Raw genomic sequence first — 57,671 nt, 5'->3', positions numbered from 1 at the left:
GAATCGATTCATCAATGGACACTCCTGGTAGTCGTCCCGTGAATCCTGATACCATATCAGTACCAAATACATGAGCATGATCAATAAGCCGTTCCCAGCTCGCTAATGCATCGGAATTGTCACCCGTATTCGTCAAAGGATTGCCAAAGATGCCAACCGATGAAATCACAAAATCATGTTTTGCCGCAAGTTCTTGCACACGCTTACCAGTTTCCACAAGATCTGTTTCACCTGTAGTCTGCCAGAAGGTTAAGCTAAAAGATTCGAAGCCATGACCTACGATTTGCGGAATCACTCTAACAGCATCTCCGCCTCCAACTAATGTGCCTATACGCATTGTATCCTTCATCTTGTGTACCACTCCAATATTGGTTTATAGTAAGTTCTATAACCCGAGTATATACTGCATTTGAGCTTAAAACTCTTATTATATTGTGTTTATATAGTCGTATATTGTGGGAGTTGAATAAATATTGAGCTATCCTAATGATCTTAAAGAATACCCTCAATTAGAAGGAAACACCTATCCGTTTCGATTGTTTTTTAATGAATGCAGACATGCGAAAATCGGCCAGAACATCCTTTTTCTACACTGGCATGAGCATTTCGAAATCATTATCATGCAAGCAGGCAGCGCCATTTTCCACATCGACAGCAAGCCCTACGAACTGCATCCCGGAGAGGTTTTGTTTGTTCCTTCTGGAGGTTTGCATGTTGGATATAGTCTGCGGGATGATCATGTCCGATTTATATCCGTCGTATTTCATAGTTCTTTATTTAAAGATTGGAAGCAAGATCCTCAACATGAACAATTCGTAGCTCCCTATTTGGAGAATCGATATCAGCTACCAGTTAAACCAGCGGCACTAGTTCCAACCTGTTCTACTTATTACTCTCTTCTGAACACTATCGTGGATGAAGTGCATCAGAAAGGTCCTGCATTTCAGTTGATCATCAAAAATCAACTTCATCTGCTTTTTGTATTGCTCTCCCGTACCTTTTTGCCTGAGCAGGTTTCTGGCAGAACAAATGAACGTCAATCCTTCAATCGTGAGCGTTTTAAGCCATTGCTGGAGTACATGGAGAACCATTTTGATGAGAAAATGACTATTGAAAGCGCCGCGAGATCCGTTAATCTAAATCCATACCATTTCTGCAAAACCTTTAAGAAGCTCACCGGCCGAACCTTCATCGATTATGTTAATCTTTGCCGCGTAAATGAAGCAGAACGACTGTTGCTGGAGACAGATTTTACTGTAACGGAGATTGCTGGACGAGTGGGCTGCGACAATCCTAATTATTTTACCAAGCTGTTTAAGCAATATAAAGGAACTACACCATCCGGTATTAGAAAATAATTCACACTGGAAAATAGGAGATTATAAAATGAATTTAAAAGAAACGTTGATATGCATAAAAGAAAATGATTACCAAGCACCTTCCGATACCTTCCAGTTGGTACAAGAAATGATAAATAACATTGGTTCTTTAGATGCCCAACTACGGGATGAGCTAATTTATACAACTTTTTCTCATTGGATCCCAGGTAATTCTCTAACTACAAACGGACTGGAACAACTTATACCCGTTATCTTGGATAAAAACCATTTGCATTTTAAGCTTGGCGAAACCAATACAGACTCTGTCTTTACCAGATCTTTCTCTATGCTAGTTATCCCACTCCTCTTCATGAGGCATAAAGAATCACCATTTCTCTCAAGAGAGCAAATTCATCAGATAAAAGAGAAGGTATTTTGCAGTGTGCAAAATGAGCGGGATTACCGGGGGTATGACGAAGAAAAAGGCTGGGCTCATGCTATAGCCCATGCAGCAGATACTTTAGATGAATTGGCTCAATGCTCCGAACTGGATGAAAATGACCTCATAACTATCCTCGATTTGGTTTACGAAAAGATGACCATAACAGATCGAATATACTCCGATGGGGAAGATGAGCGAATGGTAAGATCCATAATGAGTGTTTTAGATAGAAAAATGCTTAGTCAGACTTATGTAGAGCAATGGATTCAAAGTTTTGGTGATGTGGAGAAAAATCCAGAATTTCTTCCTGCCTTTAAACAAAAAAATAATATAAAGAACTTTTTGAAAAGTTTATATTTTCGAGTTAAATATTACAAAGTACATGCCAATCTCTGTCCAACAATCGAGCATACATTATATAAAGTAGAAAAAGTATACTATTCCTAATTAAAAAAAGTGAGGGTTAGAGCACCCTCACTTTCCATCTACAGTTCAAATACGTGGAGCACTTGCTACCTGTTGACGGGTCTATTAGATTATTCAGTAATTGCTAGCTCCATCCTCCGCACACTCGCAAGCGCGGGAAAAGATTCCAGCACCATCCCTGTATTCCATAACTTAACCTGCTGTCCAACCTGTAAATCCTTAAAGCTGATGGTCTCTCCAGCTTCATTAAACATTTCAGATTTCGCATTGAATGTGAACCAGTAAGATGGATCTTCGTTACCAGGTTCAAGGATTAGAATCCGCTTCGCCTGTTTAGTATCGATATCAACGATTGTACCTACTACATGCGGATCACCTATTTCTGAAATATCATAGGTCAACATCTTTGGATCGATCCACTTTTCAATTTCAAGCTTAGCTGCTTCCGCATCATCTGACGGAATGGTAATAGTTACTTTATTACCAATCGTATCTACACCAGAGCCGTAGAGATTCAGCTTCTGGTATAGTTCTTGTTCATGCAACAATTCTTGAGCAGCTAATAACTCTTGCATCGTATATTTCACATCATGAAGTTCATAAGTACCTGCAGTGAAAGTCTGAGCAAGGCTTTGCTCAATCTCCGAGTTCAAACCTACAATATTAATATGAACCTTGTTATCTTGCAGATAAATATCTCCGTTAGGAATCTTCTGAGCTGATAAGAAAGTCTTAACCGCGCCTGGATCATCCATTGCGGGGTTCGTAGAAGCTAAAATTTGTGGTTCTGAACTAATTACAGGAGTTGGAACCGGCTCCTTATTCGCTTGTTGAGCCTCTGAACAGCCACTGATTAACAAAATAACAACGGGAATCCATATCCAACCAATAATTATCTTACGCATCCTATTAACACCTCCACTCTTCATCTTCTCAAACGAAGACCGGAAGTGATAGGTTGCAGATTCAGGAAGAATTCTCTAATCCAAAGTATAAGGAGCAAGACCGATTGGAAGTGCCGCAGGACGAGTGCAGGTGCTTTCCATTTCGTAGAATGAATGAGCATCAGAAGAATCATGGAAAGCCCACATTGCTTCTAATACGTGATAAGCCAGTTCTCCACTGGCACGATGCTCTCTACCCGTCCGAATGGCGTAAGCCATATCTGCTGGTCCAATCCCGCGGGTATTCTGATCATACCCTGACAACAACGGCTGTTCCGTCCACTCATTCTCACCCATAAGCCGGAGTTTCACGGGACCCCCAAAGTTATTCGGGTCTGGAACTTGAATCGTTCCTAGCGTTCCGTAGATTTCTATATGCGGCAGGTTGCTCCCGCCAAAGATATCAAAGCTTGTAATCAACGTTGCAATGGCACCATTTTCAAATCGTAAGGTTCCGGCTACGTGAGTTGGAATTTGAACAGGAATTTTATTCCCAAATTTCTTCTCGCTTGTAATCGTACGTTCTTCCAGCGCTTTCCCAGTCATTCCGCTAACCGTATGAATAGGACCCAACAGCTGCACCAAAGCCGTCAAATAGTAAGGACCCATATCGAACATTGGACCTCCACCAGCGGCATAATAAAATTCCGGATCTGGATGCCAATGCTCATGTCCACGGCCCAGCATAAACGAAGTAGCTGCAACAGGTTCGCCAATTACTCCTTCATCTATCAGCTTCAAAACCGTTTGAATTCCCGCTCCGAAGAATGTCTCCGGTGCACTGCCCACAAGTACTCCCTTTTCCCGCGCAGCTGACAGAACTTTGCGGCCTTCTTCTCTCGTCACAGCTAGAGGTTTCTCAACGTATACATGTTTACCTGCTTCAATAGCTTTTAGGCATACTTCCGCATGAACAGCTGGAATCGTTAAGTTGATTACGATTTCTATCTCTGGATCATTCAGTAATTGTTCTGTGGTATAGACGTTTGGAATATTGTATTTATCCGCTTGTTCTTGTGCTCTCACCAAATCTAAATCCGCACATGCAACTAGATCAAGGATCTCGAACTTTTGACAGTTCTCCATATAGATACTACTGATTTTACCGCATCCAATAATACCAACTTTGACTTTATCCATTCGCTGATCGCTCCCAGAATTTATTGACTGTCTGCCATTCCACTATAGCTATTCATAACCTCCGAAACATTGGATAATGCTTGCGCTTTACCTTCAGCTGCCCATATTAATCCTCTGCGCATCATTTCACGCACTTGCGGCTGATCTACAATGTCCGCATGATGCCCCAGTGAATTATAATAAACTCTGCCCAAGCCCCAACGTTTTGTCCAAGCTACTGGCATATCAACAGCCTTATTATACGAATGAGGCCCTTCAACTACTGGAAAACGAGTCGTAGCAAGAACTTCAACAGCTGGATCTACATGCAGATAATATTGCTCTGAGCAAACACTGAAATCTTCTAATCCTTCTACCAGAGGACTTGAGCTTTGACAAATCTCTACGGTATAGTTAACGCCGTCATTCCCAGGATGAGCTACCCATTGTCCACCCGTCATAAACTGCCAATCTACATTATTACGAAAAGAATCACACATCCCGCCATGGCAACCGGCAAGACCTGTTCCATGCTGTACAGCTGCGGAGACATGATTCACAAAATCCTGCTCGATTGTGCCCATTGTCCATACCGGCACGATCAAATCTAGTCCAAGAAGCTTATCTGCATCAGCAAAAGCCTCCAGTGTATTCGATACTTCAACTTCAAACTGTTCCTCTTGCAACATTTTAGCGAATATATCAGCGACCTGCTCAGGCTCATGACCCTCCCAACCGCCCCATACAATCAATGCTTTTCTCATCTTCAGCACTCCTTCTAAGGTTAGATTACATCTCGGATAAATCGACCCACCGGCGTTCATCAATAGAGCATTCTACAGCCTCTAACACCGCTTGGCATTTCACTCCATCATTGAAATTCGGTTCTGGCTGACGACCTTCTTCAATTGCGTTAGAAAGCTCCAGCATTTCGTGAATAAACGTATGTTCAAAACCAATCGTATGACCTGGTGGCCACCAAGCCTCTGCATACTCATGAGCAGGATCGGTCGCCAGCACACGGCGAAAACCTTGTACATCCTCTGCATCCGAGGTCAAATAAACTTCTAATTCATTCATACGTTCGAAGTCGAATTTCACACTGCCAAGACTCCCATTGATCTCAAAAGAATTGGTAGAGCGATGACCCGCTGCGAATCTTGTAGCTTCAAAGCTGCCCAGAGCACCATTATCAAAACGGGCTAAAAACAAGGTGGCATCGTCAACGGTAACCTTACCCTTGGGTGCATCCTTATCTCCTTTAGCGCTTAAACCAGTCATTTCAGCGGCGAGCGGACGCTCTTTTATGAAGGTCTCGCTCATGCCGATTACTTCCTTCATATCACCTACTAAGAAATGAGCCAAATCTATGAGATGCGCCCCCAGATCTCCATGCGAACCTGAACCGGCGATATCCTTCTGCAGTCTCCACACTAAAGGGAAATCCGGATCTATTATCCAATCCTGTAGAAACCAAGCCCGAAAATGATAAATCTTTCCCAGCCGCCCACTCTCTATGAGCTTCTTAGCCAGTCGAACTGCCGGAGAAAAGCGATAATTAAAACCAACCATATGTGTAACTCCCGCGTCTTCAGCAGCTTGCAGCATTTCACGGGAATCCGCCAAGGTCAGCGCAAGTGGTTTTTCACAAAAAATATGTTTACCTGCTTTGGCTGCTGCCAAAGCTATCTCCTTATGCGCGTTGCTGGGAGCATTAATATCTATAAGATCAATATCCTCTCGAGCGATCAGATCCTTCCAGTCCGTAACACAATCCGCCCAGCCTAACTGCGATGCAGCTTCTCCAAGCGCTTCACTATTACGTCCACAGATTACAGACATTTCCGGTTTAAGCGCTTTCGGGAAAAACATAGGCAAACTGCGATAAGCATTACTGTGGGCTTTACCCATAAATTTATAACCGATCATTCCAATGCGAAGCTGTTTCATCTTATTCCTCCTAAGTGTTGATAGATTTAGATGAAGCTCGTATAACTAGTTCTGTCGGTAATTTGATCTGTACGGCTGGTGCGGGTACTTCTGCCAGATTGTTTCCCAGCAATTCAATGATTTGGGCTGCGGCAAGTTCACCTAGTTCGTAAAAGGGAACCCTCACACTGCTTAATGCAGGTGTGGTAAGCTCCGCAGCTTCCGAATCATCATAACCCACAATAGCTGGCAGGCGATCCCTTGGTATTCCTAACTCCTGTAGTCCTTGCTGCAAACCTATGGCCATCCGATCATTGGCGGCCATAATCGCATCAATCTCATTCAGCAAAGGCAACATTTCTTTGGCAGCTATAATTCCGCTTTTCCGGCTGAAGTTACCTTCGAACAAAAGTGAAGAGTCTACAGAAAGATTCACCTCTGCCAAAGCGCGGGTATACCCCGTTAAACGATCTCGGCTGTTGGAATAAGATTCTGGCCCATTTAGAAAAGCAATCCTCTTAAACCCTTGTTCCAGTAAGTGTTTAGCCGCTTGCCAGCTTCCTTCGACATGATCGGCATCCACCTCGTGAAAAGCTTCCCCAGCAAAATGCTGATTAATCAGACAAAAAGGATGGTCTTCTTCCTTCAAACGGCGGAGTGAGGCTAGCTCACCTGGCTCTTCTTTAGCGCCAAGCACAATGCAAGCATCGATCTTCCGCATCTTAAACAACTCGTTATAATCCATTGGCGCTTCGGCATTCCGAAACAGCATTAACAGATCATAACCCTCTTCTCGCGCCTTGCTCCCTATTCCACTTAATATTTCCGAAAAATAATAAGTGGAGAACAAGCGGGCTTTCGGCAAATAAGGCATCACTACACCCAAGTTCCCGCTCCGTCTACGAGCAAAGCTCTGAGCAAGTGAACTAGGGGTATAGCCTAGCTTCAGTGCAGCTGCCAACACACGTTCCTTCGTTTCTTCCTTAATCGGACCAACATTGTTTAACACGCGAGATACTGTGGCTTCTGAGACACCTGCAAGCTCGGCAACCTCTTTACGGCTGGCGATATAAATTCCTCCTTCTCATAGGTTATGAACAGTGACATTTAGCCTCGTTCAATTCGCTATTCGAAAACGCATTCATTTAATGTACGCGCGTACATTTTCTCATGAACAAGGCTCTTCGTCAACCCTAAGATTGGATAAATTTAAAAGACGTTCATATACAGTAAGGGGGAAGAACGTCTTTCTTTTTCTTTTCAACTATCCGCGAGGCACTAGCATTAGGACACCAAGTAAAATGATAATCAGAAATAAGTAACTCTCAAATTTTTTAGCAGGAATACGTTTATTCACATATACCCCAAGGACCGTAGCTAAGAGAATTGCTGGAATAGAATATCCATAAAGAACAAGAGCATCCACCGTCCACAATCCCCCGATAGCATGACCCGTTACAACGAGTACACCCGAAATAAGAAAATGAGCTTGCAACGTACCCCGAAAACGATCCGGATTCCATTGTCGTAAAGTACCATAGATCACGACAGGGACACCATTAAAGTTATAAGCACCGCCAAGTACACCCGAAGCGAATCCGAAAGGATACACCCAGCCTTTTGCCTTAAGCAATGGATGATCGATCGTCTTAAATATTCTCTTCTTTATCACCGAATAAACTCCATAAACAATCAAAAATATACCAAGGCCAGTCATAATTACACTTGCCGGTGCTAAATAAAGTATGACTAGTCCTACAGGAATTCCTATCACTGTTGAGAGTGCTAATCGAATCAAAATAGGTCGTTCTATATGCCGCCACCCACTCACAACTGTAAGTGAGGCAACCGTGAGGCCTGCCAATCCAATCAAAGAAACTGAGGTATGTATAGGAATCGGGAGCAGTGCAAGCAGTGGCATGCTCACAATCGCTTCACCAAAACCAAACACGGTTCTCATTAAGGCACCTATAAATACTGCTACTACGACTAGTGTAATTATTGTAACGCTCAATCGCTTAATCCTCCTCCTAATCTTATCCATCCGTAATTGTGCATAAAGTCCTCACATTTCCAGAACATCTGAATACATTCCTTATTTCCACTCTTCTAATTATAACATATTAATTATTCTAAAACAGATATTAATAGAGGATTAACATGCAATTTAACGTCTCTTAAACCCTATATAACGCCGCCAAAACTATAAGATAATGGAGATATACATATATTTAACTAAAATCCTTTAAAATCGATTATAGCAGCTTGTGTGTAGTTCCTGTTTCCTGAAAAACTAGCTGAAGTACTAAACAAAAAAACTGATCCCTCTTAACTTTGATGAGGTATCAGTTTCTTATTTTTTGACGTATTTATTTAGGTGTTATCTTTCAGCCACACTTGCACATGCTTTAGAAATTTTTTGGTGACGGGAGAAGCGTATTTCATAGAGTGGACAGCAATTCCTAACGATCTGAAACTACGTTCCTCCAATTCTAGCATGGCCACATTATAATTTTGCCGGGTCAAGACAAGCTCTGGCAAAATACTAATGCCAAGGCCTTTCTCCACCATCGACATAATGGCATAGTCATCACCTGCTGAGAATTTAACATTAGGTTTAATACCCGCCTTATCCAGCACACGTCTAACATCATAATCCGAGCCTGCTTTCGGGATAATGAAATCCTCTTTAGCAATTTGCGATAAGGAAAGAAAGGGTTCTGCACTAAGCGGATTCTCTTTAGATACAATCCCTAACATCCGGTCTTTTTTTAAAGGAATTACGTCAAACTTCTCACGTGTAGGCAGTGAAATAAAACCGCAGTCGATCACTCCAGCCTCTATCCATTGCTCAACCTCCAAATAACCGCCTTCCATCAGCTTGATTTCTATATATGGGTATTCACTGCGAAATTGCTTAATCATCCCTGGCAGCCAATGCACTGACACACTGGTGAACGTACCGATGGTGATCGTGCCAATCTCTAGCCCGTGGATGTCCGCTACCTCCTGCTTCAATTTCTCGTTCCACTTCAAGATTTCACGGATAGGCTGCAGAACTTGTTCCCCGTTTACCGTCAATTTCACACCGGATCTATTTCTAATTAATAACGCGAACCCAAACTCCATTTCCAAGCTGCTAATGGTGTGACTAATTCCGGATTGCGTAAAACCCAGCATTTCTGCTGCTTTTGTTAAGCTGCCTAGCTCTACAACTTTCAGAAAAATCTCATATTTATTAATGCTCAACCTCTGTTCCCACCCTTATAATTACATAAGTTTTACTCATGTATCCTATGATAAACATTCAGTTACCTTATGTATAGAGCCGTATTATACTATATTGAGTTGAAAATGAAGAAGGATGGATGAAGAGATGAAACCGCTCAAAGCTGAGCTGCTGCTGTTAGTTGTAACATTATTTTGGGGCTCCTCCTACATATTTATGAAAATGGGGTTAGGTACGTTAGGCGAATTCAATCTGATTGCACTCCGCTTCGGACTTGCTTTTATATTAGCCGCTATGATATTCCACAAACGATTAAGACGAGTAGACATGAGAACATTAAAATATGGTGCTCTCCTCGGATTCCTCCTGCTAGGTGTATTCACATGTATAACCTTCGGACTTCAAACAACCACCACCTCAAATGCAGGATTTTTAGTTGCATTGACGGTTATTTTTGTACCGATCTTGGATCGAGTTATTTTCAAAAAAAGAGTTGCACCTCCGCAAGTGTTCGGCTCCATCCTCGCCATAGCCGGGATTGGACTTCTTACCTTAAATGCAACCTTAACTATTCAACCGGGTGACTTTCTGTGTATTCTTTCGGCAGTGTTCTATGCGGTACAGATCTTATTTACAGGCAAGGCGGTAAAAGAATGTGATTCCCTGAATATTGGAATCTTGCAGTTAGGATTTGCCGGAGGGTTGGCCTTAGTGTTGTCCGCAATCTTCGAGACACCTTCGCTCCCCTCTACTTTGCCAGGTTGGGCAGCAATTCTAGCGCTTGGTATCCTATGCAGTGCCTGTGGCTTCATCCTGCAACCTATTGCTCAAAAATATACTTCACCAACCCGCACCGGACTAATCTTCTCCCTTGAGCCGGTCTTCGCTGCGATGTTTGGTTATTGGTTCGCTGCTGAGAAGTTATCGATGCAAGGCTATGCTGGCGCAGCGCTTGTTCTGCTGGGAATCGTGGCTTCTGAGCTGCTTGGTAAAGCAAGTCTCCCCGCATCGTGGGCTCAGAAGAAACCAGAGCATTTATAACAATAAAGGCGTCGTTCAACTATACAAGCTGAACGACGCCTTTTCTATATTATCTATGTTTTTGGGTTCAATTAATGCCCCATCATCATCGCCGCATCTGCCTTCTGTCCCTCTCCAGAGGTAGGATCGCCAGCAGAAAGCTTAGGCTTGCGCAAAATAATACTCATCAATACACCTACCACTCCTATGCAGCCAGACAGGAAGAACACATCATCAAAACCACTAACTGCGGCTGTCAAAGGATTACTTCCCGCTTTCAGTGCTCCCATATGAACAGCGATCTGACTAGTCAGGTAACCTGTCATTCCAGCTATAGCAAATGAAACAACGACTTGTTGAGCAGCAGCAGTAAGTGAAGTTACACTTCCCACCCATTCACGTGGAGCAGCATTCAAGACATGAGTATTCAAAGGCATCATCGTTAGACCCATCCCAAAGCCTAAGAAACCCAGGTATGTCATAATTAACGATAAATTTGTTGTAACACTAATTCCGGATAACAGGAACAAGGTGACCGTAATGATACTAAGTCCAACAAACGCCAGCGGACGAGCCCCGATCTTATCAAACAACCTGCCGCCAATCGGCATTCCGATTGCTGAAGCTAAAGCCTGCGGAAGTAGAATCAAACCGGTCTCCAGCGGGGTATAGCTTCGAATCTGCTGCAGGTAAAGGGGCACAAATAACATGGACCCAAACAAAGCAGCTTGCATAACCCAAGTTAAAATAATACCCCGAGTGAAATCCGACGAACGGAAAACTCGCAGTTGTAAAAGCGGATTTTTGTGAAGCAGCTCCACAATGACAAGAAGGATCAATGCAACCCCTCCAACAGATAAGCCAACAATAGCGGGAGTAGACGACCAGCTTGTTCCACCGCCTTCATTCACCCCATAAGCCAACATAGAGAAGGCAATTGGGGCAAGGATAATGCCTAGGATATCGAGTTTGCCTTTGCTCTTTTGTTCAGACTTCGGCAAATATTTAACACCAAGAATAATGCCAACAATTCCAATAGGTACATTAATCAGAAAGATCCAGTGCCAGCTTACGTACTCCACCAGCCAACCGGATAAGACTGGACCGAGTGCCGGTGCTAAGAGCATTGGAATACCAAGCATCCCCATAATAGAACCTCGACGTTCTACTGGAGCTAATTTAAAAACCATCGCCATCCCAATGGGAGCAACCATCCCCCCGCCAAGACCTTGAATGACTCGAAAAATAATGAGCTGAGATGAGCTTTGTGCAACCGAACATAACATAGAGCCAAGAATAAACATCGTAAGAGTTGCCAGAAAAACTTGTTTCGATCCAAAACGATCGGTCATCCAGCCCGCGAGTGGGATTACTGCCGCTAAAGCTAAAGTATAACCCGTAATCGCCCACTGAATCGTTTTGAGATCGGAAGCAAAATAATCAACCAGCTTGGGAACGGCCACATTCACAACAGTACCATCCAGAATAACCATAATCATACCGACAATAATAGCAAGAAGCGGGGGGATGATTGCTTTTAACGAAAAGGGTTGCTCTTCTGCAGAACTCATTCCGGTCAATGTTTTTGTCATCCAGTACTCCACTCATTTCTCTAATTTAATTAAATGCTTTATTTATTATTTCAAATTTTAATTTACATTCGATGAATCTGGAAGTCAACAAATAAAACCATTTTTTACATTAAAAACACATCGGGTTTACGATACCCTTCAGAAATTATCTGGGAAAGTATATTAGAACAGCAAAAAGACTATGCATAATCCCCTAAAATCTTCTCGCTTGGGAAATGTGCATAGTCATCATGGAATCATTTTCCGATTAGAGTGTCTCTCTAAATTCTATAATTTTGCCCGATGTGTTCAAAATAATTTCAAGTGGAATCTCTGTCTCTGCAAAATCCAATACACAGCGGATAGAAAATTGATCCTCGTTATAGCTACTTTTTGTAGATTTAATCCCATGATAATTCCCGGCTTTTATCGTAATTTGCTTCCAGTCTTTTAGTAATCCATTTGAGCTTGGCTTATTTACGACCACATCATAATGATATCGCTCCGATAATTCATTATATTTACCGCCGACCAGTAACCCCGCTATAACACTCGCTGTCACTTCAGGGGTATACACTTCAACTTGATTGGACTCCCCATCATATGAGGTTAATAAACCAATTGTCTTAAAAAAGGAGATTGGAACATAGATATGATCCTGTCTGAATTCGAAATCATCTTTAAAAACCAACTCTTGTGCATTATTGATGCTAACTAAATGTTCGTTAAGCTTCCATTTAATTATTTCATTTATCTTTGTTAGTGTTATAGTTTCTGAACTTTTTTGATATGTTGTTGTATATTTCAGTGCATTGGAAGCCTCTCTGAGCGGAATCATGACCGTGGAACCCTTGTTGTAGGCTGAATGGGGATCAGTTTCCAGTAGTTTACCATTCAAAATCACGCTAACCTGGCCGGAGTCTGCCCATACTGTTGGAGCGGCAAATCCACCAAATCCATTAGTTAAAAACAGAACACCTAACACAACTACCGCTGCCATTTTGATCATCGCTCGAAACCTCCCTTTAGTTATTACAAGTATTATGTGCGTTTCCAGCATGTGCTAATCCTAAGGATAATAAAGCCAAGAAAAAAAAGAAGCCGTTCAACATTATGTTGAGCCACTTCTTTAGAAATGATTATTCCACCTTGAAGTCAAAATACTGCTTAGGAAAAGGTTCTTTTATCAGCGTAAAATGCCACCATTCCTTACTATAAGGTTTAAAGCCTTGCTTCACCATAACCTCTTTGAGAATTGCGCGATTTGCTTTCTGAGTCTTTGTGATCAACGATGTATCATAAAAAGAGATCTCTCCGAAAAAATCAAACGGGCTGCCCATATCTACATCTACACCGGTCTCTTTATTGACGATCGTTAAATCGATGGTACTGCCTCGAGAATGTCCTGATTTTTTCGCTATAAATCCGAGTTTGAATAAATTACGTTTATCCAGTAGCGGGTAATATTGCTGCTTCATCTTAGTATCCGCGGAATTCTGTGACCATCTTACAAAATGATTCACCGCGGTCTGCGGACGATAAGCATCATAGATTTTTAGGATATATCCTTTTTTGGCTAAATCCTCACTTACTGCCTTCAAGGCTGTAGCTGCAGTCTGTGAAAAGATCGCTAAAGGCGCTTTATAACCATCAATCCGCTTCCCTACAAAATTATTGTCTCCGTAATAGCGAATTTCAAATTGGGCAGTAGGAATCACTTCATCCAAATAGACAAATCCTTGCGGCAGGCGGTTTTTCTTCTCCAGCTGCATTTGCTGCAGTACATTGTCTGTAGATGATCCAACGTAAGCTGCATCTGCGCTGCCCATAAAAATCGTGTTTGTCCATAACAACAGCACAAATGCGAAAACTATAATTTTTGTTCCTCTAAATCCGCTTCTCAATAGATCCCGCCTCTTCATTTCGAATTAACCGTTTGATTCAGAAATTTCTCCACTTCAGGTGTGAGTTTATTATTCGTGGAATCAAGTAACTGCAGTAGTTTTTCTAAAATCATTAGGATTCTGGTGTCGCCTTTGTTTCCTTTTAATGCATTCTCATACGCCTTCTTTACTTCAGGTTTGATTACTTGCTCATCATAGTCATAAGCTGGTGTGTTGCTTGATCCATATAATAAGCGTGAAGTTGCATTGAGCAGCTCTTTTTGAAGAACGGTTGACCGATTGGAAGCTGGGTATTTCGTCACAAAATCCTCCAGTGCAAGCGCCCTGTTCGTTAACTCTGTCCAACTAATCACAATAGCTGCATCAAAAACACTTGGTTGATTCGATTCAGTGGCCATGATATCTATATAAGCAGCGATGTCCTTCGTGACATACGGCTTAAAGCTTTTGAACCCCTCATAATGCATCACTGGATAGTACATGCCCTCACTAGTCTCCAGCTTATACCCCTTATCCCGTCCTTCAATTAACATATTGCGTACATTGGGATCTTTGATCGCATTAAGGAGTGTGCTGTATGTTAGATTTTTGCTTTTGGAAAAAGCATTATTTATCTCTTTCTGAACATTCTCCGGAAAAACCTTCTCAGAGTACACAGGTAAATATGCCTTCTGTGCATTTTCGAGCTGGAGTGTCATCTGAGTTGCTGTCCAGGTATCCACTTCTTTGATATGGTTAATCAAATAATTCCGTGCGTTAGCAAGAGATGCCGGTTTCTGTACATATTGTTGGAATTGGTTATAGACTTTTGCAGATTCTTTCACAGTTGCGGCAGCTACAGTATCAGTTGTATGTATACTCCCAAACCCTCCCATAGAGCCTAGGGCAAAGGCAATACTTAACAAGCCTGTTTTTTTCCATCCCATTAAAAGACCTCCCTTAAGTATTCATACTTAATAATTAGACATACGAGAGGATCCTGAATCTAACTCAGTACAGTATTATCCTGGACGGCTCCAATGTCCTTCCTACGATAAATGCCCATCAAAAGTCCAATAGCCGCATATTCAAACCACACATGACTCCCATAGCTCAGGAAAGGGAACGGGATAGAAGTCAACATCATTCCGCCGCTCAAAACAGCAAGACCATAGGTTAGTCTTATGGCTAGTAAAAATGCCAAACCCAACACTAAAGCTTGTCCATAGGGCTCACGAATCGCTCGTATCGTAGATAGAAGCTTGATAAAGAACCAGGAGATAACTGCAAGCAAAAGCAGCGCCCCCGCCCAACCAAAACAATGAATAAGATAGACAGGCAACATATCTGAGTAAACATACGGCAGCTTTTGTTCTACTGCTCCGAATCCGTGCCCCCACCAACCCGCTGAGCTAATAACTTCACGCATTACTTGATATATATAGCCATAACCTTCTGGATCTAAAGATGGATTTATTGCACTAATAATTCTGACCATCAGGTAGTCGCTATTGAAGATGAACATTAGTCCAACTATTACAAAGAACCCTAATAATACTACACTCTTTATCCAATCGCGAGTAATCCATACATATAATAGTAGTGAAGAGATTAGATACACTACAAGCTCTGGAAGAGAGTTTAAAGAGATAAGAAGCCATGCAGGTGCTAACAGAAGGCTTATGTCGAACAACCCACTTCGCCAAGTTTTCTTTTTAGCCGATTCCTTACGATTCACTAAAATCCCTGCTAACGCGACTATCAAAACATAAGGACGATAGGATGTCATATCAGGTAAGATCAAAAAAATCCTAGGACCATAATTTACTCCATTTATTGTTATCCCCCAGAATATACTCGACAGAATTCCTGCTATTGATGTTCCGTATAATACCCACGAGAAACTTCTCAGCTTTCTGAAATCAATGAAATACAATCCAAACATCAATACAATTCCAATAAGTATATTTATCGCTTGGCGTCTAAACGCATTATCCAAAAAAGCACCTTTAACAATATCACTGTAGCCTACATCCACAGAACTCATTCCGATCAGACTGATCGCGGATAATATAGCTACAACGCCAAACAATCCCCAAGGTACATGTGGTTTATGTATTAGATGAAGTTCTTTTCCTAACGTTTGCGGATTCCCCATTTGTGCGATCGCCCAAGCTATGGCTTCTTCCCGTGATACACCGTCTGATTCTTTTTCACAAATTAAATCTTCTAGATGACTAGCTAATTCTTGACGTATCTCTGGGTGAGTTTTTTTCGCTTTAATCTCTGCACACACTTCATCCAAAAATTGCTGTTGCCTCTCTTTCATCATACACCACCCTCTCCCAGAACGGAGTCAACTGCACCTTTAAACATAACCCATTCTGCTTTTTTCTCCTTGAGTTTCTCTTTACCTTCATCCAGAATTCTATAGTACTTACGCTTCCTTCCCTCTACCTTCATCCAGTAAGCCTCTACCCAGCGCTCACTTTCCATCGCATGCAGAATTGGATACAAGGTTCCTTCTTTTAATGAAAAAACACCCTGTGATCTCAGCTCCAGCTCTTTGATTAACTCATAACCATATAATGGCTTCTCCTGTAAAAGAGTCAGAATTAATGTACCCGTACTGCCCTTCAGCATCTCTTTACTTACTTTCAACGGCTAACACCTCCTAAATTCTAACTTTACAATTGGCGTGGGACCGGATTCCGCTCATTCTACGGGATATATACCGTTGATTTGCTTCGTGGGACCGGATTCGGCTCATTCTACGGGATTTATACCGTTGATCTGCTTCGTCGAGCCGGATTCGGTTCATTCTACGGGATATATACCGTTGATTTGCTTCCTCGGTCCGGATTCAGCTCATTCTACGGGATTTATACCGTTGATCTGCTTCATCGGTCCGGATACGGCTTATTCTACGGGATTTATACCGTTGATTTACTTCGTCGAGCCGGATTCGGCTCATTCTACGGGATTTATACCGTTGATCTGCTTCCTCGGTCCGGATACGGCTTATTCTACGGGATTTATACCGTTGATTTGCTTTCTCGAGCCGGATTCGGCTCATTCTACGGGATTTATACCGTTGATTTGCTACCTCGGACCGGAATCGGCTCATTCTACGGGATTTATACCGTTGATTTGCTACCTCGGACCGGAAACGGCTCATTCTACGGGATATATACCGTTGATTTGCTTCGTCGGACCGGATTCGGCTCATTCTACGGGATTTATACCGTTGATTTGCTTCGTCGAGCCGGATTCGGCTCATTCTACGGGATTTATACCGTTGATTTGCTTTTTTTCCCATGACTAATATCTGTATATCATGAATATTAGTTATCCTTTTATACCTAGGACAACTATACATCGTAAATCTATGTATGTAAAGTTTCTATTAAGAAAGCCCTTATTCCCTCCTCATTCATGTATAATAATGGTAATACAAGCAGCATGTTGAGGAGATCAACGATGAGAAAAACAACAATAACAATCTTGAGTTTTACCGTTCTTTTCATATTTATTTTCGTTGGATATATGCTCCGTAACAATTCAATGAACTATTATGAGACGTGGAAGATAAATTGGGGCATATCGATCTCTAAACCTACAGAGTCAAAGGTGATATTTGAAAGTCCACCCAGTTTCCATGGGGATGGCGAAAGCTATTACGTATTAGATTATGACGAAAAGCAATTCAAAGAAATCAAAGATGCAGCATTTTGGCATCCCCTCAATGTTGAATCCATTGACCCCTTAAAAGAGAGAATATCAAGTTTCAAAGACTCTGTGATTGCCATTTATCCAAATGAAAAAGAAAAATACGAAAAATTATTTTGGGCTAACCCTATAGAACTCGAAGAAGGAGGATTCTATTACTATAAGAAAAAAGATGATGGTAGCTACTGTATCGTGATCCTTAACGTGGAGTTACAACGAGTATATATGATGGAATGGACACAATGAAAATTTAATAAGTGAGAATTAAATGACGATCGCTCCCCGGTATTCTGCCAGGGAGCGATCGTCGTTTTTTCGGGATGTCTCTTAATTATTATGAATACATAAAAAAACAACTCCAAGTATCCTTCCAATATATATTTACTCAATATATAAAGGTCTGATATATTGTGATAACGATATACAAATATTTAGAAACTTAAAGGAGGCCCTATTTTGAACAGTCAGGATGTTATTTTAGGCATGCTTATGAAAAAATCGTTGACTGGATACGAAATAAAGCAGTTATTGGAGGAAATATTCTCTAATTTCTATAGTTCTAGTTATGGAACGATTTACCCTACACTTGCTCGCATGGAAAAGGAGGGTCTGATTACTAAGGAAAACATACCTCAGGAAGGTAAGCCTAATAAAAATCTTTTAAACATCACGGATAAAGGAAGAGATAGTTTTAATGCCTATTTACTAGCCCCACTAGAGGCTGACAGTATTAAGAAATCTGATTTTATGATGAGGCTTTATTTTGGTGAATTTGTCGGGTATGAGAAGGTGATTATTTGGTTGAAGCAAGCTCAAGAGGAATCACAACATAAGTTAGATCAATTACTCGCTCAGTATTCGCTTTATAAAGATGAAATGCATCCAGCACAGATCATCTGCATTCAAATTGGCATAGAAGAATATAAGGCTAAACTAACAACCATTGCTGAGGGATTGTTAAACATGGAGAAGTTAGTACTTACGAAGTGAGTTTTAATACGAACCAGGTTAAGATGTACCGCTCATAAAACTTTTAGGAGGAATTGTAGATGAAAACAATTTTTATAACGGGTGCTTCGTCTGGTATCGGTAGAACTACAGCAAAACATTTTGCTGAAAGAGGATGGAATGTGGTAGCCACGATGCGTTCACCTGAACAAGAAAGTGAATTCACTACACTTGATAATGTGTTGGTGTTACGGCTCGATGTTGAGAAAGCAGACACGATTCAACCTGCGTTAGAGGAGGCGATCAAACGGTTCGGTAAAATTGACGTTCTTCTCAATAATGCTGGTTATGGAACAATGGGACTTATAGAAGTAGCTACAGATGAGCAGATCAGAAGACAGTTTGAAGTCAACGTTTTTGGTCTTATCAGTATGACTAAAGCCATGCTGCCACATTTTAGAGCTAACCAAGATGGTTTGCTGATCAATATCTCTTCTATGGGTGGGAAAGTAACCTTTCCTACAATGTCTCTGTATCATTCAACGAAATTTGCCGTAGAAGGTTTTTCTGAATCCGTATCTTATGAATTAGCATCACAAAACATCAAAGTAAAGTTAATTGAACCTGGTGCCATTCAGACGGACTTTGGTGGTAGATCGATGGAGTTCTTTTTTAATGATGCATTAACGGAATATAAACCTTTTACTAATGCATTTTTGGGTAAATTGGGTGAGATGGAAAAACAACCTGCCTATGCTTCGCCTCCAGAAATTGTTGCGGAAACAATATATCAAGCTGCTACAGATGGGACAAGTCAATTCCGATATGTTGTTGGTGAAGATGCAAAAATGCTCATTCAAATGAAAGAAAATACGGCCGAAGAAGAATATCTGACTAATATATCCCAGCATTTTTCTTAAAAAAGAAAGCTTTAAGTGGAGTCGCTTTTCGGTATTCTACCGAGGAGTGGTCCTCTTTCTTATTGCGAACAAAAAAATCCCCTTCGATCAACAGTGTTAGGTCCATGAGATCATGAACTTTTTTTCACTGTCTATCCTAAGGGGATTTTACAAACTAACCTATTCGAACACCTTTTCTTGCGTCAAATTTATTTATTAATGCATCGGGGTATTCATTTTATGATTAACAACTACTCTTTTTATGAAGAAAGCAAGAATTAGTCCTACAATCGCCATACTCATTCCGAAAATAAAAGCATTTTGTACACCGTTCGTGAACGCAGGTAACATATTAGCTGGATCTGCTGGGTTCTCCACAGTTTTCATGTAGCTTTTTGAACCCGCGGTCATAATGCTGACTGCTAATGCAGTACCAATGGCACCAGCAACCTGCTGCAGTGTATTCATAATAGCTGTACCATCTGGATAAAGTTCTAGTGGCAACTGGTTAATACCATTCGTCTGTGCCGGCATAAATACCATCGAAATACCAATCATAAGCGTACTGTGAAGTACGATTACGAACACAACCGTAGAAGCTACAGTAATACTGGAGAAGAACCACAAGGCTACTGCTGCAATAATCAGACCTGGAATCACGAGCCATTTCGGACCGTATTTATCAAACATACGACCCATAATTGGGGACATCAATCCGTTTATAATTCCGCCTGGAAGCAGCAACAGACCCGCTTTGAAAGCTGTATAACCTTGTCCTTGTTGAAGGTACATCGGAAGAATCAACATGGAGGACAGAATAACCATCATACAAATAAATACCATAGCTACACCAATAGCGAACATTGGATATTTAAAAGCACGCAGATTAATCATTGGCTCCTTCATCTTCATTTGACGAAGCCCAAACAATAACAGTGCTACTACACCTACGATGATTGCAGTGATCACTTTCGGACTTCCCCAGCCCGCTTCTTCACCGGCGCTGCTGAAACCAAACACAATACCGCCAAACCCGAGTGAAGATAACACAATGGAGAGGATATCAATCTTCGGTTTCGTCACCTTTGTTACATTCTGCATGAACAGAATCCCGAATATCAATGCAATCACTAAGAATGGCAATGACAACCAGAAGATCCAGTGCCAGCTGAGGCTTTCAATTAGCAGTCCAGCAATGGTAGGCCCAATCGCCGGAGCAACCATGATAACCAGACCGATCATCCCCATTGCTGCCCCCCGTTTTTCAGGAGCAATGATGATAAGGATTGTATTAAACATCAGTGGCAACAGAAGCGCTGTTCCCATAGCTTGAACCACTCTTGCTGTAAGTAAGAACTCAAAGTTAGGTGATACTGCCGCTAGGAATGTTCCTAGGATTGAAAAACATAAAGCCGCTATAAACAGCTGTCTCGTCGAAAACCATTGAAGCAGCATCCCCGAAATTGGTACTAGTATACCCAGTGTAAGCAGATAAGCTGTTGTCAACCATTGTGCTGTTGCTGGGGTAATTTGTAGGACATTCATAAGATCACTTAAGGCAACATTTAATGCCGTTTCACTGAACATTCCGATAAAACCTGCTAGTAATAAAGAGACAAGAATTGGAATAGTCTTAAACTTCTTGACCTCTTTTTGTTGGTTCCCTTGCATAGTTGCTTCCACCCTTAATCCTCCTGATAATCTTAACTATTTGTCTGTATCTAACCAAGTATTACTGGGATAAACTTTGCCGCCGCGAGAAGCGGTTGTTCCTCCCGAAAAGTCAGCGTCTGGAGAAGCGCCCCTTCAAATAAAGAGATTACCACTGAAGCCTTATCGGCCGCGGGCTTGTTCTCTACGCCCTCATCCAAAAGACGTTTCTTGATCACATCCTGCAAGTCCATAAACACAGATTTACATGCAGTCCGCAGCTCCTCACTAATACAGGATGTCTCCGCCGCCAACCAAAAACTAAACGGAACAATCCCTTCGTATGAGGATTCCACAGCATCTTTAGCCATTCCTAGAATGAAATCCTCCATTGCCTCAGACGCACTCTTGCTGTTCTCCATATGATGTCTAAGCTTCTGCGCGACAACTTCACTAGTCCGGTTAATACATGTTAAAGCCAGTTCTTCTTTACCGTGAGGAAAGTAGTAATAAAGAGACCCCTTCGGTGAATCGCTGTCTTTAATAATCTGATTCAGTCCTGTTGCATGATATCCCTGAGAAAAAAACAATTTCGAAGCTGTGTCCAAAATCGCCTCACGCGTATTCGGCTTGTTCGACAAGCTGACACTTCCTTTGCATTATAACAATTGGTCTACATAATAAAACCATATTTCAAAGAGATATGTCAACACATAAATTACTTAAATTCAAAGTAATTTTGGTGGAATATCGTGGGGGTTGGGTTGGGTTGGGTTGGGTTGGGTTGGGTTGGGTTGGGTTGGGTTGGGTTGGGTTGGGTTGGGTTGGGTTAGCTCCATCCTCCCTATCGGACTCAGATGCAGCTATTTGCGCTAAAACATGCTTTTGGGCTCATTTTCGGACCTGAGCGCCGCTATTCCCCTGAAACCGGACTTTTTTTATCCCTTTTTGTGCTCATAGCTGCATTGGGGGCCGATAATTACTCAAAAGGTTACTTTTCCAGCATATAAGGACTCTGGGGTCCGATAGCTCCTAACTTCGAACATCCTTCTACTTCACATTTACTTCTCATCGAGCTATTAGCTTCATTAGGTCGCACACATGCCTCACCCTATTTCCGCGCATGCATTTGTCCGTGTACTCCCTTGCTTCACACTTACTCCCATACTTTTGTTTTCCATGTACTACACTTGCTCTCAAGCTAACATTTCTATCGGACTCAGATGCAGCTATTTGCGCTAAATCATGTCCTTTCACAATTTTTCGGACCTCACCGTCGCTATTCCCCTCAAACCGGACTGTTTTCATCCCATTTTGTGCACATAGCTGCAATGGAGTCCGATAATTACTCAAAAGGTTACTTTTCCAGCATATAAGGACTCTGGGGTCCGATAGCTCCTAACTTCGTACATCCTTCTACTTCACATTTACTTCTCATCGAGCTATTAAGCTTCATTAGATCGCACACTTGCCTCACACTATTTCCGCGCTTGCATTTGTCCGTCTACTCCCTTGCTTCACACTTACTCCCACACTTTTGTTTTCCATGTACTACACTTGCTCTCAAGCTAACATTCCTATCGGACTCAGATGCAGCTATTTGCGCTAAATCATGTCCTTTCACAATTTTCCGGACCTCACCGTCGCTATTCCCCTCAAACCGGACTGTTTTCATCCCTTTTTGTGCTCATAGCTGCATTGGGGTCCGTTAATCTTTCAAAAGGTTACTTTTCCAGCAAATAAGGACTCTGGGGTCCGATGGAGTGAATGAGATGGGGTGAAGCAGATGAAGTGAAGCAGATGAAGTGAAGGAGATGGTGTGAACGAGAGAAGGCCCAATGTGCTGTGGAGAGGAGGTGAGGACGTAATGTGCTGGGTGGGTGGGATGCTATTAATGTCCATCTGTATTTTCTCAATAAATTACTACCTGCCTCCATCCAGCCCATCTGCTCCTTCTGTCCCCACTCGCCCCATTTGCTCCATCTGCCCCCTTCTAGCCCGTCTGCTTCATCCGCCCATCTGCTTCATCTGCCTCCATCCGCCCCATCTTCCCCATCCGCTTCCAGCCATCTCCATACATTCTCTCTCCCTCACTAAATTAAATCCCGACACCCCACGTCCGCTTGAAATTATCTACTTCCCATTCCCACAATCCCAGCGTATACTATAATTATTCCAATGAGAAAGGTGTGAATAAAATGCAAAACGTGCCCAAAGGAATTCCCCGGCCATTAGTAAAAACTAATCAGGCGTTTATCGTCATTTCTGTAATATTAACATGGCTAACAGGACAACACTGGATACTAGCGCTGCCCTTGTTTGCCGGATTGCTCGGTCTTTTGTTCGGTTATAATCCCATCATTAAGCTAGCTGCCAGGTTTCTGACAAAAGAGCGTTCCCACTATGTACTCGAAGACTGGTCACAACAACAGTTTAATCAAAGCATAGCTGTCTTCTGCCTCGCAGGGGGTCTCATCAGCTTCATCGTTGGCTGGACGATCGCAGCTTACATTTTCACAGCGCTCGTTGCGGTGGCCGCCACTGTGGCAATCCTAGGTTTTTGTATCGGATGTTTTATCCATTATCAATGGAGAATGTACAATTATAGACGTAAACAAAGCAGCACAAATTAAATTTGTTAATTTTAATCTCTCTCTTCTCCAACAACATCCCAGCGATGGCGAAATTTTAGTAACCGTGGATGCAGTGATGAAGGTGCAACTGGCAACAATAACCGAATCTTTACAATCCACTCTTCAAAAGAAGAATAAGACGCAAACTGATTCGCCACCTCAGGCGTTAAATACAGAAAAATCGGCGAAGGATAGATCTCCAAAAGATGCCGCAACGCTGAATCAAGCGGAGTATACTTCTTTCGCTTCCCTTCCAAACTCTCTACCGTGATAAAGCTACGCCCTTGCTCCCTTTTCCATTCATGCAGCCGGTCCTCTCGCTTATAATAAGCGCTCACCGGCTCTTTGGTCATCCGTCGCACCGTTTCCTCATGAAGTGGATATAACACCAGTTTGGTGAAACGCCGGTCAGTTGCAGTTTTCGCCGCCACTTCAAGCTCTTGGTCTGTTATATGTTCAAAAGAGTCGTAAAACACTAAAGTCCCTTTACGTTGCTCAACTGGCGGCTCATAGCCATAGGGTACATGCTGAATGTCTCTTTTCAATGAAATCCCTCCTGCTTGTTCTATTTATTAATCATATCATGTGACAACAGCAGGGCTATCATTCTTATCCTACAGCTGAAGATGAATGGTTAATGAAATCCTGAACTTTTGATATCAAGGCTGGGTAAATCAAGGGATACGTCAGCTCTTTTGGTATCTCAGTAAATCCTCTGATTTCTGCCATCTCATAAGGAGGAAGTTCTGCGAACTGTTCCACATTTGCAAAATATAACTTACCATAATTTTCTGGAGCGTCGATACTAGTGACCCTATAAATAGCTATTGGAAAAAGTGAGAATTGTTCCGCACCCGTTTCTTCATATAATTCTCTGGCAGCAGCCTGCTCCGGGATTTCACCAACCTCTATATGCCCTCCGGCAAACTCCCACGTCGAACGGTTCTGATGTCTCGCTAAGATCCATTCTTCACCATGTTTAACCATAATAACAACGTACTTCAGCTCAACTTCTTTTTCCTTATCCAAATCATAAAAGTTTACCAGCAATTATATCCCTCGCCTTCCCTCCAGCCTCAAACATTTTTTGCCGCATCCCAAGCCAATTTAAATTCCGCTATATTCCGATACCGCTGCTCCCTCACCGCACTGACAGCCCGCAAAGCAACCTCGTAGAGGGCTTGGCTGGTTTCCCATTTTGCAAACGATCGATCGGATGCTCCTCCTAACAAAACAAATGCTGTGGCGCCCATATTAAATACATTCGTAACTTCATCAATCGGCGCATCCAAGCTAAACTCTTCCGGTGACTTAAATCTGGATGAACCCCAGAAGTTCTCTCCCAGATCATTTACAGTAGGCTTACGTCTATAATAATCAATATCACAAATTTTAGTTTCATCGTTTACAAAATCATATAGAATACTTCCATCATAAAAATCGACAGCCACATAACCCTGTAACTCCACATATTCATGAAACGAAAAGATTACATCTAATGAAGACAGACGTTTTTCAACGGATAATTGCTTATAACGAAAAAAAGGCGACTCCGGATGACTCAGCTTCGCTTCTCCCGCAAACAGCCAATGCGAATGTAAACATTCACCTGCAAACCAATCAAAGACTGCTACATACCCCGACTCAACTTCAAAATGTGACAGTAGCGTGATCAGCGCATCATATCTAAGTTCGTTATATAACGGAATAGCTTCAATTAAACGGTTAACAGCATCCTGAGGATTCCCGGCATAAGTCAAAGGTTTCTCCCCAGCAAATTTCACAAAATACTTCTTCCCCTCCTGCTCCACACCAAAAGAAAGATTTCCGGAGTCTTGCTGATCGAACACTTTAAACACTTTTCCCAGCTTAGTTAACCAAGCAAAATCACAGGCTTCCTGCAATTGAAAAATTACCGCATCGATTTCATATGTATAATATTTTTCGCGCAAATTAACCTCCTACATTCATTATCTAGATTATATCTATTAGCTTCATTCATGGTCTTGTTCGATATTTAATCACTAGAATAATAACCAGCAATACAACACATAAAGACATCGTATTCGTAATCAAAAAAGCTAATCCAACCCCCGTAACCGCCAAACTGATCGCATAAGCTTCCATTAAACTAATCCCGAGCAGCATAAGTAAATACGATTTGAGATTTAAATCGGCTACGGATTTTGATTTGAGGATTTGAACAATCTGCGGGATCCATCCCAAAGAAAGAATCACTCCACCTATTAATTGCATGATTGCAAACATAAGAGCACCTCCACGGTTTTATACAGTTGTATTCCGGGCGGCTCGATCTGGTTCCATTTCATGTAAAAAACAAATAACACTAAGCAAAGTTTAATTTCCCTGCATCTTGCAGCTTACTATACGCATAAGAGGCCGCACCTATAGTTCCTGCTCGACTCCCAAGCTCTGCTTGAACAATTTTACACTTACTGCTTGATAGCTTCAACGCATGCTGATGCACAGTCTCTCTTACAGGTTGGAGCAATTTATCTCCCGCCGCTGCCATTCCCCCACCTACAATAATAAGATCCGGGTTGAGGATATTCACAACATTCGCTAATCCAAACCCAAGTATAGTTCCAGTCTCCTGCATTACTTCCATAGAGAGAGCGTCTCCAAGTTCGTAAGCCTCAGATATCATTAACGCGGTAATTTGCTCATCTTGATCCTTAGTCCAAGTCTGAATTATACTTGTTCGACCTTCTTTCAGCTTTTCTTTAAAAGTATTCACCATGCCAATCGCGGACACATATCGCCCCAAACAACCGGAGCTTCCACATTTGCAGGGACGCCCGTTCCTGTACATATTCATATGCCCAATTTCACCAGCGCTATAAGACGTACCGTAGATCACTTTTCCGTCGTTCACAATACCCGACCCTAATCCCGTTCCCAAGGTAATCAGAACCAGATTGTTATACCCTCTTCCTGCACCTTGTTGCCATTCACCATAAAGATTAACCCTAACATCATTATCAATAAAAGTAGGAAAGTCATAGAATTTTTTCATCTCATCTACAACATGTACATGCTCCCAATCCGGAAAATTCGGTGAGAAAAAAGAAATTCCCGTTACTGGATCAAGTAATCCTGGCACTCCGATTCCCATTCCTTCTACCAAATCTAATGGAATATTCGCTTCATCCGTGATTAAACGTACTGCTTCTCTAATCCGTCCCAACACATGGGCCGGGCCCTTAGCAGCCTCTGTTGGTATAGATCTTTCTTTTACAGCTATAAAATCAGTATCGTAAATCCCTGCTTTAATATTGGTTCCGCCAAGATCAATCCCTAACATATACCGTTTCATAAAAACCTCCAGAATTAAGTATTCTATCGTTTTCGATTAAGTTCTAGTACTAACTGCCGCTTCCGTTTCAGCTAACATCAAGCGGTTCACACCCATCTTAATCTGATTCTCGGTGAGATTGGAATAACCAAGTAGAAAGACAGGACCTTGAGGTTTAATGCCCACAAAATAAGAAGACGCAGGATAAACCCGAACTCCATAGCGTAACGCCAATTCAGCTATACGATGCTCTTCGGCATTGGATTCCAGCTCAATTAATAAATGAAGACCCGCCTCTTCCCCATAATAGCGGACACGACTGCCAAATTCAGCATCCAAACTTTTTACTAGACAAGCCCTGCGGGCAGCATAAAGTTTCCCCATCTGCGTAACATGCCTTGCATAATGTCCATTCTGAATAAATTCCGCCAACGCTTCCTGATCCAAAGCAGAAGACATACGATCTGTTATCCATTTGACCGCCAAAAAAGGTTGAATCAAAGTCGGAGGCAATACAACATAACCTATGCGCAGAGAAGGAAATAACACTTTACTAAAGCTGCCTACATAAATTACTCTACCCTCAACATCTAGTCCAGCAAGTGATGATAGCTTCGGCCCCTCGTACCTGTATTCACTATCATAATCATCTTCAATAATAAAAGCTTGATGGGCTTTGGCCCATTCCAGTAACTGCACTCTTCGTTTCATCGACAGGGTCACCCCGAAAGGAAACTGATGCGAGGGAGTGACATAAGCTAGTTTTGGTTTTTTATGAGGACCTTCTTTGATGGTATCACAGCTTACTTGGAGCTCATCTACAGAGATACCCTCTAGGTCAACTCTGATGGGTGTAACCACCGCTCCAGCGAACGAAAAAATCTCCCGCACAACGTTATGTGATGGATCTTCAACAATAACATGATCACCTTTTGAAACAAAAATTCTCGATAATATATCCAATGCCTGCGTTGCCCCGGATGTAATCACAATTTGCTCCGGAACCACGGGCATCGAACGTGTGGACCGTAATAAACGTGCAATCTCTTGGCGTAGTCCCAAAGAGCCCTCGACCGGGCCGTAACCCAAAGTATCAGGAGATGCACGACGACAGGCATTCATTAATGCTTTTTGCCACTGATCCATTGGAAAAGCGTCCCATGCAGGTACACCGTGCCGAAAATTACATAATACTGTGTTCAAGTCGTTTTCTATAATAGAAGTAGGATTGAGTGTTAGGAAATCAGGACCCTTCGTTATAAAATTGTAAGGGTTCTCAGAATCCTGGGGGTCTTTCTCCTCCACCGGCAGCCCCGTTATATAGGTTCCTGCCCCTTTTCTCATCTCCAGATAACCCTCTGCTTGAAGTAGCTCGTAGGATTGAAGAATTACACTTCTGGATACTTCCAGTTGATTGGCCAAAGTCCTTGATGGAGGCAGTGAATCCCCCCCACTTAAAGCTCCTGAATGGATAGCATTACGAACCTGCTCATAAATTTGACGGCTTAATGGAATAGGTCTTTGTTTATCGAGAGTAATCAGCAATTCATGCTTCATAAGATTTCCTACCCTTCTAATCCGGGTTTTCTTAATGGTTCATAGTAAGGATTTTTACAATTAGTGCTGCAGAAACAGCGCCTAAGATCACGAGTAACAGCGGGATTTTCCTAATTAATACCAGTATAACAGCGACTATACCCGAAGCGATACCTACAAGATTGTCATCTGCGTCCACCTGAAATATCCCAGGAACCGTTAAAGCACTAAGAACCGCGATAGGCAAATATTCCAACAAAGCTTGGACTTTGGAAGAGCCATTCGTATGCTTTGTCAGCAGCAAAGGTACAAAACGAAATGAAAATGTAAGGATTGCCATCCCGATAATGATCAGAATAGTCATACGGATACCTCCTTTTCTACTTCAGCTTGCTTTCGAAATAAGGAGCCTACTGCCATACCCATTAACATAGCTGCAAGTATCGAGGAGTTTCCAAGTACGGGATGTAGAAGCCATGAAGAACCCGCCGCTGCTAAACATATGGCCAAATTCCGAATGCTTCCCTTTAGTTGTGGCACTATTAGTGCTATCAGTAAGGCATATAATGAGGTGTTCAAAGCAGGTAAGTATATAGCCGGAATGTAGGATGCCAGCGATATTCCCGCAGCTGTTGCCAGCAAATTTGCTATATACGGAGGAATTTGTAGACCCAGCAAATATGGAAGTTTTATATTTTCTTTTGAATGATTGCGGGGGATCATACTAACAGCGTACACTTCTTCTGTTAAACTGAACCCAATCCAGACTTTGGACAGTGAATTGATTGTACGGTCAAGCTGACCCCCAAAAGATAGGCTTATAAACAAATATCTTAAATTAATGATCAACGTAAGCAGCAGGATCATTGGAGCGGCGGCACCAGCGGCAAGCATTTTCACGCCAATAAATTGGCTGGCTCCCGCAAATACGAGCGCTGACAATAAGAACACTTCCAGACTCCCCAGGCCTAATCCCTTACCGACCAATCCAAACGTAAAACAAGCAGGAATAAATCCTGCAACAATAGCTACAGAATCCTTAAGACCCGTTCTAAACATCACTTTCTGATCACTCATAAGTTTCTCTCTCCCTTATCGTTGTCCCTAGAGAGAGCATACTTGGATACAATTCTGGTGGAAATAACCGCATGGGTGCGTATGTACCATACCAATTTCTTGACATAGAAAAAAGACCGCCCGCTAAGAGAGCGATCTTTAATGAAGGTTAAACCTCCTGAGGACTTTCTACAATCCCGCTGATTTCTTGTTGAATTTGGGATTTAATCTGATCTACATGGTCAAAATCTGTAGCGTCGGCATAGATTGTCTTTAACTCATCCAAAAATACTTTGGCATCAGTCAGATGTTGAATGGATTGTTTCATGGTGCTGGAATATCGCTCTTTAATACTTGCGATGGCTTCGGCAAAAGCTTCATCCGTACCTGGCTGAATGCACCGTGAATACATATCAACAATCTCGTCGGTAGCACGATCAGGGAAATACTCATGCGGAGCTGTGCTGTCAAAAATAGCAAACCCAAGCTCGCGTACGATAATCATATCAAGGCTGTTCGGATCGAAACCACAGTGGTAAATCTCAACATTGACACCACGTTTTATTCCTTCAGCCGCCAATTTTTTTAAAAGTGTAGATTTACCGGAACCCGCGCGACCTTTTACAAGATATCTTTTTAGCCCTGCGGTTAAATTAGGTACAAAATCCACTGCACCCTTAGGCGTAGCTGCACCTAAAAAACGGTGATCCACCCGGCTTACTTTTTCGAAGTTCTGATCACCATACAGAAGTTGAATATACTCCTGAGTCAGCTCATCAGCGGCTTGGAAATTCATTGTCGCAATATAAATCGCTTCCCATTCGTCATGAATGCGGAGTGCTTCAGCAAAGCCTGAATAAGCGAGTTCATGCTCTTCCGTGTACTGATCAACTAAGCTGTCGATCTCAATACAACGCTGGCTTAACTGGAGCGTATCGACGGCCTGCTCCAAATTCACATGTATGATGGCCTCTTCAGGCAATTCTGGCTTAATGACCCGTGGAGCCGTACCATCTATAATTCCTACTTTTAATTCAGGAATAACCACTCCGTCGAGTGAATCATTATCTGACGCTGTGTGAATTAACCAGATCTCATAACCTTGTTGAGCCAGAAGATCTCCGATTTCTCGAATGATTCTAGTTTTCCCCGTACCGGGGCCTCCTTTTAAAACAAACAAACGTGTTAAACCTTGCAATGACGACTCATAGAGGTTAGAGAAGCCGTGAGCTGTGTTGCCGCCAGCAAAGAAATTCAGGATTGTTCCGTCCATAATCGCACACCTTTCCGGGCTGATGTCATGTTTCATTGTTCATCTTATTAACGTTCTGCGGGAAGGGTGACGCTTTAGAAATCGAAGTTAAGCAGGAATCTAACATTTATGTGACAACACACTCTTAGATTATTCTTAATTGTATTTGCTCAGTATCTCTTTCGCTTCCCTCTGCGTCATATTTCCTTGCTTGACTTGTTGCTCACAGTAAGGTTTAACCTTAGCAAGAAGCTCTTCCTTCGTGTCAAACGGGCCAAATGAGATAACCTCACCGTTGTCCGACGAAATGGTTTCACTGTAGACAGAAGTACTTATTTCAGTCGCATTAGAGGACAACATCATGTCGTCCTGACCATTCACGGTCTTTGAAATTTTTGTCCCGTTCTTAATATCAGCAAGATTTTTTTCATACCTAGCGATAACATCATCCACACGCTTCTGTGTCCATGTGAACCACCCATCTCCTGAGGTCCATGCTTTTCCTCCAATTATTTTTGGGAGTTCTATTTTTTCATCTTCGAGCCAAGCTTTGTATTCATCATAAGTCCACCATTCTACATCTGAAACGGGATATTTTGCTTCATACTCCACTTGGCTCATCCATGTCTTTCCTCCATTCGTTGAGTACTGAATATTATCATTGTCCCCACGAGTCAACACAGATGAATCTTGATTCGTCTTCAAGCCAACAGACTTCGCTGAACTGGTTGCAAAAACAGCCGTAGCCCCAACAACTAAGACAATGGCTAGAACAGTCGCAGCGGTGGTCGTTTTTTTCATCTTCATAATCATCATAATCCTTTCTTCAATCGCATTTTTTGAAAAATGATTGCTTAAAGGGTTTAGCTTATTCTTTCGTTCTTCCATTGTTATAAGAGACATCGCATAAGCTCTTTTCGTTGTTTCGCCAAATGATCGCACAACCGTTTCATCACAGGAATGTTCAATATCACGATTAGCCAGCATATACATGACCCACACTAACGGGTTAAACCAATGAACACAGAGAACAGCTGTTAATATCAGCTTCGTTATCTGATCGAATCGTCGAATATGTACTAGTTCATGCATAAGAATGTATTGTATCTGCTCAATATTACTCCAGTCTGTATTTTTCGGCAGTAGGATTACTGGATGCTTAATTCCATAGGTTAGGGGTGAACGGATTAAATCCAATTGCCGGATCTGTATCGTGCGAGTCAACTTATGTTCATCTAGCCACTTCAAAGCAACTGGATGATCAACAGGCAAAGAAGCATGAAATTCTCTTCGACATTTCACATAAGTGATGATGAAGTACAATGCGGAAATAACCATACCCATTATCCAAATGACTAAGATAGACGAGATAGCAAAAGACAAATGGTTATTAATCGACTGAACCTCAGACGTCGAAGTCGAACCTACTAGATTCATGGTTAAGGTTAGTGGGGAGGACGGATTAACGAAAGTCACATTGTTCGAATTATTCAAAGGTAAACTATCAACCCATGTGTAAATACTAAATGGTGACGGCAAAGAAAAGGGAATCAGTAGTCTGTATACAACCACCCCCCATAACACCATAAAGGTTTTCTTAGGCAGCTTATTGATGACCAGCGCTCGAATGACAATAATAGCCACGATCATCACCGCAGCAGTAAAACTCATATTCATAAAGGTGCTCATAGGCCATCACCTCATTCAACGTTATCGACGATTTGTTTGAGCTTCTCAATCTGTTGAGCAGATAATTTCTTACGCCCAAGTAAGGATGCAAATAACTTGTCGACAGAACCATTGAACACCTTGTCAATCAGCTCATCTGTCTCCATTTCTTGTACCTGCACCTTAGCAATTAACGCATGACACATAAAATTAGGTTCATAGCGCTCAATTGCACCTTTACCAATACACTTTTTGATAACAGTATAAGTTGTATTCATATTCCAACCAATCTCAGCCTTCAAAATATCAGAAATTTGTTTGGCAGACCTATCTCCTTCTTTCCATAACACTTCCATTACTTTAAGTTCCGAATCAAAAAGTTTAATAGTCATTTAAATCATCTCCTTACACTATTGCAATAGTTTGGGTCTTGGATACAGACTACTCCAATAGTTTGACGAAGTCAACACTGCTGCTATAGTTATTTTCAACAGGAAAATTCGTGGTTGTACTGAAACTTCCGAGGAAATGGCAAACTAAAGAAAGGGCTACCACTAGGCAGCCCTCTTTAATCTTTTGAATACCATCCGACATCACTTCACAAAACGATCCAAAAACCTCTTAATGACGGGAACATCTGGAGGAGACAGCTCGCTTGGCAATTCTTCATAACAAAAAAAACGCAATTCTTGCACTTCAATTCCATCTACTTTTAGCGCCCCATCAAAGTCTGTGCATAGATACGCAGCCACAACATTATATACTTCATCCCCGTGCGGGTATTTATAATAAAGATCTTTTCCAGAGAACATGTCGAACAATTCAAGACCTTTGGCTGTTAAGCCCGTTTCCTCAAAAAGCTCCCTCTTAGCGACCTCTTCTAAAGTCTCCCCAAGCTCCATCGAGCCACCTGGCAAACCCCAGCATCCGTTGTCCGTTCTACGTTGTAATAATAATTGATGATTGCTGCACAATAAAACACAGGCTCCTGCCATTATAAGCGGTCTGGTACCTACCAGCTTTCTTAACTCCATAATATAATCGCTCAAAAAACTACATCCTTTCTTCTAATAGGCTCAAATATCCTAAGCTAATTAAAGTTTATTTCTTTTTCTGCACATGAAAACCATTGTCTTGTGCGTAATTTTCAATGCTCCAAATACCTATTCCCCGCTCTCGCGCCTTATCCTGAATCGCTCGAAATTGATCTACGTATTTTGTATTAGGTGCAAATACATAGGCTACACGTGCATAACCCTGCTCTAGCAGAATCTCATTGAACATTTTCCCATCTATATAGAGGTAACAAAGTAGGCGGCCATATTTGTCCCGCTCCGATACATCAAGTTCAATTTGTACATCTTTATCCGTAAGCATCTTTTTGGCGAAATCAGAAGCTTCTAGCGAAAAGGGCTGTGGTTCGGGGATGTTCGGATTCACTGACTCTGGAGTATCAACCAGCAATAAACGAATGGTTTCCTTTTTGCCGCCTATAGTCAGCTTCATGGTGTCACCATCGACTACTCTTGTTACCTTTGCATCTATTAAACGTTTGTTGTCCTCTGTTGTATTGTCTGGCGTAGAACCCAATCCAGAACTGGAATCAGCCGTAATCGTTGGAACTGGCTCTAAAGTAATCTGCTCGGCTAAGTTGCAGGCAGTTGTTGTTCCAAGTAAGAGTGTGATAGCTAGAAAGCTTTTTACTAGATAAATCTTATTCATTGATAACCTCTTTCTTATACACGTATGTAATTTCATGGGGTCTATTAAAAATAAATTAAAAAACTTAAAAACACAAGACTGTACTACTAATCATAGAAAACAGCGACAGCCGTGTACCAGAAAAAAGATACTTGGCTATCGCTGTTTCGCCTTTACTCTACCCCGTTTAATTTGGAAATCTTTATTTTGATTATGATCGATAAGAAAGCAAGCAGGGAAAACATAATTCCGATCCAGATGAGTTGCTGTATTCCTGCATGAGAAATAAACCAGCCACCGATAGCAGTCCCTATAGTAATTCCAAGGTTGGAAAATGAGATAAACAAGCTGTTACCGAATTCGGGAGCTTCTTTCGCTTCGGTCGTTAACCATGCTTGACTGACAATCAGTCCGCCGGAATGCACTGCCCCCCAAATGATTATGATAACAACCATCGGAAGGAAATAAGAACCTAGATAATATACGAATAAGTAAGTTACCGCATATAACAATGGAAACATGATAACGGTCTTTGTAATGCCTTTATGCAAAAGGCTTCCAAATAAAAAATTCCCAAAAATCATGATTATCCCAAAGGCCATCAACATGATACTAATCCATGACCCGTTCATATGTGTTACCTGCCCAAGATATTCAGCAAAGTAACTGTACACAGAAAACATAGCTGCAAAGATAAAAATAACTGCCACAATATTTAACCACAATAGGGGTTTGCGTAAAATACCAAGTTGTTTACCATATGACATTTTTTCTTTAACTGGCATGGAAGGAAGCCAAGCTAGTATTCCTAAAAAGGCAATTATACTTACGACAGCTCCAAACAGAAAAGCGACTTCTAACGAAATTTTGTCCGCGAGATAAGAAGTCAAAGGCACACCAAAAGCAAACCCGACCGTTATTCCGGCGAAAACCTTTGTAACTGCTTTGGTGCTCTTTTCCGGAGGGACAAGTTGGGCAGCGGTAACAAGTGCAACTGAAAAAAACACGGGATGAAAAATAGCAGGGATAATACGGAAAATCAGCATTACTTCAAACATGGTCGTATACGCATAAACAATATTTGAAATTGCAAAAATAAGCACAGCAGTTAATAGAATTATTTTACGATTAATTCCAGAAGCCAATAAGGTCAGAAATGGACCTGAAATAGCAACAACTAAAGCAAATATACTTACAAGCCATCCAGACTGAGAAGTTGATATATTAAATTTTTGAGTTACCTGTGGCAGAACACCTATAATCCCCATTTCCGTTGTAATAATGCCAAATACGCCTAAAGCCAAAATAATAATAAGCAAAGGGTTAACCTTTTTCATTTTAAAATAATCCTCCATTTATATTTACATATTTAGATTTGTAGATATGTATTACCAAAAAAAAAGCCCTTCCTCCTTTCTCCTATAGTTTCTCTTTAATATACTCGGAAAACTCTTGAATTGTCTTTTCGTTTCGACGATAATACGTCCACTTCCCAATTCGCTCAGATTCCAGCAAACCAGCTTTTTGCATAGTCAATAGATAGCTCGAAATAACCGACTGTGCAAGCCCCGCTTTAGCTTGAATATCTCCCACGCAAATCCCAATTTGAAACTTTAGGCCTTGTTGTAAATAAGGCTTTTCATCAAAAAATTCCTCGGGAGTTTTTAGCCATATCATAATTTGACTGCGAGTCTCGTTAGACAACGCTTTGAATATCAATAAAGGTTCCATGTGTTCCATTATATCTACTTTTATAGATTTGTAAATACAAAAGATGCCGATGTCTCGTTGTTGCAATAACATTATGTAGAGTCATGTTTCGTATCGAATTGTTCGTTTAGTGAATTAAATATTTCCAAATCAACCAGCACAGCAGTACGGATACCCACGAAATGAAACCGAAAATCATCACGATTTTGTTCTCACTCCATCCGTATTTTAAGCTGAAGTGGTAATGGATCGGAGCCATCCGAAATAGCCGCAGCTTCGTCCGTTTGTAGTACCAAACTTGTAAAATGACCGACAACTGCTCCGCAAAATAAATGAAAAATAAAATTGGAAGCAAGAGCTCAACCTTTTCAATGACAGCCAGAACGGAAAGGGAGCCACCGATCGCCAGTGATCCAGTATCGCCCATAAACGCTCTTGCAGGATAAATATTGTAAAGCAAAAGCCCTAGCAGACAACCGATCATAACAAGTGAAAATGTCTGCACTTCAGGTTTGTCCGAAATCATAAAAAAGAAAAAATACGACGGTATGGCAACATTGATCAATAGCCCATCGAGACCATCTGTAAAATTGATGGCATTCGCGGAGCCGACCACAAACAGCAAAATGATGGCCACATAAAGGTACACAGGCAACTGCAGATTTTGGCCTTTAAATAACTCGATATTACTCGTCAGGCCGAACGAATGGAACAACACATATAATATAATTCCAGTAAAAAGAAATTGAAGCACTAGTTTTGAGCGGCCGCTGATGCCGGATGGATTTTGCCAAAAAGCCTTTTTGAAATCATCCAAAAATCCGACTGAACTAAACAACAAAAACGTAACGCATAAGAGTAACATTAGAGGCCCGGGTTGAAACTGCAGCGAAATCGCTATCCCGATAAGCAGGATCAACCCTGCCATTAGTGGTGTACCCCGTTTGGCCTGATGCTCTGCTGGAAGCTCGGCACGAATCGGCTGCGTTAACCTCAGTCTATGCAGCGTCCAGATTAATAGAGGCGTAAACACCGCCACCAGAAGAAAAGACAGGCCGGAAACAGCCAGAATTCCATACATACAACGAACTCCCCTCTTTGAAAAAGATCATTTATAATACTCACAAAATATTTCTAGAGTTAATGAGGTCGTCTGTAATTATGTACTCTTTTCATCTGTTGATAAAGAGAAATTATTCTATTTTTATTTCCTGTTTTCTGCTGTGAAACTGCCGGGAATTTTCTATAAGCAGATCCCAAAGCGTAAACTTGCCCAATGAGAAAGTTTGCACTTTGGGCAAGTTTACATTAGTATATAGTCATTAATCCTAATCTTCACCACAATAACAGCCATATGGGAGGTGTATACATAAAATTATGATTAAACAAACGTTGAGAGATTTCAAAAAAGAAGCCACTGAAAAAGCGCTAGCTGAAGCGGCATTCGAACTTGCACTTGAACATGGGTTAGACGGTTTTGTTGTTGAAGATATCGTGCAAAAAGCTGGCTACTCCAGAAGAACTTTCGCAAACTATTTCACATGCAAGGAAGAGGCAGTTGCGATGGGAGCAGTTACCGTACGGAACACGAATGAGTATGAAGAATTGCTCACCAAAATTCCTGATAATGCCTCCCTGCTGGATACCTTATATCAACTAATTAAGATGCAACTTACATCTGAGCTTATAGGGAGGTTGCGTGAGCTTTCTTTACTTTCCCGAAAATTCCCAGCTCTCGAGCCCCATTATCTAAGAGCAATACATCTTACGCAAACTGGAGCACAAAAAACATTGTTGCACTTGTCAAATGGTAAGTATGACGAGGTCTATACTTATCTGCTTATAAATTCGGTTTACGGAACTGTACTTCCCTTAATTGACGGAAAACTTAATGTGCTGCTTCCGGGACAAACGACGAGCGACGATCCAAGTCCTGAAACGCTTACGTTCGATCAATTTTTGGAAACTATTTACGGATATTTACGCAACGGATTCTAATAGGCTAACAATCAGTTTTCATCAACGAGGGAGTGTAAAATAGATACATGTCAACATTATTATACAGAGTGGGAAAAACCGCTTATCGCAAACCTGGGTACTTCATTTTAGGTTGGATTTTAATTTTAGGAATTGTCATCTCTATGATCAGCATGAATGGTATTCATATCAGTTCAGAAATGAAGATTGAAGGCACAGAATCGCAAAAGATTTTGGATCAATTAGCAAAAGAACTTCCGGCTGCATCTGGTGGACAAGGAAGTGTCGTGTTCAAAGCACCTGAAAATGAGCGATTGGATACGCCAGAACGTTTGGCAGCGATCACTAAAGGTGTTAATGAGGTTTACGGTATAAACGAAGTGATTAATCCTGCGGATTACGCAGCGGAAGCAAGTAGTTCAACTACTGAAGCAACTCAGGCTGCCAGTATGGATCAGTCTGTAGCAGCCACAGCACCCCTTTCCTATGGTCCTCTGATGGCAGATGGCGTTCCAGTACCTGGAGTTATTCTTTCCGCAGACGGTAGCATTGCATTGTTCCAATTCCAGTTTACTATTGAGCAATCTGCTATCTCTCAAGATATTTTTGATTCTGTAATTGATACCGTCAAGAATGTCGAGAAAGATACTAACATTACTGTACTGCCGGGCGAGACACTTAAATCAGTATCTATCGGTGTAGGATCAGCTGAGATTGTCGGACTTGTCATTGCTGCAATTGTTTTGCTGGTGACGCTTGGCTCTGTCGTTGCAGCAGGTCTGCCCCTTATAACTGCACTGCTTGGAGTCGGCATCGGTGTAGGTGGAGCATTTTCTATTTCCAAATTCATTGAAATGCCTAGTGTCACTTCCGTCTTGGCGCTTATGATTGGATTAGCCGTCGGAATCGATTATGCTCTTTTCATTGTAAATCGCCAACGCCGGATGATTATTGATCAAGGATTAAGCGCACAAGAAGCTGCGGCTAGAGCTATTGGCACATCCGGCAGCGCCGTATTTTTCGCCGGTTTGACGGTTATTATTGCTCTCTGCGGTATGCTTGTAATCGGGCTTACTTTCTTATCAACGATGGCGTTAGTAGCAGCAGCTACCGTCCTCATCAACGTATTTGTTGCCTTAACCCTATTGCCGGCATTGCTCGGATTGGTGGGTGAACGCATCTGTTCGCCTAAAGCTCGCAAGAAAAACAAGGATCATCATAAAACGGGTAACCGCGGTATAGCTGATAGATGGGTTAAATTCGTCATCAAGTATCGTTGGGTCACTATTGTTGCCATCGTCGTGGTACTTGGCGTAGCAGCAACCCCTATAGCCAAAATGGAAATGGGCATTCCCGGAGCTGCCTCAGCGAATTTGGATACGGTAGCAAGACAAAGTTATGATGCTATATCCGAGGGTTTTGGAGAGGGCTTTAACGGACCGCTTATTTTGGTTGCAGAACCAAAGAATTCTTCCAATCCAGTCACTCCGGAGCTCCTAGGAAATCTTGTAAAAGAGCTCCAAGCTCAAAAGAATGTCGCGTTGGTCACTCCTCTGGGCATGACTAAGGATTTGGCTATCTTCAGTCTGATTCCAGAAACGGGTCCTAGCGATATAACAACCAAAAATCTGGTGAATGATTTACGGGCTACGGAATCTAGTATCGCTCAAAGTAATGATGTTAAACTCGGGGTTACCGGATTTACCGCTGTTAACATCGATATGTCGGCCAAACTGGCAGATGTATTTCCCATTTATGTAGGAATCATCATTCTCCTATCGCTCATTATTCTTCTGTTGGTATTTCGTTCGATTATCGTTCCTATCAAAGCTACGATCGGCTTTCTGCTTAGCATACTCGCTACCTTCGGGATCACCACAGCCGTGTTCCAATGGGGCTGGCTCCATTCTCTCTTTGGTTTCGACACCGGTGGCCCATTGCTAAGCTTTATGCCAATCATCGTTACGGGTATCCTATATGGGCTTGCGATGGACTATCAGGTTTTCCTTGTCAGTTCCATGCGTGAATCGTACGTTCATGGTCATGAGGGATCAGAGTCCGTTGTTCATGGATACAACCAGGTGAGTCGTGTCGTAGTAGGTGCTGCTATAATTATGATCTCCGTTTTTGCAGGGTTTATTTTTACGGATGATGTCATGATTAAACAAATCGGCTTTACACTGGCCGTAGGGATCTTAATCGATGCTTTCATTATTCGAATGGGATTAGTTCCTGCTGTAATGTCTATTTTCGGCAACAAAGCTTGGGCACTTCCAAAATGGCTCGACCGTATTCTGCCAAACCTGGATGTCGAAGGCGAGAAACTGATTGCTACACTCAATGCTAAAGACAAGTCTAATTCCATGAAATAGATACAATAATAAACAGCCTGAGTCCTGTATTCCTAGGGGTTCAGGCTGTTTTGTTTCTGTGGTAGGGTTCACTTCCCGCGAAGAGCAGATGGGCAAGGCTCTGGAAATTATCTCATTGAAGATTAAGGATTAAAGCGGGGCGCACACCGTAACAAGCTAAGTTGACATGTCCGTAACTGCGAATACTGCTACGAGTACCTACAAAATACGCACGTGAGGAAATCGCAGGTTGAGTTCTCAGCCACCACCATGAGCAGCCAAACTCTTCATCCTTCTCAAGGATATAATCAGCTTTGACTTTTTTATCATACACATACAATTTACATCCATCGTTCTTTTTCACTTTGGAGAATCCCGTTCCTATCGCCCTACGCTTCGCACGTAAAGTATCTTCTCCAAGTTTAAAGGTGAATTCATTCGCCTCCGAAACACTAAGCAGAAAAATCTTATCTTCCGTGTTTATACTTCCCTCTCCGTTATCTGTGCATTGTGTAGTCTTGATGAGCCTGTGCTCGGAGTCATTAAAAGCGGCATTATAAAACTCATCGTTCAACCACTTTCGCAAATCGGAGTCATGCCATGTAACGTCAACATATTCACCGTGATACCGCCTGCAGTCCAAAATATACTCGCTCAAAATGAACAGTTCTCTACCTGAATTTTGCAGCACCCGCCACTTTATCGGCATTTGGTCTGCTCCGTCCGCCATTTGCGGATAAGCGCCAAAAGTAATTAGTTCGCCGGGTTTCGCCCGCTCATACATGGAAGCAAGATTATCATTTTCATTACAAATCATAATTATAAATTCTGTAGTTCCTTTAACGATTTCAGCTTCCCTGCTAAATCCTAGTTTTTCATACAAGCGTATCGCTCTATCGTTGAACTTCGCCACTGTCAGCCGCTTTGGTTTTTCCTCGCATCTCTCATTAATATAGTTAAGGACTGTTGTGAAAAATAGAGTCCCATTCCCCTGTCCGGTTAACTCAGGCTTCATTCCTAAACCCACATCTATAAAATCCTGAGAATATGTATATTTATCATTTGGAACCTGTGCTGGACTTCCTACACAGAAGAATCCGATCAATTGTTTATCTGCATCAAGTACAGAAAAAAATGCTTCCTCTAGCATTTCACTTATAGCTTCAGGAGTTAGTTCATTATTGTAAAAATCATAGGGTGGATCATATTGCCAGCTTAAAATATCCCAAGCAGCATCAGCATTCAGCTTTTCCACGTAAAGTTCCAATTTCGCATCCCCCTTTGTTTTCAAAATCGATAAGTCCCTAAGAGTCTAGCTCTGCTAACTCCTGAAGGATTGTCTCTACATCACCATCAGGATTTAACGCTTTGATCATCTCTTTTGTAATGGCTGCCCCCTCATAAACTTGTGCAACAACCTCTAAAGGGAGTGTGAGTTCAAAATAACCTTCGGCAAATTCCACAAAATCCTCAGCTGTGCGGAAAATAGTCCCTAGCAAAAAGTCCGAACCATCTTCTACCTCCGCTGGAATCTCTACCTTCCCCTTCTGCCACGTCAAATCATTATTTTCACGCCAAAAACAAAAAGTAACATCATCCTTAGCTATCGCCTCATCTTCCAGTAAAGACAATAGCGAGGTTGGGACCTCTTCATAGATTCCTGGCCAAACTTCATGTTCGTCACGCGCATATGGACTTACTTCGGACTCATGATCAAAACCTTTAATTACCGTTCCTTGAGGTGTAAAAATAATAAACAAATTATCGCCTGAGCCATTATCGATCGATGCTAGAGAAACATTCTTATCAAATTTAGAATCAAAACTATGATAGCGAAGCCATTCCTCTGGACATAAGACAATATTTAGAGAAGCAAGTATTTTCATAAGTTTTTTTAAGTTTTCGGGTGCTGGTAAAATATCTAACACATTCATCTATGATTCCTCCCCATTGTAGATATAAATGATTTTAGCATATTCATGAATTCCGGGTGAAAAAAAAGACTACCCGAAGGTAGCCTTTCCAACTTAACAAAACACTAGCTTAACTTAAGACCCCGCACCTTTATATCTTCGTACGCCATAACTCCAGGCTAACAAACCAATCCCCAGGAATATAGCGCCTACTACAGGTGTCATCAGAGCAAGGCTGGTCATCTCCTCCCGCTGTAGAAAAAGCGCGGCTGGATACACTCCGACGAATGCAAATGGAATGATCCAAGTAAGCAATACCTGTATAGCACGATTGTAAATCGTTACCGGGTACCGGCCATAAGTCTGAATGTTGTACATTAACGGAAGAATGCCGGTAGGAGCATCCGAATAGAAAGACAATGAAGTCAACGTTGTGTAAATCCCCGTATAGATGGCGACCGCACTTAACGTTAGAACGATCAGAGCCGGTATCGTCCACCATTCAAAAGGAAGACCCAGATTGCTGCCACTGATGGCCATAATAATAATACCTATGAATGAGCCCATAAGTGCTGGTGGATCAACATTTTCCAAAAAGATCTGGAACAAATTATGAGCTGGGCGTGTCAAAATACGGTCCATCTCACCTTTAACGATGTAACGTTCACTAAATCCCCATAGATTCACAAAACAACTAAACACCCCAAATGGCACCATAAAGAATCCATAAACGAACACTACTTCATTCTGATTCCAGCCGCCCAGGCTATCTGTGTGCATAAAAATTACGAGAATAAAGATAAAGTTGGTAGCTTGAAAAAGTAAGTCTGAAATGACCTCTACCCAAAAGTCAGCGCGATAGGTGAGCCGGCTCTTCATATAGTTTTTGATATATTCAATTAATAATCCCAGGTAATACATGTTTCCTCAACCTCCCTGCACGAAGAGACGCTGCCGCGCCGCATGATATAACCAGACAATTGGAATCAGCAATACTAGGAACCAAATAATTTGTATCCCTAATACATTCCATATTCCAACCCCTTGCACCCGTCCCGTAAACACTGAACCTGGCAAGTAGGTAATCGCCTGAAACGGCAGCACCTCAAGTACGGAAGATAACCAGTTAGGAAACAGACTGATCGGTACGATTAAGCCGGAGAATAAGTCTACAATCACCCGCTTCATTCGCATCATGCCTTCATTATTTTCTACAAAAAATGCCGAGAGCCCTGTGATGATATTGATCTGTGAATTAATTAAAAAGCTGAAAAAGAGCATCACCAGGAACCCTGCCCAAGCAGATGGCGCTGTTGGCAATTGAACCGGGAACAGCAGCATCGCTATCGCCATGCCGGGAATCATAAATAAAAGGAAGCGGAACATTCCCTCTCCAAGACCTTGCATCATTTTGACTAAGACATAGTTATAGGGCCTTATAAACTGGATAGCGATACTTCCATCACGGATATCCGTAGAGATCTCGCGGTCTAGGTTATTAAAATAAAAGGCTCTAGCCATCCACGACACAGCAACATATGATGTCATTTGCGTTGCAGTAAAGCCACCCAATGAATCCCCATTGCCATAAATGGCCATCCAAGTGAAATAGTTAACCCCAATATTCAGTGAATAGATAAGAATACCTGAGTAGTAGTTAATCCGATAAGCAAGCATGGTAAGAAAACGGATGCGTATAAAATCTAAGTAAGCCCCGAATAGTAATTTACGGCTATTCTCCTGAGGACCGCCAGAAGATGAACTTCCTGAGGAGGAAGACATAGCTGTTGCAGGATTAAGCTTATCAGACATGTAAAGCCTCTCTTTCATCCTTCAGAGCGGCAGCCATTTCATCAGGCTTGTCTGCAGACCCGGATTGATAAATACTGCGAACAATATCGTCCGTATTGGTCTCTATGATTTTGATATCAGTAATGTCTGCTTTTCCCACTACTCTGCCTAATACATCCGATACATTTAGCTCTAGCGGTATCCAGACAGACGCCCCTAAATCGTTCTCCGCAGACCAAGTAACAGGCAATCCCTCAGTCCATAACTCAAGTTGCTGACGTTTCGTTGCATTTCCAAATTGAAATTGAACCTCACGTCCGGTTCCCCAACGCTGCTTCAGGTCTTCCAGTCCTCCGTCATAAATGATACGGCCATCATCAAGCATTATCACTCGGGAGCAAAGCGCCTCAATATCTTGCAGGTCATGTGTAGTCAGCAGTATGGTTGTCCCATGCTCGCGGTTCATATCTTTCAGGAATTCACGGATCTCTGACTTCACCACAATATCTAAGCCAATGGTCGGTTCATCCAGAAATACAATCGATGGATTATGAAGCAATGCTGCCACTAATTCACAACGCATCCGCTGACCTAGACTAAGCTTACGAACCGGACGATTCAGCAGTTCTTGCAGTTGCAGTCGTTCGACCAATTCATCCAGCCGTTTCTTGAAATCTTGTTCAGACACCCGGTAAACCTTGCGCAGGAGCTGGAACGACTCAATCACGCCAATGTCCCACCATAGCTGACTTCGTTGCCCGAATACCACACCGATATTTTTCACGAATTTCTCGCGCTCCAAATACGGAACATACCCACCTACTGTCAGGTTTCCGGAAGTCGGCACGAGAATACCTGTGAGCATTTTGATCGTGGTCGATTTCCCAGCACCGTTCTCGCCGATATATCCACAGATCTCACCTTCAGGAATGGAAAAGGAAATGTCCTTCACCGCAGTCACTTCCGTATATTCCCTTTTAAACAAATCAGCGAAGGCCCCTTTGAGACCCTCGCGGTTTTTTTGTACTTTGAATGTTTTGCGTAAGTCTTGTACTTGAATAGCAGTCATATTGTACCTCACTAAGCTTAGAGTTGGTTCCCAGTACCCCATTATAATAGAAGAAGCGCAAAAGCACTACTTCAATCTTTACTTAGCCAGTCTTTCATTTAGCGAATGGGTGTCCTTCACAGCTTCTAAATGCCCTGAGCGAGCGACTTTAGTCCGCAAATATTTCTCGTTAAAAGAAGATACATCTCCCCATAACGCTACTCTTTTCACGGCATTCATCCCTGCAGCCTTGAGCGCATCCAATTTCTTCGGATTATTCGTAATCAGCGTCACTGGTTTGTGACGTAAAGTTTGCAGAACACTGATTGCCTCTTCGTAGTTTCTTGAATCATCAGCAAATCCCAACTCTAAATTAGCCTCAACTGTATCGTATCCTTCTTCCTGTAAAAGATACGCTAAAGATTTGCTGAACAGGCCAATGCCTCTTCCTTCATGATTCGCGAGATAAAATAATGCCCCAGAGCCATGCTCAACAATCATTTTCATGGATTGATGCAGCTGGAAGCCGCAATCGCAACGTTTACTGCCAAAAATATCGCCAGTATGGCAGATGCTATGCATCCGGATCAATGCATCCTCAGATTCTTCGAAATCGCCATATACCAACACACTGGATTGTTGTCCTTCTGCTAAGTTCATGGATGGCAAACGTGAAATTAAAGCTGCCGTTGCTTTACTGCTATCCTCTTGAAGAAGCTCTGCATCCGTTGTATTCAGCCAGTTGTACCATTTAAAAACAACGGTCTCGCCGTCTAAATTCACCGGTAATGTAATGGGTCCAACCAATATATTTGTGGAATTTGCTAAAGGAATTCGCGTGATTTTATTCTGTAAAATAGAAGTGATTTCTGGTTTAATCATAATTACACCTTCCTCATTGTTCATCAATGCTTAGATAGAGCTAAGCATAAGGATAAAATATTAGTTAAATTATAAGTAACTATTTGTAAGTAAGTTTATCATTGTAATATAACTTCGTCAAGTTATAATATATCTTTAAATATTTATAATTACTTTATGTAAGTTTATGATATAATGAATGTCGAGGTGATATTATGAATGATTTCAACATGTGTCCTCGCTTTGAAAAAGCGGTAGACTTGCTAAGTAAACGTTGGGTCGCGCTTATTGTTTTCGTGCTTATGCCAGGGCCACGCCGTTTTGGTGAAATTGAGAGCTGTCTGTCCAATCTCAGTGGCAAGGTGTTATCTGACCGATTGAAGGAAATGGAAACCGAAGGCATTATAGAGCGAACTGTATATCCTGAAATGCCAGTACGTATTGAGTACTCTCTGACTCCAAAAGGCACAGCGCTTGCTCCTATACTTGGTGAAATTGGAAACTGGTCTACCGAATGGATTGAGCTTGGTATTAAGAAATGATTCCCGCTACACAACACAAAGAGCCCTAATTGTCCCGATCATGAGACAAGAGGGCTCTTTTTGGATTAACATCCCCTTTATAAGTCTTTTCGCTCGAAGCGAAGTAGACCTATAACAAAAGCTAACAGGGTATATCCAATCGCATAAAAAATAAACATATTTGACGGAACCGTATTAAAATCCAGCAATCCATTCATGCTGCCGAACAACCCCATCATTCCACTCATTTCATTAGCGCTGAACAGGACGGCGGTCATTTTCCGCTGTAAACCATCCACTGGCATAAGCAGTGCCATCATTCCTGACAGATTATTTAATGTGTCAAGGACATCGGGTTCTAATCTCAGCGATCCTCCGATCTTATCAATCATCCCGCCTAACCAGCCAGCTCCATATAACATTGTCATAAAGACACCATTCCCCACTGCTGAGAAGAATCCAGAACCCAGCATAGAAATCGTAATTAGCAAAGGTACTACAGAGGAGAATAACAAAAATGATTTCAATAGGACTACGGCATCTCTAGGAACGGTGGCATGGATCTCAGTAATCCATAAAATAGAAATAAATAAAATCAGGGCATAACCGATCCCAAGCGTCACATATCCAAGCCAGCGACCTGTATACCATTTCCACCGCGGCAGCGGTCTTGGCAGTAAAGCCTGCATAACCCCTTGTTCCGCTTCACCTGCAATAGCTGAGAAGGAACTGAAGATCGCCAAAAAGGCGAGTACAAAAGCGCCAAAAAAGAAGCCAAGTGATAATATAAAAGCACCATTTGTAAAATTAGCTAAGAGATGCTCGCCACTGCTAATATCTGTTCTGTTCGGTATTCCGCTTTGTCCGATCGTATTTGCCACAAACCAAAACCCTATAAGAAAGACAATGGTCATAAGCAATGTTAATACCATTACTCGTTTACGCAGCAATTCCTTCCAGGTCATTCCTATGATTATTCTCATTCGTGTTCACCTCTGTGACTTAGGCCGGATACAGCACTCATAAACCAGTCTTCCAGACGTTCTCGCTTCCGTGAGACTTCATATAAGGTCATGCCCTGTTCAATAATTAACGTGTTCAGCCAGCCTACTTGCTCCTCATTCTCCAATTCCGCTTCCAGCCAAACTGTGCTACTCTCCAATGTAGCTGGGAATGAAGCTCCTTTTTCAGATTGAGCTCCGATATCCGCTGAAACTTTGATCTGAAGTTCAGTACTATCCTGTAACCAAGACAACAAAATAGGCGTAAAACCGCCCACTTTAAAATGCCAGCTTGTTCGCTTATTTAAGATCTCAGATACTTTCCCATGCCGCAGTATAACTCCGTTATTCAGCAGTGCCATACGGTCGCAGATGAGTTCAACATCCTCCAGTAGATGAGAGTTAAGAAATATTGTAACTCCCTTCTCTTTTAGCCTCTGCAAAATATTCCGAACTTCCTGACGTCCAATCGGGTCTAGCGCCGATGAGGGCTCATCCAGAAAAACGATGGCCGGATTGTTTACAAGAGCGCAAGCAAGCCCTAATCTCTGCTGCATCCCTTTGGAATAATGTTTCACACGATCCCGTCCACGGTTTCCAATTCCAACTTCCGCTAGAAGCTCTGGAATTCTTTTGTCGGCTACAGATCGATCTACACGGCACAGCTTGGCATGCAGTCTTACTACTTCTTCCCCCGTAAGCCATTCTTGATAGCGATATAATTCCGGTAAATATCCGATTTGGGACTTGGCTTCAAGTGAACCGATCTTATGACCAAATAGAGTAGCACTACCATTCGATGGACGAATGAGACCTACCAACATTTTGACAAAGGTACTTTTCCCCGCACCATTAGGGCCGAGGAAGCCAAAGGCTTCCCCTTTCCCAACAGTAATCGTTACATCACGGCAACCACGTCCGTTATCATATTCTTTGGTCAAAGACTTCGCTTCTATTGCAGCAGCCGTCATTATTCAATCAACTCCCCTAGCTTCTCTAAGAATACAGCTTTATCTGTATACACGCTTCCTCCGTTGAAATCAAACAGTTGTCCGTTCTGTACCCAAACGGCCGAGTACACAATCCCTTGACTATATTCATTCTGATTCAGTAGAACCGTTGTATCTTTAATCTTTATTTGATCGGTATTCAGGCCTTTTACCAGTGGCAGAGGAATTTCACCCGATAAAATGCGGCTCTGCTTTAAGCTGGATTTCAGATAATCTGGCAGCAATGGAAAATCGATTATAGCTTCCAAAGCTTCATCAACCTTTATAGTTGGATCTACCGTAATTAAAGGAGTCTTCGTCTGTGTAAGATTAGCCCATTTATCATTATCTATCGAAAGATCATAATTCACGATCTCCGAAAGATCTAATTTAATTTCTTTCCCATCTATGGCTTCTGGAAGAAGCTGTTTTGCACCCAATCTTTTCATTGCTTTATTAACTGCTTCAATATTAAGCTTCAAGGTTATTTCTTGTGAATTGGTTATATATGCGCTCTTCACATTCTCGAGCAAAGTTCCGCTTGGAAGTGTAAAACCTAGAGTCTCTTCCACCTGATCTAGCGGAATAATCCCTTTATTTGAACCAAAGGAACTTGTAAACACACCAAATTTGTTCATAGCTTCATTCATGGATTGACTTTCATTTACCTGATAAAAAATATCCCGGATATCATTTTCATTCACAACTGTAACTTCTTCCATCCGAAATTGATTCAGCAGCGATGCCATAGCCGTATTTCCTACTGGAGTTCCAAGTATAACCGCAAAGATCGCGGCACCTGCCACTGCTACTCCCCATTTGCGCCGACGATTCATGCGAGGACGCTTGGATCGGATATTAGCTTTTGGATTGTCATCCGTAGATTGAGGCTGGTCTATATGTGGATCTGTTTTGTCATCATCTTTCATACCATCCACAGACAACTGCTGACTCCACACAGACCATTTGGGACTTGCAGGCTCAGACGCTAACTTGTTTTGCAATTTGGCCCAGGCTTCATCTGTATGTTGTTTATTATGATCTTGATTTAGCGGTTGTTTAGTCATTAGTAATCCCTCCTAAATAATTTGGAGCTTCGCTTATCTCGTTTTATTATTCCGTCTGAGACAGTGATTTTGCTGCATTTTGTCTTAACCTCTGGGTCGCACGGTGCAGTAATGTCCCTACTACGGGAGGTCTTAGACCAAGCTCGCCTGCTATTTCCGCATAACTGTAACCAGAGTATCTAAGCAGAAGCGCTTGTCTATCCCTGTCAGGCAGCTCGTTCAACCATTCATGAACATCCTCCTGATCCAGCTTACTGATTAAGACTTCCTCTCCTGAAGGAGGTGATTCCCTCACTTCGTATAACTGTTCTTGTTTATTTTGCAGCCGCCGTTCCCTTGCTTTTTTGTCCAGATAATCATATCCAATACGAGTAAGGACTCTATGAAGCCAGGCACCCAGCGCTGCTGGATCATCTGGGGGGTTACGATACAATCTCAGAAAAACTTCTTGTGCCAAATCATCTGCTGCCGACTCATCACGAACCAAAGCGGTCAGCTTACGTCTGACAATAGGATAATGTTCATAGAATATTGCTTTAAAAATTTCAGATTCCGGAATTTCCATCTTGTAAATCCTCCTTATCAGCTGCAGCTATAAGTAAGACGACTATCAATGTATTTTTGTATCAAGATTACGTAAAAAAAGACAGCCCCTAAATTAATAAGGAAACTGTCTTCTAGTGTTTACCTAATTCGAATGTAACGATTAAGAATCTTTTTAGATAAAATACTCCGTTCCAGCCTAAGCTCCCAGAGCTGCTCTTTCCACTGAAACTGTTGCTCTGAATGTTCATTCTCCCGTAACTTCTCAAACAGCTTCATGATCATTATGTTAATGGCATCAAACCTTGACCAAAGTTCTATTACACTTTCTTCTTGTATCTGAGGACTTTCCGCTGCTGCACTAAGATTCTTTAAGCGCTCAATGATGTCAGCCTGCCACTGCCCATCTTTAATCGCCTTGGCGTAATTTAAAAGATCCAAATAATCATCGACTGACATGTGTACCGACTCCTTTGCTTACTTATACCAAGTATTATACTAGGCATTATCTATAAAGCAACCCTTTATCTCTGGACACAGCAAAAAAACAGGACTGGTATGAGAACCAGCCCTGTTTAATGATTTCAACATGATCAATTTAGTTATAAAAGCTTTTGAATATCATCTTTAATTTGCTCTGATTTTGGACCAAATACGATCTGCACAGCCCCTTGACCCAGTCTCATAACACCGGAAGCTCCGAGCTGTTTCAATGCGGAATCTTTAACGGCTTTTTCGTCATTAACAATCAGACGAAGGCGTGTGATACATGCATCGATATTGCGGATGTTCGATGGACCGCCGATGTTCTCAAGAATTTGAGCAGCTTTAGAAGACGATGAAGGCGTTCCATTACCTCCAGGTGGTGCTAACAGACTTTCTTCATCATCATCTTCACGTCCAGGTGTTTTTAGCTTGAACAATGAGATAATAAAGCGGAATAGTACATAATACAAGACGAAGAATCCAAGACCCACAGGAATAAGTATCCATGCATTAGTAGACAGTTTCAGGTTTACAAGATAATCGATCAAACCTGCGGAGAAACCAAAACCAAGCTTAACATCTAAAATGTACATCAAGGCCATGGAGAATCCTGTTAATAAAGCATGAACTCCGTACAAGAGTGGTGCTACGAACATAAAGGAGAACTCAAGTGGTTCAGTGATCCCTGTTAAGAAAGAAGCAATGGCAGAACCGATGAAGATGGAAGCAACCATTTTACGTTTTTCCGGTTTAGCTGTATGAATAAATGCAAGTGCTGCCCCTGGAAGCGCAAACATCATAATTGGGAAGAATCCAGTCATAAACATCCCAGCAGTTTTATCTCCAGCGAAGAAGCGGTACAAGTCACCATGCACCAGTTCACCAGCTGCATTCGTAAAATCACCAATTTGGAACCAAGCAATCGTATTAAGCACGTGGTGAAGACCGAACGGAATCAGCAAGCGGTTAGCTGTACCGAAGATGAATGCTCCAACAGCCCCCAGTGACACAACCCAGTTCCCGAAGTCACTAATAACATCTTGTATCGGACTCCAGATCATACCCACAAATACAGCAAGAACCATCATAGAAGCTGCCGTAATGATTGGGACAAAACGTTTACCTGCAAAAAATCCGAGCCAATCAGGCATTTTTATATTGTGATATCTCTTGTATAAGAACGCTGCCCAAGCACCGGCAAAAATACCACCAAGCACACCCATGTTCAATACAACATCATCATTGATGAAAGAGAATTGAAGCGGTACGATAAGCAGAATCTTAGTCAGTACCATGTAAGAAATTACTGCTGACAAAGCTGCTACGGCGTCACCGGCAAATCCAATGGCAACCCCTACCGCGAAGATTAAGGCTAGGTTACCGAAGATCGCATTCGCTCCGGCGTTTAGAAATGGAGCAAAGTATTGATTCAGAAATCCACCAATGGTCGCTCCTAGCGGAATATCTTTTTCGTAGTTAAGCAAACCAAACCCTTGAAGAATAGCTGCCGCCGGCATGGTTGCAACAGGAAGCATTAACGACTTACCTAGTTTTTGTAGAAAAGCCAACATTTAAAATCATCCTTTCGGTTCAATAGTAGTAGTGCTCTATAAACCATTTACTTTGAAGCCACGGTAAGAATCAGATCCTGTCCTGCTGTAACCTGACCATAATGTCCGCTTACTTGAGGTGGATTCTCCTCTGTACTGGTCACGATTACAGGCGAAATTGTGTCACAACCTGCCGCGCGAATTACGTCCAGATCAAATTCGATTAGGGTTTGACCTGCTTTTACTTGATCTCCAGAGGTTATATGACTGACAAAACCGTTGCCCTTGAGGCTGACAGTATCGATTCCGATATGTAATAGCAATTGCATACCGGAGGAATGTTCCAGAATGACTGCATGACTCGATTTCACGATATGAGCAACCCTACCGTCAAAAGGCGCTTTCAAAATTCCTTCAGATGGTTTTATTGCAATTCCGTTACCCATATGACCGCCAGCAAAGGTTTCATCCGGAACCTGTGCTAGTGGAACTGACTCCCCGCTGATTGGTGCCATGATTTCGATGGTATGTTCAGTATGTTTCTCTTCTTTTTTTGATTTCCATTTGGAAAACATATGCTCCACTCCTCTTAAGATGTTAATTTGATTTCACTAAGGTCTGAAATAACCGGTGCAAATGCATGGCTAGAAAACATAGTTCTTCTTCCGGAATTTCGACCTCAAGCGATCTTTGCATTACTTTACCGAGCTTTTTAGCCAGCTTGTATTCCTCTTTGTATTCTTTCTTAATATGTTTCACAAAGGGATTATCTATTAGTGATCCTTTTAAAATACGTTCCAGCGAAAAACGCAAGTGGATCATTAATCGGATATGATTCATACTGCCGTGCTCAAAAGTTATCTTTCGTTCTTGCTGAATCATGTCTAGAAGCTCATTGACAATATTAGAGGCCTTGACTAACTGACCAACCGATACATTATTGACGGCTGAATACACATGATAAGTAAGAAATCCAATCTCATCTTCGGGGATTTGCACTTGAAATTCAGCATTGATTTTCTCCGATGCCTTGTAAGCGATCTCAAATTCCTTCGGAAATGACATTTTGGTTTCTTGCAAAAACGGATTAATAATATCCATCCCGTTGCGCAGACGGTAGATGGTGAACTGTATGTGGCTCGGGAGTGCCAGATAAATCTTGTCGTTTAACTTGTCAGGAAATTGACTTTGGATATCTGCAATTATCTCATCAGTTATTTTCATTACCTTAGGATCTATATCTTCCAGCAAAACTTGATATTGGCTCCAGGCTTCGCGATCTTCTAGACGAAACAATTTTTCAATCCGAGCATCATTTCCTTCGATCACACCAGAACCCTTCACTGCAAATCCAATACCTTTGCCAATGATGACATATTCCTTCCCGTTTTTGCTTCCCTGAACCATTACAACGTTATTCCCAATTACACGCTGTACTTGAAATTGCTCGATCTCTCGCGACAAGCTCATCACTCCTCTCCCTAATTATCGTCAAATTGGAACAAAAAAAGCCAAGAATTGTCTAATGGAAATAAAGACAATTCTTGGCTCATGCCCTTAACGGTAACACGCCACTAAAATATAAATGATCATTTATGAACATATCATAATTCATGAACTGCTAACTCGTCAATGGTAAATTTAGAAATGTCAAGCGGAGCTCCCATTATCCCAAACAGCGCCTTATAAAAACTCTTCCACGCGAGGAAGCTTATCTTTAAGCTGGCGGACGTTAGTTTCAAGCCTCAGAATAACCTCTTCCAATTCTTTTGGATCAATGCCTCGGGAAACAGGAACCTGGATAACCTCTGTTTTTGTTTCTGCCTTTAATTCCCGCATTTCCAGCTGCTGCTCTTGCCATTTATCCATCAGATCAGCTATCGTCGCATAGAAACGTTCGTAATCTTTGATTACGCTGTCCAGAAATGTATCTACTTCCTCCGCATCGTAGCCACGCAGCTTCATGCTGAATTCTTTTTCATGTATGGTTAGAGCGTCTAATGTGATGCCAAGTTGACTGAACAGCTTCCGCTGTTTGTCTAACCGGCGTTTCATATGTTCATCCATCTTTTGCTACCTCCAAGTATATACTGCAATCATCCGGCAGTAACCATTATAACAGGGTGAGAGCATCCTGAAAATATTACTATAGTTGCAGTTCTAATAGTTGTCCACAACAGCTTTATTCAAAATGCCTAAGCAGCGGTCAAGATCCGTCTTTACCTGCTTTTTATATAATTTTGCTTTTTCTTCACCATCTGAGGTGAAATGGTAAAGTACGATTTCTTGAAAATCCACTTTAGGGTCATTGCCTTTCAGCTGCTTGGTACGATATAAAATCCCTTGCTGCACCAGCTCATGCAGGGCGCGATAGATTTCACTCTGTGGAGGGGAATAACCATGGGCTTTGAAATCCCGACGTAAATCCTCCAGCATTTGATATCCGTAACCGCGGTGTTGTTCTACCATTGTTATAAGATACACTTTGATAAACGCTCGTTGAGCAATCATAAACGCCATATAAACCCTCCTCATGTTGTAAATGTTGTTGGCTAATCTTTCCTTCTATTACTCTAGTATAAGCACTATTTTCCAACTTTCACAACCTGAAATTTGGTAGAGGGTTCACTTATTACGTTGTTTATAGAGATTTGGTGGGATATAGGATGATTTATGTGGATGTGGGTAGGGAGAGCTTAGTTTTTTTGTGGTTTACTATTGTGAATTTTTCATATGGTGAAATTATGGAATAAATAATTGTGCATCGTTGATTTCGTAGAATGATCCTCGTAGAATTAGGTCCACATGCTTCTGCACGATACAAACTCTATCTGGATCAATATACTTCAGTACGATACAAACTCCATCTGGACCCATATGCTTCTGCATGATCCTCGTCCCATTCTTTGTTTGGTTTGATCAATTTTGCTCGTTCGAGCTACTATCGGACCCCATTGACTCTATTCGCTGCTTTTCCCCACTTTTGCTGTGCTATCGGACCCTATGGGCGCTATTAGCATAAAAAGTAACATTTATACAGCTATTCTTGGGGAATAGCTGCACTGGTGTCCGAAACTACTCTGAAAAAGCTTAATATTTGCAAATAGCGTCTTCTCGGTCCGAAAGTTTCTGCGCGAAATAAACTCCATCTGAGCCCACATACTTCTGCGCAAACAAAACTCTATCTGAATCCACATGCTTCAGCACGCTCCCCTCCCATTCTTTGTTTAGTTTGTTCAAGTTTGCTCGTTCGAGTTGCTATCGGACCCCGTTGACTCTATTCGCTGCTTTTCCCCACTTTTGCTGTGCTATCGGACCCCATGGGCGCTATTGGCATAAAAAGTAACATTTATACAGCTATCCTTGGGGAATAGCTGCACTGGTGTCCGAAACTACTCTGAAAAAGCTAAATATTTGCAAATAGCGTCTTCTGGGTCCGAAAGTTTCTGCGCGAAATAAACTCCATCTGAATCCACAGGTTTCTGCACGAAATCAACTCTATCTGAGCCCACATACTTCTGCGCAAACCAAACTCCATCTGGATCAATATACTTCAGCACGATACAAACTACATCTGAACCCGCATGCTTCTGCACGATACAAACTCCATCTGGACCCACATGCTTCAGCACGCTCCCCTCCCATTCTTTGTTTAGTTTGTTCAAGTTTGCTCGTTCGAGCTACTATCGGACCCCATTGACTCTATTCGCTGCTTTTCCCCACTTTTGGTGTGTTATCGGACCCCATGGACGCTATTGGCATAAAAAGTAACATATATACAGCTATTCTTGGGGAATAGCTGCACTAGAGTCCGATACTACTCTGAAAAAGCGAAAAATATGCAAATAACGTCTTCTGGGTCCGCACGCTTCAATAGAACATCAATTCGAAAAGCAAAACGCAAAAAAGCGATCCTCCAGTTATTGAAGAATCGCTTTTTAGGTAACTAATAAGTTCCACTTTGCCAAGTTCATTTTCTAAACGTCCTTCTCAGCTATAATCCCTGCGCCACTCCGCTTTCCAAGTAACCTCTCCTAAGCACTATTTCATAGCGTTTTTCTCCACAAATTCATTCTTCGTCAATCCAAACAACAGTAAGTCTAAATACTGTCCATTTGTATAAATAACTTTACGGCGCACGCCTTCTTGAACACAACCCACTTTTCTAAGCATAGCTGCTGAGGGTTCGTTACCTTCGAGCGTACATTCGTTAAACTTGTTGAGTCTAAGCTCCAAAAAAGCACACTTCAACAGGATGTTGATAGCTCTTGTCCCATACCCCTTACCTCGATGGTCTCTATCCACTTGCACGCCTATACTGAACGTACCATTTTTCTCGTCTATGCTATTAAGATTTACTCCACCCACATATTCACCATTCAGATTTTCGATCGTAAACATCAGTCGCTGTGATGAGAATTCTGCAAATGTGAACAGATCTTAGTCTTATTTTCTCATCCTGCCAAAAATAATGACTGTAATCTATCTCTCTCATCTTATACCTCCGAGTTAATAATTTAGAGATTATGATAACACATCTACAGGATTATATTGGTATAGTATTTTTAAAATCAACTTTACGGTTAAAAAGCATAGTATTATATATTCATAAAATGCGAATCCCAAAATCATCTGAAATAGAGGTATATTCTATGAATGAATATCAATTGATTAGCGATTATAAACACATCGATAAATATAAGCTTAGCTTCAATTCTTTAGCCCAATCAATCTTTGGTATTGATTTTAAACCTTGGTATGAACAAGGGGGCTGGAATGACAAATATATTTGTTATTCCTTTATCGATGAAGATCATGTCATTGCGAATGCATCTATTAATAAAATGACTATTCTCATCAACAAAAAAGAATACAACGCCATCCAAATTGGGACGGTGATGACACATCCTGATTATCGCATGCAAGGTTTATCCCGAAAATTAATAGACCACATTATCGCTAAGTACGAACATGAATACGACTTCCTCTACTTATTTGCTAATGAGCGCGCTTTGGATTTTTATCCTAAATTCGGGTTTGAACGCATGCAAGAAAGCAGCTTTTCACTTAATGTTGCTCATCTTAGCAATCAGCCAACTACAACCTACTCTGTGCGGCCTTTATCTATAGGTAACCCCGTTGATTTTAGCATGATCAAAAATTTTGCAGTCAAAAGAACACCGGTATCCTCCGCGCTAAGTGTGATAAATAATGAACATCAGCTGCTGTTTTATTTTATTCTTCCTTTTCACGATTCCTTTTATTATATTGAAGAGGCTGACGTTATTGTGATCTTTAAACATGAGGATCATCAGCTTCATATTTTTGATATTATTAGTACAACAAGTTTTGATATCAACACAGTATTGAAAAGCATTATTTCTCCGGATACTGAAGTTATACATTTTTATTTCACACCAGATTATCCAATCGATCAAGTTAAGGCAGAATTAATTTCCAAGAGTGAAGATACCTTATTTATACGTCCGTTATTAAAAGAACTCCCTCAACATTTCATGTTTCCTATTACCTCTCATGCCTAGTTAACAAAAAAAAGGCTGCCATCTGGCAGCCTTTCTTAATCGTGCATAGG

At 41.7% G+C, this 57,671-nt stretch carries 64 protein-coding genes (2 of these 64 cut by a window edge); 12 read left to right on the top strand and 52 right to left on the bottom strand.

The window, feature by feature from the left end; translation table 11 throughout:
- Window positions 1–349: the 5' portion of a sugar phosphate isomerase/epimerase gene (locus MHB37_RS14825; RefSeq protein WP_076129303.1), read on the bottom strand. The gene continues 539 nt to the left of window position 1, outside the view; the window shows 349 of its 888 coding nt (coding positions 1–349); the start codon lies at window positions 347–349; its stop codon lies beyond the left edge, outside the window.
- A gap of 124 nt (window positions 350–473) precedes the next feature.
- Between MHB37_RS14825 and MHB37_RS14820 the strand changes: the two genes are divergently transcribed.
- Window positions 474–1,358 (top strand): AraC family transcriptional regulator, encoded by an 885-nt coding sequence (locus tag MHB37_RS14820; protein WP_076185982.1) that lies wholly within the window; start codon window positions 474–476, stop codon window positions 1,356–1,358.
- Window positions 1,359–1,386: 28 nt separating this feature from the next.
- Window positions 1,387–2,208 (top strand): DUF2785 domain-containing protein, encoded by an 822-nt coding sequence (locus tag MHB37_RS14815; RefSeq protein WP_076194322.1) that lies wholly within the window; start codon window positions 1,387–1,389, stop codon window positions 2,206–2,208.
- Window positions 2,209–2,297: 89 nt separating this feature from the next.
- Here MHB37_RS14815 and MHB37_RS14810 read toward each other — a convergent pair whose 3' ends face one another.
- From MHB37_RS14810 to MHB37_RS14780, 7 genes are all read right to left on the bottom strand, one after another.
- Window positions 2,298–3,092 (bottom strand): hypothetical protein, encoded by a 795-nt coding sequence (locus MHB37_RS14810; RefSeq protein ID WP_076185986.1) that lies wholly within the window; start codon window positions 3,090–3,092, stop codon window positions 2,298–2,300.
- 75 nt (window positions 3,093–3,167) lie between these two features.
- Window positions 3,168–4,271 carry a Gfo/Idh/MocA family protein gene (locus MHB37_RS14805; protein WP_076194324.1) on the bottom strand — a complete coding sequence of 368 codons (1,104 nt, stop codon included), beginning with the start codon at window positions 4,269–4,271 and terminating at the stop codon, window positions 3,168–3,170.
- A gap of 20 nt (window positions 4,272–4,291) precedes the next feature.
- Entirely contained in the window at window positions 4,292–5,014 is a 723-nt protein-coding gene (locus MHB37_RS14800; protein ID WP_076194326.1) for a ThuA domain-containing protein, read from the bottom strand.
- A 25-nt stretch (window positions 5,015–5,039) separates the two neighbouring features.
- The gene (locus MHB37_RS14795; protein ID WP_076194328.1) at window positions 5,040–6,200 is read right to left on the bottom strand and encodes a Gfo/Idh/MocA family protein; all 1,161 of its coding nucleotides are present in this window, start codon (window positions 6,198–6,200) and stop codon (window positions 5,040–5,042) included.
- 10 nt (window positions 6,201–6,210) lie between these two features.
- The gene (locus MHB37_RS14790) at window positions 6,211–7,254 is read right to left on the bottom strand and encodes a LacI family DNA-binding transcriptional regulator (RefSeq protein ID WP_076194330.1); all 1,044 of its coding nucleotides are present in this window, start codon (window positions 7,252–7,254) and stop codon (window positions 6,211–6,213) included.
- Between the two features lie 189 nt (window positions 7,255–7,443).
- A complete protein-coding gene (locus MHB37_RS14785; RefSeq protein WP_076194333.1) occupies window positions 7,444–8,193 on the bottom strand; it encodes a sulfite exporter TauE/SafE family protein in 750 nt (249 codons plus the stop codon).
- 359 nt (window positions 8,194–8,552) lie between these two features.
- Window positions 8,553–9,428 carry a LysR family transcriptional regulator gene (locus MHB37_RS14780; protein WP_076185996.1) on the bottom strand — a complete coding sequence of 292 codons (876 nt, stop codon included), beginning with the start codon at window positions 9,426–9,428 and terminating at the stop codon, window positions 8,553–8,555.
- Window positions 9,429–9,555: 127 nt separating this feature from the next.
- Between MHB37_RS14780 and MHB37_RS14775 the strand changes: the two genes are divergently transcribed.
- Window positions 9,556–10,449, top strand: coding sequence for a DMT family transporter (locus tag MHB37_RS14775; RefSeq protein ID WP_076129293.1), 894 nt, complete (start codon window positions 9,556–9,558; stop codon window positions 10,447–10,449).
- Window positions 10,450–10,520: 71 nt separating this feature from the next.
- On the opposite strand, the gene MHB37_RS14770 is transcribed toward MHB37_RS14775, so the two are convergent.
- From MHB37_RS14770 to MHB37_RS14745, 6 genes are all read right to left on the bottom strand, one after another.
- Entirely contained in the window at window positions 10,521–12,020 is a 1,500-nt protein-coding gene (locus MHB37_RS14770; protein ID WP_076194336.1) for an MDR family MFS transporter, read from the bottom strand.
- A gap of 247 nt (window positions 12,021–12,267) precedes the next feature.
- Complete coding sequence (locus MHB37_RS14765) at window positions 12,268–13,008, bottom strand: copper amine oxidase N-terminal domain-containing protein (RefSeq protein ID WP_076194338.1); 741 nt, start codon at window positions 13,006–13,008, stop codon at window positions 12,268–12,270.
- A 130-nt stretch (window positions 13,009–13,138) separates the two neighbouring features.
- On the bottom strand, window positions 13,139–13,903 hold the full coding sequence (locus tag MHB37_RS14760) for a M15 family metallopeptidase (RefSeq protein ID WP_218640422.1): 765 nt from the start codon (window positions 13,901–13,903) through the stop codon (window positions 13,139–13,141).
- A gap of 14 nt (window positions 13,904–13,917) precedes the next feature.
- Window positions 13,918–14,829 carry a hypothetical protein gene (locus MHB37_RS14755; protein ID WP_076194340.1) on the bottom strand — a complete coding sequence of 304 codons (912 nt, stop codon included), beginning with the start codon at window positions 14,827–14,829 and terminating at the stop codon, window positions 13,918–13,920.
- Window positions 14,830–14,888: 59 nt separating this feature from the next.
- Window positions 14,889–16,214, bottom strand: coding sequence for an FtsW/RodA/SpoVE family cell cycle protein (locus MHB37_RS14750; RefSeq protein ID WP_076194343.1), 1,326 nt, complete (start codon window positions 16,212–16,214; stop codon window positions 14,889–14,891).
- A complete protein-coding gene (locus MHB37_RS14745) occupies window positions 16,211–16,543 on the bottom strand; it encodes a PadR family transcriptional regulator (protein ID WP_405169533.1) in 333 nt (110 codons plus the stop codon). Before MHB37_RS14745 ends, MHB37_RS14750 begins: the two co-directional genes overlap by 4 nt.
- A gap of 81 nt (window positions 16,544–16,624) precedes the next feature.
- Between MHB37_RS14745 and MHB37_RS14740 the strand changes: the two genes are divergently transcribed.
- From MHB37_RS14740 to MHB37_RS14725, 4 genes are all read left to right on the top strand, one after another.
- Window positions 16,625–17,203, top strand: a complete 579-nt coding sequence (locus MHB37_RS14740; RefSeq protein ID WP_405169532.1) for a hypothetical protein — start codon at window positions 16,625–16,627, stop codon at window positions 17,201–17,203.
- A gap of 159 nt (window positions 17,204–17,362) precedes the next feature.
- On the top strand, window positions 17,363–17,857 hold the full coding sequence (locus MHB37_RS14735) for a hypothetical protein (RefSeq protein WP_405169531.1): 495 nt from the start codon (window positions 17,363–17,365) through the stop codon (window positions 17,855–17,857).
- Window positions 17,858–18,067: 210 nt separating this feature from the next.
- A complete protein-coding gene (locus MHB37_RS14730; RefSeq protein WP_081388325.1) occupies window positions 18,068–18,601 on the top strand; it encodes a PadR family transcriptional regulator in 534 nt (177 codons plus the stop codon).
- A gap of 59 nt (window positions 18,602–18,660) precedes the next feature.
- Entirely contained in the window at window positions 18,661–19,479 is an 819-nt protein-coding gene (locus MHB37_RS14725; protein ID WP_248548181.1) for an SDR family oxidoreductase, read from the top strand.
- Between the two features lie 195 nt (window positions 19,480–19,674).
- On the opposite strand, the gene MHB37_RS14720 is transcribed toward MHB37_RS14725, so the two are convergent.
- Together MHB37_RS14720 and MHB37_RS14715 are read right to left on the bottom strand one after the other, a co-directional pair.
- Window positions 19,675–21,129 carry a DHA2 family efflux MFS transporter permease subunit gene (locus MHB37_RS14720; RefSeq protein ID WP_076194367.1) on the bottom strand — a complete coding sequence of 485 codons (1,455 nt, stop codon included), beginning with the start codon at window positions 21,127–21,129 and terminating at the stop codon, window positions 19,675–19,677.
- A 50-nt stretch (window positions 21,130–21,179) separates the two neighbouring features.
- Window positions 21,180–21,749 carry a TetR/AcrR family transcriptional regulator gene (locus MHB37_RS14715; protein WP_076186025.1) on the bottom strand — a complete coding sequence of 190 codons (570 nt, stop codon included), beginning with the start codon at window positions 21,747–21,749 and terminating at the stop codon, window positions 21,180–21,182.
- A 1,557-nt stretch (window positions 21,750–23,306) separates the two neighbouring features.
- Here MHB37_RS14715 and MHB37_RS14710 point away from each other — a divergent pair.
- Window positions 23,307–23,741 carry a DUF4395 domain-containing protein gene (locus MHB37_RS14710; RefSeq protein ID WP_076126204.1) on the top strand — a complete coding sequence of 145 codons (435 nt, stop codon included), beginning with the start codon at window positions 23,307–23,309 and terminating at the stop codon, window positions 23,739–23,741.
- 11 nt (window positions 23,742–23,752) lie between these two features.
- On the opposite strand, the gene MHB37_RS14705 is transcribed toward MHB37_RS14710, so the two are convergent.
- From MHB37_RS14705 to mraY, 16 genes are all read right to left on the bottom strand, one after another.
- Window positions 23,753–24,286 carry a hypothetical protein gene (locus MHB37_RS14705; protein ID WP_076190055.1) on the bottom strand — a complete coding sequence of 178 codons (534 nt, stop codon included), beginning with the start codon at window positions 24,284–24,286 and terminating at the stop codon, window positions 23,753–23,755.
- A gap of 64 nt (window positions 24,287–24,350) precedes the next feature.
- Window positions 24,351–24,791: an NUDIX domain-containing protein gene (locus tag MHB37_RS14700; protein ID WP_076218016.1), complete on the bottom strand. Its 441-nt coding sequence runs from the start codon at window positions 24,789–24,791 to the stop codon at window positions 24,351–24,353.
- 26 nt (window positions 24,792–24,817) lie between these two features.
- A complete protein-coding gene (locus MHB37_RS14695) occupies window positions 24,818–25,693 on the bottom strand; it encodes a serine/threonine protein kinase (RefSeq protein WP_405169530.1) in 876 nt (291 codons plus the stop codon).
- Between the two features lie 46 nt (window positions 25,694–25,739).
- The gene (locus MHB37_RS14690) at window positions 25,740–26,009 is read right to left on the bottom strand and encodes a PQ-loop domain-containing transporter (protein WP_076126195.1); all 270 of its coding nucleotides are present in this window, start codon (window positions 26,007–26,009) and stop codon (window positions 25,740–25,742) included.
- Between the two features lie 79 nt (window positions 26,010–26,088).
- Entirely contained in the window at window positions 26,089–27,078 is a 990-nt protein-coding gene (locus tag MHB37_RS14685; protein ID WP_076190051.1) for an ROK family protein, read from the bottom strand.
- A 36-nt stretch (window positions 27,079–27,114) separates the two neighbouring features.
- Window positions 27,115–28,614 carry a PLP-dependent aminotransferase family protein gene (locus tag MHB37_RS14680; RefSeq protein WP_339248566.1) on the bottom strand — a complete coding sequence of 500 codons (1,500 nt, stop codon included), beginning with the start codon at window positions 28,612–28,614 and terminating at the stop codon, window positions 27,115–27,117.
- Between the two features lie 31 nt (window positions 28,615–28,645).
- On the bottom strand, window positions 28,646–28,957 hold the full coding sequence (locus MHB37_RS14675) for an AzlD domain-containing protein (protein ID WP_036686713.1): 312 nt from the start codon (window positions 28,955–28,957) through the stop codon (window positions 28,646–28,648).
- Window positions 28,954–29,670 (bottom strand): AzlC family ABC transporter permease, encoded by a 717-nt coding sequence (locus MHB37_RS14670; protein WP_076190048.1) that lies wholly within the window; start codon window positions 29,668–29,670, stop codon window positions 28,954–28,956. Before MHB37_RS14670 ends, MHB37_RS14675 begins: the two co-directional genes overlap by 4 nt.
- Window positions 29,671–29,818: 148 nt before the next feature.
- Window positions 29,819–30,922 (bottom strand): PRK06851 family protein, encoded by a 1,104-nt coding sequence (locus tag MHB37_RS14665; protein ID WP_339248564.1) that lies wholly within the window; start codon window positions 30,920–30,922, stop codon window positions 29,819–29,821.
- A gap of 135 nt (window positions 30,923–31,057) precedes the next feature.
- Window positions 31,058–32,590 carry a M56 family metallopeptidase gene (locus MHB37_RS14660; RefSeq protein ID WP_339248561.1) on the bottom strand — a complete coding sequence of 511 codons (1,533 nt, stop codon included), beginning with the start codon at window positions 32,588–32,590 and terminating at the stop codon, window positions 31,058–31,060.
- A gap of 11 nt (window positions 32,591–32,601) precedes the next feature.
- Window positions 32,602–32,961 (bottom strand): BlaI/MecI/CopY family transcriptional regulator, encoded by a 360-nt coding sequence (locus MHB37_RS14655; RefSeq protein WP_076126183.1) that lies wholly within the window; start codon window positions 32,959–32,961, stop codon window positions 32,602–32,604.
- Between the two features lie 201 nt (window positions 32,962–33,162).
- On the bottom strand, window positions 33,163–33,603 hold the full coding sequence (locus MHB37_RS14650; protein ID WP_248548331.1) for an NUDIX hydrolase: 441 nt from the start codon (window positions 33,601–33,603) through the stop codon (window positions 33,163–33,165).
- 67 nt (window positions 33,604–33,670) lie between these two features.
- Window positions 33,671–34,291 (bottom strand): thermonuclease family protein, encoded by a 621-nt coding sequence (locus MHB37_RS14645; RefSeq protein WP_076126181.1) that lies wholly within the window; start codon window positions 34,289–34,291, stop codon window positions 33,671–33,673.
- 152 nt (window positions 34,292–34,443) lie between these two features.
- Entirely contained in the window at window positions 34,444–35,607 is a 1,164-nt protein-coding gene (locus MHB37_RS14640; RefSeq protein ID WP_248548176.1) for an MFS transporter, read from the bottom strand.
- A gap of 82 nt (window positions 35,608–35,689) precedes the next feature.
- Window positions 35,690–36,001: a helix-turn-helix transcriptional regulator gene (locus MHB37_RS14635; RefSeq protein ID WP_248548330.1), complete on the bottom strand. Its 312-nt coding sequence runs from the start codon at window positions 35,999–36,001 to the stop codon at window positions 35,690–35,692.
- A 106-nt stretch (window positions 36,002–36,107) separates the two neighbouring features.
- On the bottom strand, window positions 36,108–37,061 hold the full coding sequence (mraY, locus tag MHB37_RS14630; protein ID WP_076305483.1) for a phospho-N-acetylmuramoyl-pentapeptide-transferase: 954 nt from the start codon (window positions 37,059–37,061) through the stop codon (window positions 36,108–36,110).
- A gap of 296 nt (window positions 37,062–37,357) precedes the next feature.
- Between mraY and MHB37_RS14625 the strand changes: the two genes are divergently transcribed.
- Window positions 37,358–37,978 (top strand): TetR/AcrR family transcriptional regulator, encoded by a 621-nt coding sequence (locus tag MHB37_RS14625; protein ID WP_076126175.1) that lies wholly within the window; start codon window positions 37,358–37,360, stop codon window positions 37,976–37,978.
- A gap of 47 nt (window positions 37,979–38,025) precedes the next feature.
- A complete protein-coding gene (locus tag MHB37_RS14620; protein ID WP_076190043.1) occupies window positions 38,026–40,329 on the top strand; it encodes an MMPL family transporter in 2,304 nt (767 codons plus the stop codon).
- Window positions 40,330–40,441: 112 nt separating this feature from the next.
- Here the strand turns inward: MHB37_RS14620 and MHB37_RS14615 are convergent, their stop codons facing one another.
- From MHB37_RS14615 to MHB37_RS14590, 6 genes are all read right to left on the bottom strand, one after another.
- Window positions 40,442–41,575 (bottom strand): GNAT family N-acetyltransferase, encoded by a 1,134-nt coding sequence (locus MHB37_RS14615; protein WP_256717158.1) that lies wholly within the window; start codon window positions 41,573–41,575, stop codon window positions 40,442–40,444.
- 37 nt (window positions 41,576–41,612) lie between these two features.
- Entirely contained in the window at window positions 41,613–42,242 is a 630-nt protein-coding gene (locus tag MHB37_RS14610) for a hypothetical protein (protein WP_076190042.1), read from the bottom strand.
- 114 nt (window positions 42,243–42,356) lie between these two features.
- The gene (locus tag MHB37_RS14605; RefSeq protein ID WP_076190041.1) at window positions 42,357–43,142 is read right to left on the bottom strand and encodes an ABC transporter permease; all 786 of its coding nucleotides are present in this window, start codon (window positions 43,140–43,142) and stop codon (window positions 42,357–42,359) included.
- A 6-nt stretch (window positions 43,143–43,148) separates the two neighbouring features.
- Window positions 43,149–43,898, bottom strand: coding sequence for an ABC-2 family transporter protein (locus MHB37_RS14600; RefSeq protein WP_051491475.1), 750 nt, complete (start codon window positions 43,896–43,898; stop codon window positions 43,149–43,151).
- 127 nt (window positions 43,899–44,025) lie between these two features.
- Window positions 44,026–45,081, bottom strand: a complete 1,056-nt coding sequence (locus MHB37_RS14595; protein ID WP_076126169.1) for an ATP-binding cassette domain-containing protein — start codon at window positions 45,079–45,081, stop codon at window positions 44,026–44,028.
- Between the two features lie 78 nt (window positions 45,082–45,159).
- Window positions 45,160–45,942, bottom strand: coding sequence for a GTP cyclohydrolase II (locus tag MHB37_RS14590; protein WP_076183786.1), 783 nt, complete (start codon window positions 45,940–45,942; stop codon window positions 45,160–45,162).
- Window positions 45,943–46,136: 194 nt separating this feature from the next.
- Between MHB37_RS14590 and MHB37_RS14585 the strand changes: the two genes are divergently transcribed.
- A complete protein-coding gene (locus MHB37_RS14585; RefSeq protein WP_036686688.1) occupies window positions 46,137–46,463 on the top strand; it encodes a helix-turn-helix domain-containing protein in 327 nt (108 codons plus the stop codon).
- A gap of 77 nt (window positions 46,464–46,540) precedes the next feature.
- On the opposite strand, the gene MHB37_RS14580 is transcribed toward MHB37_RS14585, so the two are convergent.
- The 13 genes from MHB37_RS14580 to MHB37_RS14520 form a co-directional block, all read right to left on the bottom strand.
- The gene (locus tag MHB37_RS14580; RefSeq protein ID WP_076183784.1) at window positions 46,541–47,425 is read right to left on the bottom strand and encodes an ABC transporter permease; all 885 of its coding nucleotides are present in this window, start codon (window positions 47,423–47,425) and stop codon (window positions 46,541–46,543) included.
- Window positions 47,422–48,414, bottom strand: a complete 993-nt coding sequence (locus MHB37_RS14575; RefSeq protein WP_076126163.1) for an ABC transporter ATP-binding protein — start codon at window positions 48,412–48,414, stop codon at window positions 47,422–47,424. The genes MHB37_RS14580 and MHB37_RS14575 overlap by 4 nt, the downstream gene beginning before the upstream one ends.
- Window positions 48,414–49,499: a DUF4179 domain-containing protein gene (locus MHB37_RS14570; protein WP_248548173.1), complete on the bottom strand. Its 1,086-nt coding sequence runs from the start codon at window positions 49,497–49,499 to the stop codon at window positions 48,414–48,416. The genes MHB37_RS14575 and MHB37_RS14570 overlap by 1 nt, the downstream gene beginning before the upstream one ends.
- A 46-nt stretch (window positions 49,500–49,545) precedes the next feature.
- Window positions 49,546–50,064 carry a sigma-70 family RNA polymerase sigma factor gene (locus MHB37_RS14565; protein ID WP_076301889.1) on the bottom strand — a complete coding sequence of 173 codons (519 nt, stop codon included), beginning with the start codon at window positions 50,062–50,064 and terminating at the stop codon, window positions 49,546–49,548.
- A 119-nt stretch (window positions 50,065–50,183) separates the two neighbouring features.
- On the bottom strand, window positions 50,184–50,501 hold the full coding sequence (locus tag MHB37_RS14560) for a hypothetical protein (protein WP_036686678.1): 318 nt from the start codon (window positions 50,499–50,501) through the stop codon (window positions 50,184–50,186).
- Between the two features lie 143 nt (window positions 50,502–50,644).
- Window positions 50,645–52,099, bottom strand: coding sequence for an N-acetylglucosamine-specific PTS transporter subunit IIBC (gene nagE, locus MHB37_RS14555; protein WP_036686675.1), 1,455 nt, complete (start codon window positions 52,097–52,099; stop codon window positions 50,645–50,647).
- Window positions 52,100–52,146: 47 nt separating this feature from the next.
- Window positions 52,147–52,653 (bottom strand): PTS glucose transporter subunit IIA, encoded by a 507-nt coding sequence (locus MHB37_RS14550; protein ID WP_076126158.1) that lies wholly within the window; start codon window positions 52,651–52,653, stop codon window positions 52,147–52,149.
- A 22-nt stretch (window positions 52,654–52,675) separates the two neighbouring features.
- The gene (locus MHB37_RS14545; RefSeq protein ID WP_076126156.1) at window positions 52,676–53,548 is read right to left on the bottom strand and encodes a PRD domain-containing protein; all 873 of its coding nucleotides are present in this window, start codon (window positions 53,546–53,548) and stop codon (window positions 52,676–52,678) included.
- Window positions 53,549–53,761: 213 nt separating this feature from the next.
- On the bottom strand, window positions 53,762–54,145 hold the full coding sequence (locus MHB37_RS14540; RefSeq protein WP_036686669.1) for a DivIVA domain-containing protein: 384 nt from the start codon (window positions 54,143–54,145) through the stop codon (window positions 53,762–53,764).
- A 93-nt stretch (window positions 54,146–54,238) separates the two neighbouring features.
- Window positions 54,239–54,598 carry a helix-turn-helix transcriptional regulator gene (locus MHB37_RS14535; protein ID WP_036686667.1) on the bottom strand — a complete coding sequence of 120 codons (360 nt, stop codon included), beginning with the start codon at window positions 54,596–54,598 and terminating at the stop codon, window positions 54,239–54,241.
- A 222-nt stretch (window positions 54,599–54,820) separates the two neighbouring features.
- Window positions 54,821–54,967: a hypothetical protein gene (locus MHB37_RS14530; RefSeq protein WP_405169529.1), complete on the bottom strand. Its 147-nt coding sequence runs from the start codon at window positions 54,965–54,967 to the stop codon at window positions 54,821–54,823.
- Window positions 54,968–55,470: 503 nt separating this feature from the next.
- Entirely contained in the window at window positions 55,471–55,710 is a 240-nt protein-coding gene (locus MHB37_RS14525) for a hypothetical protein (RefSeq protein WP_405169528.1), read from the bottom strand.
- A gap of 409 nt (window positions 55,711–56,119) precedes the next feature.
- Window positions 56,120–56,479 carry a GNAT family N-acetyltransferase gene (locus MHB37_RS14520; RefSeq protein WP_248548169.1) on the bottom strand — a complete coding sequence of 120 codons (360 nt, stop codon included), beginning with the start codon at window positions 56,477–56,479 and terminating at the stop codon, window positions 56,120–56,122.
- Window positions 56,480–56,730: 251 nt separating this feature from the next.
- On the opposite strand from MHB37_RS14520, the gene MHB37_RS14515 reads away from it, so the two are divergent.
- A complete protein-coding gene (locus MHB37_RS14515) occupies window positions 56,731–57,621 on the top strand; it encodes a GNAT family N-acetyltransferase (protein ID WP_076301886.1) in 891 nt (296 codons plus the stop codon).
- Window positions 57,622–57,656: 35 nt separating this feature from the next.
- On the opposite strand, the gene MHB37_RS14510 is transcribed toward MHB37_RS14515, so the two are convergent.
- Window positions 57,657–57,671, bottom strand: partial view of an N-acetyltransferase gene (locus MHB37_RS14510; RefSeq protein ID WP_248548167.1) — the 3' portion only. It continues 924 nt past the right edge of the window; only the last 15 of its 939 coding nucleotides appear in the window; its start codon lies off the right edge, out of view; it ends in the stop codon at window positions 57,657–57,659.

The organism is Paenibacillus sp. FSL H3-0286 (assembly GCF_045040705.1).
Lineage (GTDB): Bacteria > Bacillota > Bacilli > Paenibacillales > Paenibacillaceae > Paenibacillus_AQ > Paenibacillus_AQ odorifer.
This window is presented reverse-complemented; position numbering and strand designations above follow the sequence as displayed.

Coding starts and splice junctions, on each gene's coding strand:
- MHB37_RS14815 (WP_076194322.1), top strand. CDS start 1,387: ATGAATTTAAAAGAAACGTTGATATGCATAAAAGAAAATGATTACCAA.
- MHB37_RS14810 (WP_076185986.1), bottom strand. CDS start 3,092: ATGCGTAAGATAATTATTGGTTGGATATGGATTCCCGTTGTTATTTTG.
- MHB37_RS14805 (WP_076194324.1), bottom strand. CDS start 4,271: ATGGATAAAGTCAAAGTTGGTATTATTGGATGCGGTAAAATCAGTAGT.
- MHB37_RS14800 (WP_076194326.1), bottom strand. CDS start 5,014: ATGAGAAAAGCATTGATTGTATGGGGCGGTTGGGAGGGTCATGAGCCT.
- MHB37_RS14795 (WP_076194328.1), bottom strand. CDS start 6,200: ATGAAACAGCTTCGCATTGGAATGATCGGTTATAAATTTATGGGTAAA.
- MHB37_RS14775 (WP_076129293.1), top strand. CDS start 9,556: ATGAAACCGCTCAAAGCTGAGCTGCTGCTGTTAGTTGTAACATTATTT.
- MHB37_RS14770 (WP_076194336.1), bottom strand. CDS start 12,020: ATGACAAAAACATTGACCGGAATGAGTTCTGCAGAAGAGCAACCCTTT.
- MHB37_RS14765 (WP_076194338.1), bottom strand. CDS start 13,008: ATGATCAAAATGGCAGCGGTAGTTGTGTTAGGTGTTCTGTTTTTAACT.
- MHB37_RS14755 (WP_076194340.1), bottom strand. CDS start 14,829: ATGGGATGGAAAAAAACAGGCTTGTTAAGTATTGCCTTTGCCCTAGGC.
- MHB37_RS14750 (WP_076194343.1), bottom strand. CDS start 16,214: ATGATGAAAGAGAGGCAACAGCAATTTTTGGATGAAGTGTGTGCAGAG.
- MHB37_RS14735 (WP_405169531.1), top strand. CDS start 17,363: ATGAGAAAAACAACAATAACAATCTTGAGTTTTACCGTTCTTTTCATA.
- MHB37_RS14725 (WP_248548181.1), top strand. CDS start 18,661: ATGAAAACAATTTTTATAACGGGTGCTTCGTCTGGTATCGGTAGAACT.
- MHB37_RS14720 (WP_076194367.1), bottom strand. CDS start 21,129: ATGCAAGGGAACCAACAAAAAGAGGTCAAGAAGTTTAAGACTATTCCA.
- MHB37_RS14710 (WP_076126204.1), top strand. CDS start 23,307: ATGCAAAACGTGCCCAAAGGAATTCCCCGGCCATTAGTAAAAACTAAT.
- MHB37_RS14690 (WP_076126195.1), bottom strand. CDS start 26,009: ATGTTTGCAATCATGCAATTAATAGGTGGAGTGATTCTTTCTTTGGGA.
- MHB37_RS14685 (WP_076190051.1), bottom strand. CDS start 27,078: ATGAAACGGTATATGTTAGGGATTGATCTTGGCGGAACCAATATTAAA.
- MHB37_RS14680 (WP_339248566.1), bottom strand. CDS start 28,614: ATGAAGCATGAATTGCTGATTACTCTCGATAAACAAAGACCTATTCCA.
- MHB37_RS14675 (WP_036686713.1), bottom strand. CDS start 28,957: ATGACTATTCTGATCATTATCGGGATGGCAATCCTTACATTTTCATTT.
- MHB37_RS14670 (WP_076190048.1), bottom strand. CDS start 29,670: ATGAGTGATCAGAAAGTGATGTTTAGAACGGGTCTTAAGGATTCTGTA.
- MHB37_RS14665 (WP_339248564.1), bottom strand. CDS start 30,922: ATGGACGGAACAATCCTGAATTTCTTTGCTGGCGGCAACACAGCTCAC.
- MHB37_RS14660 (WP_339248561.1), bottom strand. CDS start 32,590: ATGAGCACCTTTATGAATATGAGTTTTACTGCTGCGGTGATGATCGTG.
- MHB37_RS14655 (WP_076126183.1), bottom strand. CDS start 32,961: ATGACTATTAAACTTTTTGATTCGGAACTTAAAGTAATGGAAGTGTTA.
- MHB37_RS14650 (WP_248548331.1), bottom strand. CDS start 33,603: ATGGAGTTAAGAAAGCTGGTAGGTACCAGACCGCTTATAATGGCAGGA.
- MHB37_RS14645 (WP_076126181.1), bottom strand. CDS start 34,291: ATGAATAAGATTTATCTAGTAAAAAGCTTTCTAGCTATCACACTCTTA.
- MHB37_RS14640 (WP_248548176.1), bottom strand. CDS start 35,607: ATGAAAAAGGTTAACCCTTTGCTTATTATTATTTTGGCTTTAGGCGTA.
- MHB37_RS14635 (WP_248548330.1), bottom strand. CDS start 36,001: ATGGAACCTTTATTGATATTCAAAGCGTTGTCTAACGAGACTCGCAGT.
- mraY (WP_076305483.1), bottom strand. CDS start 37,061: ATGTATGGAATTCTGGCTGTTTCCGGCCTGTCTTTTCTTCTGGTGGCG.
- MHB37_RS14625 (WP_076126175.1), top strand. CDS start 37,358: ATGATTAAACAAACGTTGAGAGATTTCAAAAAAGAAGCCACTGAAAAA.
- MHB37_RS14620 (WP_076190043.1), top strand. CDS start 38,026: ATGTCAACATTATTATACAGAGTGGGAAAAACCGCTTATCGCAAACCT.
- MHB37_RS14610 (WP_076190042.1), bottom strand. CDS start 42,242: ATGAATGTGTTAGATATTTTACCAGCACCCGAAAACTTAAAAAAACTT.
- MHB37_RS14605 (WP_076190041.1), bottom strand. CDS start 43,142: ATGTATTACCTGGGATTATTAATTGAATATATCAAAAACTATATGAAG.
- MHB37_RS14600 (WP_051491475.1), bottom strand. CDS start 43,898: ATGCTTGCTTATCGGATTAACTACTACTCAGGTATTCTTATCTATTCA.
- MHB37_RS14595 (WP_076126169.1), bottom strand. CDS start 45,081: ATGACTGCTATTCAAGTACAAGACTTACGCAAAACATTCAAAGTACAA.
- MHB37_RS14590 (WP_076183786.1), bottom strand. CDS start 45,942: ATGATTAAACCAGAAATCACTTCTATTTTACAGAATAAAATCACGCGA.
- MHB37_RS14585 (WP_036686688.1), top strand. CDS start 46,137: ATGAATGATTTCAACATGTGTCCTCGCTTTGAAAAAGCGGTAGACTTG.
- MHB37_RS14580 (WP_076183784.1), bottom strand. CDS start 47,425: ATGAGAATAATCATAGGAATGACCTGGAAGGAATTGCTGCGTAAACGA.
- MHB37_RS14575 (WP_076126163.1), bottom strand. CDS start 48,414: ATGACGGCTGCTGCAATAGAAGCGAAGTCTTTGACCAAAGAATATGAT.
- MHB37_RS14570 (WP_248548173.1), bottom strand. CDS start 49,499: ATGACTAAACAACCGCTAAATCAAGATCATAATAAACAACATACAGAT.
- MHB37_RS14565 (WP_076301889.1), bottom strand. CDS start 50,064: ATGGAAATTCCGGAATCTGAAATTTTTAAAGCAATATTCTATGAACAT.
- MHB37_RS14560 (WP_036686678.1), bottom strand. CDS start 50,501: ATGTCAGTCGATGATTATTTGGATCTTTTAAATTACGCCAAGGCGATT.
- nagE (WP_036686675.1), bottom strand. CDS start 52,099: ATGTTGGCTTTTCTACAAAAACTAGGTAAGTCGTTAATGCTTCCTGTT.
- MHB37_RS14550 (WP_076126158.1), bottom strand. CDS start 52,653: ATGTTTTCCAAATGGAAATCAAAAAAAGAAGAGAAACATACTGAACAT.
- MHB37_RS14545 (WP_076126156.1), bottom strand. CDS start 53,548: ATGAGCTTGTCGCGAGAGATCGAGCAATTTCAAGTACAGCGTGTAATT.
- MHB37_RS14540 (WP_036686669.1), bottom strand. CDS start 54,145: ATGGATGAACATATGAAACGCCGGTTAGACAAACAGCGGAAGCTGTTC.
- MHB37_RS14535 (WP_036686667.1), bottom strand. CDS start 54,598: ATGGCGTTTATGATTGCTCAACGAGCGTTTATCAAAGTGTATCTTATA.
- MHB37_RS14530 (WP_405169529.1), bottom strand. CDS start 54,967: ATGCAGAAGCATATGGGTCCAGATGGAGTTTGTATCGTACTGAAGTAT.
- MHB37_RS14520 (WP_248548169.1), bottom strand. CDS start 56,479: ATGTTTACGATCGAAAATCTGAATGGTGAATATGTGGGTGGAGTAAAT.
- MHB37_RS14515 (WP_076301886.1), top strand. CDS start 56,731: ATGAATGAATATCAATTGATTAGCGATTATAAACACATCGATAAATAT.